This window comes from Sagittula stellata E-37 (genome assembly GCF_039724765.1).
In the GTDB taxonomy this organism is placed as follows: domain Bacteria; phylum Pseudomonadota; class Alphaproteobacteria; order Rhodobacterales; family Rhodobacteraceae; genus Sagittula; species Sagittula stellata.
The window spans coordinates 111,924-168,398 of record NZ_CP155731.1 but is presented as its reverse complement, the minus strand read 5'-3'; the positions used below and the strand labels follow the sequence as shown (position 1 = coordinate 168,398).

Annotated in this window: 49 protein-coding genes (2 of these 49 running past the window's edge); 18 read left to right on the top strand and 31 right to left on the bottom strand. The window is 66.4% G+C overall.

All coding sequences use genetic code 11. The features are described 5' to 3' along the window. Window positions 1-957, bottom strand: partial view of a carbohydrate ABC transporter permease gene (locus ABFK29_RS24215; RefSeq protein ID WP_005861706.1) — the 5' portion only. 24 nt of this gene lie to the left of the window's left edge; 957 of the gene's 981 nt are visible here — the first part of the coding sequence; it begins with the start codon at window positions 955-957; its stop codon lies beyond the left edge, outside the window. A 78-nt stretch (window positions 958-1,035) separates the two neighbouring features. Continuing rightward, complete coding sequence (locus tag ABFK29_RS24210) at window positions 1,036-2,409, bottom strand: ABC transporter substrate-binding protein (RefSeq protein WP_040604898.1); 1,374 nt, start codon at window positions 2,407-2,409, stop codon at window positions 1,036-1,038. 296 nt (window positions 2,410-2,705) lie between these two features. Between ABFK29_RS24210 and ABFK29_RS24205 the strand changes: the two genes are divergently transcribed. After that, the gene (locus ABFK29_RS24205) at window positions 2,706-3,731 is read left to right on the top strand and encodes a LacI family DNA-binding transcriptional regulator (RefSeq protein WP_005861702.1); all 1,026 of its coding nucleotides are present in this window, start codon (window positions 2,706-2,708) and stop codon (window positions 3,729-3,731) included. A gap of 163 nt (window positions 3,732-3,894) precedes the next feature. Here ABFK29_RS24205 and nadC read toward each other — a convergent pair whose 3' ends face one another. The 7 genes from nadC to ABFK29_RS24170 all read right to left on the bottom strand — a co-directional run bounded on the left by nadC (window position 3,895) and on the right by ABFK29_RS24170 (window position 12,926). Then, window positions 3,895-4,743, bottom strand: a complete 849-nt coding sequence (gene nadC, locus ABFK29_RS24200; protein ID WP_005861700.1) for a carboxylating nicotinate-nucleotide diphosphorylase — start codon at window positions 4,741-4,743, stop codon at window positions 3,895-3,897. Next, a complete protein-coding gene (locus tag ABFK29_RS24195) occupies window positions 4,740-6,311 on the bottom strand; it encodes an L-aspartate oxidase (RefSeq protein ID WP_005861698.1) in 1,572 nt (523 codons plus the stop codon). Before ABFK29_RS24195 ends, nadC begins: the two co-directional genes overlap by 4 nt. Window positions 6,312-6,315: 4 nt before the next feature. Beyond that, a complete protein-coding gene (nadA, locus tag ABFK29_RS24190; protein WP_005861696.1) occupies window positions 6,316-7,368 on the bottom strand; it encodes a quinolinate synthase NadA in 1,053 nt (350 codons plus the stop codon). A 176-nt stretch (window positions 7,369-7,544) separates the two neighbouring features. Next, window positions 7,545-8,432, bottom strand: a complete 888-nt coding sequence (locus ABFK29_RS24185) for a LysR substrate-binding domain-containing protein (RefSeq protein WP_005861694.1) — start codon at window positions 8,430-8,432, stop codon at window positions 7,545-7,547. A gap of 112 nt (window positions 8,433-8,544) precedes the next feature. Further along, entirely contained in the window at window positions 8,545-8,952 is a 408-nt protein-coding gene (locus ABFK29_RS24180) for a response regulator (protein ID WP_157136565.1), read from the bottom strand. Next, complete coding sequence (locus tag ABFK29_RS24175; protein ID WP_005861690.1) at window positions 8,936-12,397, bottom strand: chemotaxis protein CheB; 3,462 nt, start codon at window positions 12,395-12,397, stop codon at window positions 8,936-8,938. Before ABFK29_RS24175 ends, ABFK29_RS24180 begins: the two co-directional genes overlap by 17 nt. Continuing rightward, the gene (locus ABFK29_RS24170; RefSeq protein WP_040604897.1) at window positions 12,390-12,926 is read right to left on the bottom strand and encodes a PAS domain-containing protein; all 537 of its coding nucleotides are present in this window, start codon (window positions 12,924-12,926) and stop codon (window positions 12,390-12,392) included. Before ABFK29_RS24170 ends, ABFK29_RS24175 begins: the two co-directional genes overlap by 8 nt. 228 nt (window positions 12,927-13,154) lie before the next feature. Between ABFK29_RS24170 and ABFK29_RS24165 the strand changes: the two genes are divergently transcribed. From ABFK29_RS24165 to gfa, 9 genes are all read left to right on the top strand, one after another. Continuing rightward, window positions 13,155-15,521 (top strand): Tex family protein, encoded by a 2,367-nt coding sequence (locus ABFK29_RS24165; RefSeq protein ID WP_005861686.1) that lies wholly within the window; start codon window positions 13,155-13,157, stop codon window positions 15,519-15,521. Between the two features lie 100 nt (window positions 15,522-15,621). Continuing rightward, complete coding sequence (locus ABFK29_RS24160; protein ID WP_005861684.1) at window positions 15,622-16,578, top strand: AAA family ATPase; 957 nt, start codon at window positions 15,622-15,624, stop codon at window positions 16,576-16,578. Further along, complete coding sequence (locus ABFK29_RS24155; protein ID WP_005861682.1) at window positions 16,575-17,492, top strand: DUF58 domain-containing protein; 918 nt, start codon at window positions 16,575-16,577, stop codon at window positions 17,490-17,492. Before ABFK29_RS24160 ends, ABFK29_RS24155 begins: the two co-directional genes overlap by 4 nt. Further along, window positions 17,489-17,848 carry a hypothetical protein gene (locus ABFK29_RS24150; RefSeq protein WP_005861680.1) on the top strand — a complete coding sequence of 120 codons (360 nt, stop codon included), beginning with the start codon at window positions 17,489-17,491 and terminating at the stop codon, window positions 17,846-17,848. The genes ABFK29_RS24155 and ABFK29_RS24150 overlap by 4 nt, the downstream gene beginning before the upstream one ends. Beyond that, complete coding sequence (locus ABFK29_RS24145) at window positions 17,841-18,806, top strand: VWA domain-containing protein (RefSeq protein ID WP_005861678.1); 966 nt, start codon at window positions 17,841-17,843, stop codon at window positions 18,804-18,806. The genes ABFK29_RS24150 and ABFK29_RS24145 overlap by 8 nt, the downstream gene beginning before the upstream one ends. After that, window positions 18,803-19,699, top strand: a complete 897-nt coding sequence (locus tag ABFK29_RS24140; RefSeq protein WP_005861677.1) for a vWA domain-containing protein — start codon at window positions 18,803-18,805, stop codon at window positions 19,697-19,699. Before ABFK29_RS24145 ends, ABFK29_RS24140 begins: the two co-directional genes overlap by 4 nt. Then, window positions 19,696-20,373, top strand: a complete 678-nt coding sequence (locus tag ABFK29_RS24135) for a hypothetical protein (protein WP_005861675.1) — start codon at window positions 19,696-19,698, stop codon at window positions 20,371-20,373. Before ABFK29_RS24140 ends, ABFK29_RS24135 begins: the two co-directional genes overlap by 4 nt. Continuing rightward, window positions 20,370-21,545, top strand: coding sequence for a BatD family protein (locus ABFK29_RS24130; RefSeq protein ID WP_005861673.1), 1,176 nt, complete (start codon window positions 20,370-20,372; stop codon window positions 21,543-21,545). Before ABFK29_RS24135 ends, ABFK29_RS24130 begins: the two co-directional genes overlap by 4 nt. 107 nt (window positions 21,546-21,652) lie before the next feature. Beyond that, window positions 21,653-22,258 carry an S-(hydroxymethyl)glutathione synthase gene (gfa, locus tag ABFK29_RS24125; RefSeq protein ID WP_050772465.1) on the top strand — a complete coding sequence of 202 codons (606 nt, stop codon included), beginning with the start codon at window positions 21,653-21,655 and terminating at the stop codon, window positions 22,256-22,258. A gap of 25 nt (window positions 22,259-22,283) precedes the next feature. On the opposite strand, the gene ABFK29_RS24120 is transcribed toward gfa, so the two are convergent. After that, window positions 22,284-23,354 carry a ParB/RepB/Spo0J family partition protein gene (locus tag ABFK29_RS24120; protein ID WP_005861669.1) on the bottom strand — a complete coding sequence of 357 codons (1,071 nt, stop codon included), beginning with the start codon at window positions 23,352-23,354 and terminating at the stop codon, window positions 22,284-22,286. Further along, the gene (locus ABFK29_RS24115; protein WP_005861667.1) at window positions 23,354-24,766 is read right to left on the bottom strand and encodes an AAA family ATPase; all 1,413 of its coding nucleotides are present in this window, start codon (window positions 24,764-24,766) and stop codon (window positions 23,354-23,356) included. The genes ABFK29_RS24120 and ABFK29_RS24115 overlap by 1 nt, the downstream gene beginning before the upstream one ends. A gap of 598 nt (window positions 24,767-25,364) precedes the next feature. On the opposite strand from ABFK29_RS24115, the gene ABFK29_RS24110 reads away from it, so the two are divergent. Further along, window positions 25,365-26,582, top strand: a complete 1,218-nt coding sequence (locus ABFK29_RS24110) for a replication initiation protein (RefSeq protein WP_347100688.1) — start codon at window positions 25,365-25,367, stop codon at window positions 26,580-26,582. Window positions 26,583-26,626: 44 nt separating this feature from the next. On the opposite strand, the gene ABFK29_RS24105 is transcribed toward ABFK29_RS24110, so the two are convergent. After that, complete coding sequence (locus ABFK29_RS24105) at window positions 26,627-28,663, bottom strand: NADH:flavin oxidoreductase (protein WP_347100686.1); 2,037 nt, start codon at window positions 28,661-28,663, stop codon at window positions 26,627-26,629. A 116-nt stretch (window positions 28,664-28,779) separates the two neighbouring features. On the opposite strand from ABFK29_RS24105, the gene ABFK29_RS24100 reads away from it, so the two are divergent. Beyond that, on the top strand, window positions 28,780-29,418 hold the full coding sequence (locus tag ABFK29_RS24100) for a TetR/AcrR family transcriptional regulator (RefSeq protein ID WP_005861658.1): 639 nt from the start codon (window positions 28,780-28,782) through the stop codon (window positions 29,416-29,418). Here the strand turns inward: ABFK29_RS24100 and ABFK29_RS24095 are convergent. Genes ABFK29_RS24095 through ABFK29_RS24085 form a run of 3 tightly spaced genes read right to left on the bottom strand, consistent with a single transcriptional unit; the run spans window position 29,407 to window position 30,999 of the window. Beyond that, window positions 29,407-29,817 carry a type II toxin-antitoxin system VapC family toxin gene (locus tag ABFK29_RS24095; protein WP_005861656.1) on the bottom strand — a complete coding sequence of 137 codons (411 nt, stop codon included), beginning with the start codon at window positions 29,815-29,817 and terminating at the stop codon, window positions 29,407-29,409. The genes ABFK29_RS24100 and ABFK29_RS24095 overlap by 12 nt on opposite strands. Beyond that, window positions 29,814-30,065, bottom strand: coding sequence for a type II toxin-antitoxin system Phd/YefM family antitoxin (locus ABFK29_RS24090; RefSeq protein ID WP_005861654.1), 252 nt, complete (start codon window positions 30,063-30,065; stop codon window positions 29,814-29,816). Before ABFK29_RS24090 ends, ABFK29_RS24095 begins: the two co-directional genes overlap by 4 nt. Before the next feature lie 52 nt (window positions 30,066-30,117). Beyond that, window positions 30,118-30,999, bottom strand: a complete 882-nt coding sequence (locus ABFK29_RS24085; RefSeq protein ID WP_005861652.1) for a LysR family transcriptional regulator — start codon at window positions 30,997-30,999, stop codon at window positions 30,118-30,120. A gap of 145 nt (window positions 31,000-31,144) precedes the next feature. On the opposite strand from ABFK29_RS24085, the gene ABFK29_RS24080 reads away from it, so the two are divergent. Both ABFK29_RS24080 and ABFK29_RS24075 read left to right on the top strand, forming a co-directional pair. After that, window positions 31,145-32,380, top strand: coding sequence for an aromatic ring-hydroxylating oxygenase subunit alpha (locus ABFK29_RS24080; protein WP_005861650.1), 1,236 nt, complete (start codon window positions 31,145-31,147; stop codon window positions 32,378-32,380). 6 nt (window positions 32,381-32,386) lie between these two features. Further along, window positions 32,387-33,451, top strand: a complete 1,065-nt coding sequence (locus ABFK29_RS24075; RefSeq protein ID WP_005861648.1) for a hybrid-cluster NAD(P)-dependent oxidoreductase — start codon at window positions 32,387-32,389, stop codon at window positions 33,449-33,451. 83 nt (window positions 33,452-33,534) lie between these two features. Here ABFK29_RS24075 and ilvD read toward each other — a convergent pair whose 3' ends face one another. The 3 genes from ilvD to ABFK29_RS24060 form a co-directional block, all read right to left on the bottom strand. After that, window positions 33,535-35,367, bottom strand: a complete 1,833-nt coding sequence (gene ilvD, locus ABFK29_RS24070; RefSeq protein ID WP_005861647.1) for a dihydroxy-acid dehydratase — start codon at window positions 35,365-35,367, stop codon at window positions 33,535-33,537. 420 nt (window positions 35,368-35,787) lie between these two features. Beyond that, window positions 35,788-37,587: an NAD(P)/FAD-dependent oxidoreductase gene (locus ABFK29_RS24065; RefSeq protein WP_005861646.1), complete on the bottom strand. Its 1,800-nt coding sequence runs from the start codon at window positions 37,585-37,587 to the stop codon at window positions 35,788-35,790. Window positions 37,588-37,750: 163 nt separating this feature from the next. Then, entirely contained in the window at window positions 37,751-39,484 is a 1,734-nt protein-coding gene (locus ABFK29_RS24060; protein WP_040604896.1) for a sigma-54-dependent Fis family transcriptional regulator, read from the bottom strand. 465 nt (window positions 39,485-39,949) lie between these two features. Between ABFK29_RS24060 and purU the strand changes: the two genes are divergently transcribed. Continuing rightward, window positions 39,950-40,834 (top strand): formyltetrahydrofolate deformylase, encoded by an 885-nt coding sequence (gene purU, locus ABFK29_RS24055; protein WP_005861644.1) that lies wholly within the window; start codon window positions 39,950-39,952, stop codon window positions 40,832-40,834. A 195-nt stretch (window positions 40,835-41,029) separates the two neighbouring features. On the opposite strand, the gene ABFK29_RS24050 is transcribed toward purU, so the two are convergent. The 13 genes from ABFK29_RS24050 to ABFK29_RS23990 form a co-directional block, all read right to left on the bottom strand. Continuing rightward, complete coding sequence (locus tag ABFK29_RS24050; protein ID WP_005861642.1) at window positions 41,030-41,782, bottom strand: ABC transporter ATP-binding protein; 753 nt, start codon at window positions 41,780-41,782, stop codon at window positions 41,030-41,032. Then, on the bottom strand, window positions 41,779-42,642 hold the full coding sequence (locus tag ABFK29_RS24045; protein ID WP_005861641.1) for an ABC transporter ATP-binding protein: 864 nt from the start codon (window positions 42,640-42,642) through the stop codon (window positions 41,779-41,781). The genes ABFK29_RS24050 and ABFK29_RS24045 overlap by 4 nt, the downstream gene beginning before the upstream one ends. Beyond that, window positions 42,639-43,550 carry an ABC transporter permease gene (locus tag ABFK29_RS24040; RefSeq protein ID WP_005861639.1) on the bottom strand — a complete coding sequence of 304 codons (912 nt, stop codon included), beginning with the start codon at window positions 43,548-43,550 and terminating at the stop codon, window positions 42,639-42,641. Before ABFK29_RS24040 ends, ABFK29_RS24045 begins: the two co-directional genes overlap by 4 nt. Beyond that, entirely contained in the window at window positions 43,547-44,569 is a 1,023-nt protein-coding gene (locus tag ABFK29_RS24035) for an ABC transporter permease (RefSeq protein ID WP_050772463.1), read from the bottom strand. Before ABFK29_RS24035 ends, ABFK29_RS24040 begins: the two co-directional genes overlap by 4 nt. Before the next feature lie 32 nt (window positions 44,570-44,601). Continuing rightward, entirely contained in the window at window positions 44,602-46,197 is a 1,596-nt protein-coding gene (locus tag ABFK29_RS24030; RefSeq protein ID WP_005861635.1) for an ABC transporter substrate-binding protein, read from the bottom strand. 42 nt (window positions 46,198-46,239) lie between these two features. Continuing rightward, window positions 46,240-47,289, bottom strand: a complete 1,050-nt coding sequence (locus ABFK29_RS24025) for a dipeptidase (RefSeq protein ID WP_005861633.1) — start codon at window positions 47,287-47,289, stop codon at window positions 46,240-46,242. Further along, entirely contained in the window at window positions 47,286-47,744 is a 459-nt protein-coding gene (locus ABFK29_RS24020; RefSeq protein WP_005861631.1) for a GNAT family N-acetyltransferase, read from the bottom strand. The genes ABFK29_RS24025 and ABFK29_RS24020 overlap by 4 nt, the downstream gene beginning before the upstream one ends. Beyond that, window positions 47,741-48,733: an ABC transporter ATP-binding protein gene (locus ABFK29_RS24015; protein WP_005861629.1), complete on the bottom strand. Its 993-nt coding sequence runs from the start codon at window positions 48,731-48,733 to the stop codon at window positions 47,741-47,743. The genes ABFK29_RS24020 and ABFK29_RS24015 overlap by 4 nt, the downstream gene beginning before the upstream one ends. Beyond that, a complete protein-coding gene (locus tag ABFK29_RS24010; RefSeq protein ID WP_005861627.1) occupies window positions 48,730-49,752 on the bottom strand; it encodes a Gfo/Idh/MocA family protein in 1,023 nt (340 codons plus the stop codon). Before ABFK29_RS24010 ends, ABFK29_RS24015 begins: the two co-directional genes overlap by 4 nt. Then, the gene (locus tag ABFK29_RS24005; RefSeq protein ID WP_005861625.1) at window positions 49,749-50,585 is read right to left on the bottom strand and encodes a carbohydrate ABC transporter permease; all 837 of its coding nucleotides are present in this window, start codon (window positions 50,583-50,585) and stop codon (window positions 49,749-49,751) included. Before ABFK29_RS24005 ends, ABFK29_RS24010 begins: the two co-directional genes overlap by 4 nt. A 10-nt stretch (window positions 50,586-50,595) precedes the next feature. Further along, window positions 50,596-51,504 (bottom strand): carbohydrate ABC transporter permease, encoded by a 909-nt coding sequence (locus ABFK29_RS24000; protein WP_005861623.1) that lies wholly within the window; start codon window positions 51,502-51,504, stop codon window positions 50,596-50,598. 95 nt (window positions 51,505-51,599) lie between these two features. Continuing rightward, window positions 51,600-52,847, bottom strand: a complete 1,248-nt coding sequence (locus ABFK29_RS23995; RefSeq protein ID WP_005861621.1) for an ABC transporter substrate-binding protein — start codon at window positions 52,845-52,847, stop codon at window positions 51,600-51,602. A gap of 33 nt (window positions 52,848-52,880) precedes the next feature. Further along, window positions 52,881-53,747, bottom strand: coding sequence for an N-acetylmuramic acid 6-phosphate etherase (locus tag ABFK29_RS23990; protein WP_005861619.1), 867 nt, complete (start codon window positions 53,745-53,747; stop codon window positions 52,881-52,883). Between the two features lie 163 nt (window positions 53,748-53,910). Between ABFK29_RS23990 and ABFK29_RS23985 the strand changes: the two genes are divergently transcribed. The 3 genes in view from ABFK29_RS23985 to ABFK29_RS23975 are tightly spaced (each overlapping or abutting the next) and all read left to right on the top strand, a layout consistent with a single transcriptional unit that may run on beyond the window. Continuing rightward, a complete protein-coding gene (locus ABFK29_RS23985) occupies window positions 53,911-54,774 on the top strand; it encodes a BadF/BadG/BcrA/BcrD ATPase family protein (RefSeq protein WP_040604909.1) in 864 nt (287 codons plus the stop codon). After that, on the top strand, window positions 54,771-55,535 hold the full coding sequence (locus tag ABFK29_RS23980; protein ID WP_005861615.1) for a GntR family transcriptional regulator: 765 nt from the start codon (window positions 54,771-54,773) through the stop codon (window positions 55,533-55,535). Before ABFK29_RS23985 ends, ABFK29_RS23980 begins: the two co-directional genes overlap by 4 nt. Beyond that, a protein-coding gene (locus tag ABFK29_RS23975) for an SIS domain-containing protein (RefSeq protein ID WP_005861613.1) crosses the window boundary here: on the top strand, window positions 55,532-56,475 show its 5' portion. It continues 82 nt past the right edge of the window; 944 of the gene's 1,026 nt are visible here — the first part of the coding sequence; it begins with the start codon at window positions 55,532-55,534; the stop codon falls past the right edge of the window. Before ABFK29_RS23980 ends, ABFK29_RS23975 begins: the two co-directional genes overlap by 4 nt.

Genomic DNA, 56,475 nt, shown 5'->3' with positions numbered 1-56,475 from the left:
GCGGATGTTCGAGATCATCACCGGCAGGACGATGATCATGATGACCAGCGCCACCGAGGTCGCGCGGCCGTCGTCGCGGAACATGAAGCTCATCATGTAACTGGGCAGGATCTCGGTGCCGAAATTGCCGCCGGTCATCGCGTAGACGATGTCGAAGATTTTCAGCGACGCCACGGTGATCGTCGTCCAGACCACCACGATGGTGGAGAAGATCTGCGGCATCTTGATCCGGAAGAAGATCTGGAACGGGTTCGCCCCGTCCAGGATGGCGGCCTCGATGGTCTCCTCGGGGATGCCGCGCAGGGCCGCCGACAGGATCACCATGGCAAAGCCGGTCTGGATCCAGACCAGGATGAACATCAGGAAGAAGTTGTTCCAGAACGGGATCTGGATCACGTCGACCGGCCCCGCCCCGAACAGCCCCGCAACCATGGCGTTGATCAGGCCGATGTCACTGTCGACCGCATAGACGAACTTCCAGATCAGCGAAGCGCCGACAAAGCTGATCGCCATGGGCATGAAGATCAGCGACTTGGCGATGTTGCCCCACTTCAGCGTATCGCTGAGCTGCGCCGCGATCAGGCCGGCGGTCACCGACATTACCGGCACGAAGATCGCCCAAAGCGCGTTGTTGAGGAAGGAACGGCGGAAATCGGGCGATTCAAACAGCGCCACGTAGTTGCCAAGCGCGATGAACTCATCCCCTGAGCGGTTGAACAGCGACCGCCAGGCGGACCCCACGACCGGGTAGGCCAGGTAGACCGCCAAGACCAGAAGAGCAGGGAAGATGAAAAGCCAGGGCCGGACGGTGTTCGCCCGCCGGATGTTGGCCGCGATGTTCGGCCCCTTGGCAGGGTACAGCACCCTGTCCAGCAGCAGGTTCGACGCGTAGAAGTAGGCGACACAGCCACCCACGCCCAGAACGATTGTCGCAAGTCCCTGAATAAGGGGATTCATCGGCCCGCCCTCCCGTCGGTTCCGTGATTGGGGTGGCGCCGCGAGTGTGACGCGGCGCGCGGCTCGTGCGGGTTGCGCCTAGCGGATGGAGTCCCATCGGGACTGGATCGCGGCGGCGGCCTCTTCGGCGGACAGGCTGCCGGTGGTGTATTCCACCATGGCGTTCCAGAAGGCGTCCGTGCCGATCTCGCCCGGCATCAGGTCCGACCCGTCAAAGCGGAAGGTTGTCGCGCTCAGCAGGATCTCGGCCAGCGCCCGCCCTGTGTCTGTCGCATAGGCGTCGAGGCTGACACCCGTATGCGGCGTCAGGGTCTTGCCCTGCGCGGCGGTCAGCGCATGCGGCAGCGAGGTCTGCAGAAAAGCCATGAAGGCGTGCGCAATGGGCTTGTCCTGCATGATCGTCGCCAGCCCGCCGGACCCCAGAACCGGACGGCCCAGATCCTTGCTGTCATAAGACGGGAAATAGAAGAAATCGGCGTCCTCGCCGACGGCGACGCCATCGGGAAAGAAAGTCGGGATGAACGAGGCCTGCCGGTGCATCATGCATTTCGGCGGGAATTCGAACAGACCGTCCGGGCTATCACGGAAGTCGATGGTGGCCGCCGCGCTGGAGCCTCCGTCGACATAATCGTCGTTCCGCGCGAAATAACCGTATTCCTCGATTGCGCCCACGACGCGCGGGTCGGTGAACGGGATCTCGTTTTTCACCCACTGGTCGTAGACCTCGGGCGGCTGGGTGCGCAGCATGAAGTCCTCGACCCAGTCGGTGGCGGGCCAGCCGGTCCCGGCCCCTGCCCCCAGTCCCAGGCAGAAAGGCGTCAGCCCATCGTCCACCATGGACTCGGCGAGCGACTTGAGCTCTTCCATGCTTTGCGGGATGTCGTAGCCGTTTTCGTCGAAGGCCTCCGGGGAATACCAGACCAGCGATTTCACGTCGACGGCGTTGAAGATCCCGTAGACATGCGGCGTGCCGTCCGGACCCCTTGGGCTGGCCAGATCCGCCCAGGATTCCCCGGCTGCGAAATTGTCGATGTACCACTGCCGCGTGCCCTCGGCGAGCGGCACAAGGTGGCCCCGCTTTGCCATGTCCGCCGCGAGACCCGGTTGCGGGTACAGCGCCACGTCGGGTGGCGTTCCCGCCTGCACGGCAATCACGATGTCCTGCTCATAGCTGTCGGAGCCGGAGTATTTCACCTCGGCGCCCGTGGCCTCGGCGAAATAAGCGAAGATCTCTCGCAGAAGATCGGCGTCGCGACCGGTGCCCGCGCCGGTGATTTCCAGCGTCTGCCCCGAGAAGTCGTGGCTATCGGCAAAGGTCTGGAATTCCGCCCAGTCGAACGGCCCCTCTCCGATGGGAAAGCGCAGATCGGCGTCGGCCATGGCCGCACAGCCGAACGATGCTGCGATGATGGATGCGGAGCAAAGGACTGCGGTCCGAGATGCAGGTTTCATGGGTCCTCCCTTTCACATGTGCCGGTCGCTGGCGCTTGCCATGCCATCGGACACACCGGTCTTGCGCCCCGGAACGGCATGTCCCGAAGCAGGCTTTCAACGCTGACTTTTTACTTATCTTAACGTTAAGATTACAGATGATAGCGCTAAACACAACGAAAAATCGGGCGAGAGAGCGGAAAGGCGTTGACCTTCCCAGCCGTTGCCTTTCTTTCGGAAGACGGAAACCATGGTCGGCGGCGCTCAGCCTGAATGTGATTTCCGATCTGAAACGGGCCTTTAGGGACTGACGTTACGTGGCAACGCTCAAGGACATTGCAAAGATCACAGGGCTTTCGGCGACGACGGTCAGCCGGGCCCTGCGGGGGTTCGACGATGTCACCCCGGCGACCCGCGAACGCGTTCAGGTGGTGGCGCGCAAGCTGAACTACCGGGCGAATCACAGCGCGCGAAAGCTGGTGTCCGGGCGTTCGGGCATCGTGGGCCTTGTCCTGGACACCCCGCCCGCCAGTTTCGAATCCGCACACTTCTTCGAAATCACCTTCGCACTAACCCAGGAAATGGCCGCGCTGGGTCTCGATCTCGTTCTACACATTTCCACCGACTCAGATCCGTTGAAGACCTACGACCGGCTGATCGGACAAGGGATGATCGACGCCTTCGTGGTGCTGTTCCCTCGGACGGACGATCCGCGCATGGACTTCCTGCGCAGCAGGGGCGTTCCCTTCGTCGTCCATGGCAAACATGTCGAGACACCGGACTACCCTTACTTCGATGTCGATACCTCGGACCTTACGACGATGGCGGTGTCGCATCTTGCCAGTCACGGGCATCGGCGGATCGCACTTCTGAACGGCGATGAAAGCTGGATGGTGTCGCGGGAACGTGCGCAGGCGTTTACGGCGGCCTTGGCCAAAGCCGGCCTTGCCCCCTCCCTCGAACTGATCTGCCATGGCGATACATCGCATGCCTTCGGTCATGACGCCGCGCGGGCGTTGCTTGAATCTTCTCTCCGTCCAACGGGCTTCGTCTGCTGCAATTCCCTTGTCGCCGCGGGTGTTCTGGAGGCCGTCGCCGAAGCAGGCCTGAACGTCCCTTCCGATATCTCGGTAGTGGCGCATGACGATGAGTTGCCCGGAATGGACACAAAAGGGCTGGCCCCGCCGTTGACCGTCACTCACACGGCGCTGAGGGATGCCGCCGCCCCACTCGCCGATCTGCTGCGGCGACGGCTCAACGGCGAAGCAGAGGCCGATCTGCAAGTTTGCGACAAGGCCCGCTGGATCGAGCGCGACTCGGTCGCGCACGCGCCAACGTCATAGACACGGTCTATGGACCTCTGCCTCGCTGGGCAACGTGCGGAAAGAGAAAGAACAGCCGCCCAAGGCGCTTATGGCAAAGCTCGATCCTCGTCAGACCCGTTCAGCCATTCTCAGGACATCCCCGGTTCGGCACGCGAACCTCAAGGACTGCCCCCTTGCCTCCTCAGAAATCCAGCCCAAGGTCCAGCGTCCGCGCCGAATGGGTCAGGGCACCGGACGAGATGTAGTCCACGCCCGTACCGGCCACTTCGGCCACACGATCCAGCCGCATGTTGCCCGAGGCCTCAAGCACCAGCCGTCCTCCGGTCATCGCGACCGCTTCGCGCAGCGTCGGCGTGTCCATGTTGTCCAAAAGCACGACGTCGGCCCCCCCTTCGTCCAGCACTTCGGCCAGCTGATCCAGGCGGTCGACCTCGATCTCGCAGCGCACCATATGCGAGGCATGTGCCTTCACGGCTTGCAGGACCGGGCGAATGCCACCAGCCGCAGCGATATGGTTGTCCTTGATGAGGATCGCGTCCGACAGGGAGAACCGGTGATTGAACCCACCGCCATGCAGAACGGCCTGTTTCTCTACCAATCGCAAACCGGGCGTCGTCTTGCGTGTGCAGGTCACGCGCGCGGCGGTGCCCTTCGTCTCCGCGACGAAGGCGGCGGTCAGCGTGGCGATGCCGGAAAGGCGCCCGGCAAAGTTCAGCGCCACCCGTTCGCCGGACAGGATCGACGCGGCTTCGCCCTCGATCTCCATCAGCAGGTCGCCCGGGCGGATCGCATCCCCGTCCGCGCGGTGCGCGCATACCTTCAACGCCGGATCGACCAACCGAAAGGCCAGCGCCGCGATCTGCAGGCCCGAGACAACCCCGGCCTCACGCGCGTTCAGCCGCGCCGCATAGCGTGTGCCCGGCGGGATGACCGTTCGTGTCGTGATGTCGCCGTAGGTGCCCAGATCCTCCATCAAGGCCCCCCGGACGAGCGGTTCAAGGATCAGGTCGGGCAAGGGAGACTGGGTCATGCGGGTTCCTTTCGGGCCATGGAACGGATCTCTTTCGCCTCCGTCAGGGTCAGGACGGATCGGGTGCCGGTCACGCCCGCCGGCTCCGGATAGTCGGACCGGAACTGCGCGCCCCGGCTTTCGCGCCGCGCCAGCGCGGCAGCGGCGATCAGCGTGGCGGTGGTCGTCATGTTGAGCAGCGCGTCGCAGTCCGGTTGGGCGGCTTCGATCCTGGCGATAACGGCAAGGGTCCGTTGCAGCCCGTCGGCGTTTCGGATCACCCCCGCGCCATCCGTCATCGACTGCCGCAGACGGGCGACAAGCGCGGAAGCCGGTTCGACGGCCCCGGGACGGTCCGGCAGCACGACAGGCGCTGCGACTGTCGCCACGGACCGCAACGACTGGCTGATCGACAGGGCGCAGCGCCGACCGTAGACCAGCGCTTCCAACAAGCCGTTCGAAGCCAGCCGGTTCGCGCCGTGAAGCCCGGTGGACGCGGCCTCTCCGCAGGCCCAGAGACCGGGCAGGGAGCTTCGCCCGCAGGCGTCTGTCCTGACGCCCCCCATGTGGTAATGCGCCGCTGCGGCGACCGGGATCGTTTCCGCCACAGGGTCCAGTCCGGCCCGTTGGCAGGCGGCGGCCACGGCCGGGAAATCCGTCAACAGCCGCGCGCCGATGGCCGCCCGCGTGTCGAGCGCCGGGGCAAGCCCGGCCTGCGTCTGCGCATAGACGGCGCGGGCCACGATGTCGCGCGGTGCAAGCTCTGCGTCGGGATGGATGGCCAGCATGAACCGCTCGCCGCGATTGTTGACAAGGGTCGCCCCCTCGCCCCGGAGGGCTTCTGTCGCCAGCGGGGCGGGGTCGAGGCCGCAGGCGATGGCCGTGGGGTGGAACTGGACGAACTCCGCATCGGCGATCTCGGCGCCCGCACGTGCCGCCATGCCGATGACCTGTCCCCGGATGCGCGGCGGATTGGTGGTCAGCGCATAAAGCCCGCCGGAACCGCCTCCGGCCAGCAGGACCGCGCGGCCCCGGATGGCAACCGGCGCGGTCAGACCGTTCTCGCAACCTGCGACCTCCACACCCGTGATCGCGCCGCCGTCGGACAAAAGCCTTGTCGCCAGTACGCCTTCCAGCACCTGAACATGCGCGGCCTCGCGGACCTGAGCGGTCAGGGCACGCATGATCTCTGCCCCGGCCTGATCGCCGCGCACGCGGACAACGCGGGCAAAGCTGTGCGCCGCTTCGCGCGAAAGCACGTAGCCGCCGTTTGCGGTCCGATCGAAAGGCGCCCCCATCCGCGTCAGGTCGAGGATATGCGCCCGCGCCTCGGCCGTGACGTCTTCCGCGACGCGTGGATCGACCGTGCCCGCACCGGCCCGGACAGTGTCACGGGCGTGGGCTTCGGGACTGTCGTCCGGACCCATCGCCGCCGCCACACCGCCCTGCGCCCAGGCCGAAGACGCCCCTTCGCCAAGCGGGTCGGGCGAAATCACGAGAACCGGATGCGGGGCCAGGCTGAGCGCGGCGTATTGCGCAGCCAGTCCGGCCCCCACGACGATCACGCGGGCGGAGTCGATCGCTGTCATTCCGTTAGCTGTTCAGCCGGGCCGACAGATCGATCATGCGTTGCACCGCGACCCGCGCCCGGTCCGCGATGGCCGGGTCGACCTCGACCGCGCCCTGCATGGTGTGCAGCGACCAAAGCACCTTCTCCAGCGTGATTTTCTTCATGTAGGGACACATGTTGCAGGGCCCGACAAAATCCACGCCCGGCAGCGCGTCCGCGATATTCGACGCCATGGAGCATTCGGTCACCAGCATGGCCTTTTCCGGCTGCTCGCGGGTGACATAGTCGATGATGCCCCCGGTCGAGCCGGAGAAATCGGCCGCGTCCACCACGTCGGGCGGACATTCCGGGTGGGCGATGATGCGGGTGCCCGGGTTCCATTCGCGGAACTCGTGCAGATCGCGGGCGGTGTATTGTTCGTGCACGATGCACGACCCGTCCCACCAGACGATCCGCTTCTCGGGCACCTGCCGCGCGACGTTCTGGGCCAGGTACTTGTCCGGCGTCATGATGACCGTCTCGCTGTCCATCGCGCGCACGATCTGCGCCGCGTTCGACGAGGTGCAGCAGATGTCCGACGCGGCCTTCACCTCGGCCGTGGTGTTCACGTAGGTGACGACCGGAGCGCCGGGGTACTTCGCCCGCATCTCGGCGATGCCCTCGGCGGTGATGCTTTCGGCAAGCGAGCAACCGGCGGCCATGTCGGGGATCAGCACCGTCTTGGACGAATTCAGGATCTTCGACGTCTCGGCCATGAAATGCACGCCGCACTGAACGATCACATCGCCTTCGACCTGCGTCGCCTCGACGGCAAGCTGCAGGCTGTCGCCGACCACATCCGCAATGCCGTGGTAGATCTCGGGCGTCATGTAGTTGTGCGCGAGGATGACGGCGTTGCGCTCTTTCTTGAGCGTGTTGATGGCTGCCACATAGGGCGCATGGATCGCCCAGTCCGGCGGTGTCACGACACGGTCCATCCGCGCATATATGTCGGCGGTGGCGGCGGCGATGTCGGTCGACGGGGCAAGATCGTAATGATCGGAGAGTTCGGCGCGCAGCGCGAGTTGGTCGAGCAATTCAGGAAGGTCCTCAGGTTACTTCTGGTCGCAGCGGACATCGTCCGCAGCCCGAAGGCGTCCGGCGGGGCCGTGTTAGGCCATGCATAACGCAAGGGCAAGTTCATGTGCGGCCCGGGTCGTACAGCACGATCCCGACAGTCTTCGGCTTTGGTCAGTTTCGCGCCGAAGCGTCGTCAGCGCCCGCGCCTGAACTTCCGCGCCACGTCGAAGAACTGTGCCACCTGCGCCGACTGGTTGTCGCGCCGGGCATGGATGGTCAGGGCGGTCCCGGGGTTGTAGCCCTCGTAGCTGCGGAACAGAACGCCGGGGCGCGAGGTCCGCGACACGCTCTCCGGCACGACAGAGATCCCAACCCCCACCGACACGAGGCTGATCGCCGTCTGATAATCCTGCGCCAGCTCCAGCGCCGCCGGTTCGAACCCCTCCTTCCGGCAAAAGCTCAGCACGAAATCCGCATAGCTGGGCCGCGGTCTGCGCGGGTAGAGCACGAAGGTCTGGTTCCCCAGTTCGGAAAACACAATCTTGTCCCGCGTCGCCAGTTCGCTGCTGTCCGGGATGGCAAGGATCAGGTCTTCCTGCGCGAGGGGTTCGCGCTTCAGTTCGTCGTCCTTCAGGCTGGGCCGGGCGACGGCCACGTCGATTTCCCGCTGGACCAGGGCGGAGTGCAGCTCGGCATTGTTCATCGCCGACAGCGCAAGCTCCACCTTGGGATAGAAGGACCGATAAGACTTTATGAGATTGGGCAGCACCCCGTGCGACGCCGATCCGACGAAGGCCACGCGCAGCCGCCCGACACCGCCCTCACCGACCTGGCGGGTTTCCTTGTAGGCGGCTTCAAGCCGGTCGACCAATGCGCGGGCGTGCCTTTCCAGCACCTCGCCCGCCTGCGTCTTGCGGATCTGGCTGCGGGAGCGGTCGAAAAGCTGGGCACCGATCTCCGCCTCCAGCGCGGCGATCTGGCGGGACAATGGAGGCTGGGCGATCTCCAGCCGCGACGCGGCGCGGCCGAAGTGCAGTTCCTCGGCCACCGCCAGAAAATACCGAAGCCTGCGCAGTTCCATGACATCCCCCCTCAGACCCCAAAGGTATCGAAAAGACGCTCACGATACAACTGCGATCATGGTGAGAGGGATGTGCAGCGCGCCCGACATGCCTGTCGGGACATACAGGATGTCAGCCCGCTGCCCGTTCGCGGACACATTCGGACGCGGCGCGGGAGAGTGCCTGCATCAGTGTGCGGGCGTTGGTCGGCTTGGGGCAGTGCTGCGCGCGAGGAAAGCGCGCGACGACCTCATCCTCGATCAGGTGGCCGGAATGGAAGATCAGCGGCACACCGGCCTGGTCGAGCTGTTCGGCGACCGGAAAGATATCGCCGTCCCGCAGGCGCACGTCCAGAACGGCAGCCACCGGAACGACATCCTCAAGCGCGTCGAGGGCGACGGACACACGGGAGAACGGTCCGCAAACCTCGAAGCCGCCATCCTCGATCATCATCTGGATGTCCATTGCGACGATCGCTTCGTCCTCGCACAGCAAAACGACGCCCTGCTGCCCATCGGCCATATCATTTCTTGTTTTCATAAATCAGCCGTGTCCTGCGCATCCATTCGGTCTGTTCCACTTCGATGCGTCCGTCCAGTTGTGCGGCGGACATTTGCATCAGCGTGGAGCCGAACCCCTTCTTGTCTTGCGGAAGTTCAACCGCCGGGGCGTCATATCGTTCCGTCCATTCGAGCACGACTTCGGTATCGTGCTCCAAAGACCACGTGACGGACAGGCTGCCGTCCACGGCTCCCAGCACTCCGTACTTCGCGGTGTTCGTCGCCAGTTCGTGGAACATCAGCGACAATGTCGTCAGCGTTTCCGCCGTCAGGGGCACGACCGGCCCCTGCACCGTCAGGGACGCATGACCGGCATAGGGTTCCACCGCGCTTTCGACCGCGTCGCTCAGTTTCAGCGGCGTACCCGCCGGAGCACGGTGAGTCAGGTTGTGGGAAACCGCCAGCGCCCCGATCCGCGCCGTCACGCCCTCCACGAGGTCCGGGACGGATTGCGCCGAATGCCCGGCAATCCGCACCATGCCCGAGATGATCGAGAACAGGTTCTTCACCCGATGGTTCATCTCGTGCAGCATCACCTCGCGGACCTGCCGCGCCTCTTCCTCCTCGGTGACGTCGAAGATCACACCGAGGGTCCGGAGACCCTGGCTCCGGTTCAGACGCCGCCCGACAAGCTGCACGGATCGAGCCTGCTCATTTTCGGACCCTGGCAGGTTGAAGGTCAGCGAGAACGGCAAGCGGGTGTCGCTGTTGTCCAGCGCCTCCTCCGCGTCAGCCCAATCTTCTTCCGGAAGGTGACCGAGGAATTCACCGACCGGCATCTCCTCGTCTCCGACCCCCAATAGCTTTGCGCCAATGGTATCGAAACGGATCGTGTCCCCGGTGCTCGACAGTTCCCAGACGCCCAGACCGGCCACGTCCAGCGCCATGCGCAGGCGTTCGCCCTCTGCCTTCAGCTCGTCCTCGAGGGCAAGCGCCTCCGTCAGTTCGGAGAAGACCAGCGTCACCCCGTCGATCCGATCGTCGCGGTTGCGGTAGGGCGTGACCAGCAGCGACCATGTCCTGAGAGAGTCCGGGGCCATCACCGTCACGGCCGCGACGTCGCCCTGCTCCATCACTGTCTCGATCGCGGCCAGCACCTTTGCATCCTCGCCGATGCGGCTGGTCATTTCCGACAGCGGGCGCCCGCGGTCGCCATGGCGCAGCGGGTAGACAGACTGGATCGCGTCGGTGAAATTCCGGATGCAGCCTTCGGCATCCAGCACCACCAGCGGCAACGAGGTGGAGGCAAAGAAGTTGGACAAGTCGGCGCTGGCGACAGACAGCTCGTCGACCTTGTCTTTCAGTTCATCGTTGACGGTCGCAAGCTCCTCGTTGGTCGACTGGAGCTCTTCGTTCATCGACATCATTTCTTCGTTCGAACTCTTGAGCTCCTCGTTCGCGGTCTCCAGTTCCTCGACCGTGGTGTGCAGTCGCGCCCGGGTGGAGCGCAGCTCGTTTTCGAGGCTCTGCACATGGCTGTCGGCGGCGTCGACGTCCTGAAGCTCGTCCTCGGCCCCGGGGTCGAAGCGGTCACGCTCGCGGAAGACCAGAAGAACGGTGCCGTCGGCCAGAGGATCGCCTATCAGATCGAAGCGCTGTTTGCCGAACTCCGAATTTGCGGTCAGATCACGGCTGATCGTGCGTTTTCCCGACTGCGCGACCTGCCGCACGATGGCCGAAATCGCCTCTCGCACGCCGGGCAGAGCGAGCGACGACGCGAACTGCGTCGACGACTGGCGCATCGGCTGCATCTCAAGATATCGGCCCAGTCGTCCCGTGGACCGAAGCACCTCGCCTTCGCGCGTCACCTGCAGCGTGGCCGGGCCATAGACGTCCAGAATGCGTTCGGTCACGGTGCTGTCGGACCAGTCGACGCGCGTGGCGTTCCGGTTGGTGTCCTCGTCGGGCTGCCGCCGACGGTCACTTCGCTGAGGCTGGTGGCGCAGGTGAAGGGGGTACTCCGGACGCGCGTCGTTGCGTTCGAAGATCCGTGCCTGAGCGTCGATGGTTTGGAACAGACGATCGTGGCGACCCAGCGTCTCGGACGGGCCGAGGTACAGCGCCCCGCCGGGGCGCAGCGCATAATGGAAGATCGGCATGACAGCCGCCTGCAACTGGTCGCCGAAATAGATCAGCAAGTTGCGGCAGGACAGCAGGTCGATACTGGAGAACGGCGGATCGCGGACGACGCTGTGCACCGAAAAACGGATCATCTCGCGGATGCGCGAACTGACCTGGAACTTGCCGTCCCGCGCGATGGTGTACATCTCGCGCATTTCCTCGGGGATGTCCGCCATGGCAGCGTTGGGATACAGACCGTTGCGCGCAATCCGCAGCATCTGTTCGTCGATATCGGTCGCGAAGACCTGGATGTCGATGGTCCGCCGCTGCTCGCGCACTTCCTCGGCAAAGATCATCGCGATGGTGTAGGCCTCTTCGCCGCTGGAACAACCCGGCACCCAGACGCGGATCTCTTCCTTGCTGGAGTTGCGCACCAGCGGCTTCACCACCTTCTGCCGAAGCACCTCGAAATGCGCCGGGTCGCGGAAGAACCGGGTCACGTTGATCAGCAGTTCGCGGAAAAGGATCTCGCATTCGTCGGGCGTGGAGCGAATGTAGCGCAGGTAGGCATTGGCGTCGTTGAGGTCGAGCACCTGGATGCGCCGCTGCACCCGCCGCGACAGAGTCGATTTCTTGTAGCCGGAAAAGTCGTGTCCGGCGGTCTTCCGCACCACCGCACAGATGTCGTCCAGCGTCTCTTCGACGGTCCGCGCCAGTTCGCCTTCCGCCCCGTTCGAGACCGACTTGGCAAAGAACTGCTGGATGGTCTCGGCGATTTCCCCGGGCCGCAGGACGAAGTCCACCAGCCCCGTGGACTGGGCCGATGTCGGCATCCCGTCGTACTTGGCCGTCGCCGGATCCTGCACGACGCACAGCCCGCCGTGTTCCTTGATCGCCCTCAGCCCGGCACTGCCATCCGCGCCGGTGCCCGACAGGATCACGCAGGCGGCATCGCGGCCCATGTCCTGTGCAAGGCTTTCGAAAAAATCGTCGATTGGTCGCCTCAGACCGCGCGGCTGCGCGAAATCCGTCAGATTCAGCACACCCTTGTGAATCGACAGCCCGTGGCCCGGCGGAATGATGTGCACGCAGCCCGGGCGCACACGTTCGCCATCTTCGGTCTGGCGCACCTCCAGCGTGGTGTGGCGGCCCAGCAGCTCGGCCAGAAGGCTTTCGTGGTTGGGATCGAGGTGCTGGATCACCACGAAGGCCAGCCGGCAGTCCTGTCCGGCGGTGCTCAGCATGTCGCGCAGCGCCTCCAGCCCGCCGGCCGAGGCGCCGACGCCCACGACAAACAACGTCTCTCCTTCGATGGGGCCCTGCTGCTGCTCTACGTCCTGATCCACGGCCCTGCCCTCATTCATCGAGATACAGCTTTGCAATAAGGGCGATGGAATCCGCGATAGACTGGGCCGATCCCTGCATCGCGAGTCCGAATTCCTGCCCCATGACCTCGATATCGCTGAGGTTGCGCCTCAGGCGGGCATCGTGCTCCACCAGTTCCTGACGCTGCTGCGCTCTGGTCATGTCGAATTGCGACGCGAGGATGAACCGCGTTTGTCCCGCGCTGTCGCGCAGCCGTGTCATCAGGACGAAGTTTCGGAACAACGATCCGTCCTTGCGGTAGTTCGAAACGGGAAAGCGCCCGCTGTCCTGCGACAGGTCATGGACGAAATCGTGCAGCGCCTGCTTCTGCTCGGCCGAGGTTTCCTCGCCCTGCAGAAAACGGCAGTTGCGCCCGACCACCTCTTCCGGCGCGTAGCCCGTCAGCTTGGTGAATCCGTCGTTGACCAACGCAAGCGGCACGTCGCCGCCCTGCGTCGAAAGGGACAATGCGATCCCCGACTTCTCGATATACGCCTGCAACTTAGCAGGCAGAATGTCGCTACTCATTCCGTCCAGTGGGTCCCTTGCACGTGCGCTACACTGATCCACGTTATGTGTAGCATTTCGCGTGCCGAGCAAGCCCACACATCACTTTCTTTGATTGAACGTCGCCGGAACCCGGTCCGCAACTCTTTGCCCGACGGCATTTCACCTCTTGGCGCACCCCCCCGCAAGGCTCTAAACGGGGTCTCCGGGCTGCGGCCCGGCCCGAACCGGCAGGACAGGAGGCATCCGTTGGACCAGACCGCCACGCGCATCAACCGCACCATCGCAACCGAGATCGCCGCCCGAGAAGAGCAGGTCTCGGCCGCCGTCTCCCTTCTGGACGGCGGGGCCACCGTCCCCTTCGTGGCGCGCTACCGCAAGGAAGTCACCGGCGGACTCGACGACACGCAGCTCCGCACGCTGGCCGACCGCCTGTCCTACCTGCGCGAGATGGAGGCCCGCCGCGCCACCATCCTCGGGTCGATCAGGGATCAGGGCAAGCTGACCGACGACCTCGCCCGCGCCATCGCGCAGGCCGACACGAAGGCCACGCTGGAAGACATCTACCTGCCCTACAAACCCAAGCGCCGCACCAAGGCGATGATCGCCCGCGAAAACGGTCTGGAACCGCTCCTGCGCGCGATCCAGGACAACCGCACCGCCGATCCGCAGAAGCTGGCCGAAGCCTACACCGGCGAAAAGGTCGAGACGGTGAAGGCCGCGCTGGAGGGTGCCCGCGACATCCTTGCCGAAGAGCTGACGGAAAACGCGGCCCTCCTGGGCGGCCTGCGCGATTACATGATGCGCGAGGCCCGCATCTCCGCCCGCGTGCAGCCCGGCAAGGAAGAAACCGGCGCCAAGTTCTCCGACTACTTCGACCACGCCGAGAATTGGGCCACCATTCCCTCGCACCGGGCGCTCGCCATCCTGCGCGCCGCCAAGGAAGAGATCGTCACCATCGAGATCGCCCCGGACCCGGAGACCGGAATGGATCGCGCGGTGAACATGGTGGCTTCCGCCATCGGCATCCCCGGCGATGGCGCGGGCGACAAGTGGCTGCGCGATGCCGCGGGCTGGACCTGGCGGGTGAAGCTGTCGATGACGATGTACGTCGACCTCCTGTCCGAACTCCGCCGCCGCGCGCATGAAGAGGCCATCGCCGTCTTCGCCCGGAACCTCAAGGACCTGCTGCTGGCCGCGCCCGCCGGGAACAAGGCGACGCTGGGGCTGGACCCCGGCATCCGCACCGGGGTGAAGGCCGCCGTGGTGGACTCCACCGGCAAGCTGCTGGAAACCGCGACGCTCTACCCCTTCCAGCCGAAGATGGACCTGCGCGGCGCGCAGGCGAAGATCGTCGAGATGGTGAAGCGGCACGGCGTCGCCCTGATCGCCATCGGCAACGGCACCGCCAGCCGCGAAACCGAACGCATGGTCGCCGACACGCTCAAGATGATCGAGGGGCCGAAGCCCACCAAGGTCGTCGTGTCGGAGGCCGGTGCCTCCGTCTATTCCGCCTCCGAACTGGCCAGCCGCGAATTTCCCGATCTCGACGTGTCGCTGCGCGGCGCCGTGTCCATCGCCCGGCGCCTGCAGGACCCGCTGGCCGAACTGGTGAAGATCACCCCCGAAAGCATCGGCGTCGGCCAGTACCAGCACGACGTCGACCAGCGCCGCCTGAGCCAGGCGCTCGAAGCGGTGGTCGAGGACGCGGTGAACGCCGTGGGCGTCGACCTCAACATGGCCTCTGCCCCGCTGCTCAGCCACGTCGCGGGTCTTGGCCCCAGCCTTGCGCAGTCCATCGTGACCCACCGCGACACCAACGGGGCCTTCGACTCCCGCAAGGCGCTGCTGAAGGTCGCGGGCCTCGGTCCCAAGGCGTTCGAGCAATGCGCCGGCTTCCTGCGCATCCGCGAAGGGAAGGAGCCGCTCGACGCGTCCTCCGTCCACCCCGAAGCCTATGATGTCGCCCGCCGCATCGTGCAGGCCTGCGGGCGCGACATCCGGGCGATCATGGGCAGCCCGGAGGCGCTGAAGGGCGTGCGCGCGGAACAGTTCGTCGACGACCGCTTCGGCCTCCCGACCGTCCGCGACATCCTTTCGGAACTGGAAAAGCCCGGCCGCGACCCGCGACCCAGCTTCAAGACGGCGACCTTCACCGACGGGGTGGAGGACATCAAGGACCTCAAACCCGGCATGATGCTGGAAGGCACCGTCACCAACGTCGCGGCCTTTGGCGCCTTCGTCGACATCGGCGTGCATCAGGACGGTCTTGTCCACGTCAGCCAGCTGGCCGACCGTTTCGTCAAGGACCCGCACGAGGTGGTCAAGGCCGGCGACGTGGTGAAGGTCCGCGTGACGGAGGTCGACATCCCACGCAAGCGCATCGGCCTCACGATGCGCAAGGACGGCGGCGGGCGCGACGCCCAGCCCCGCCGCGACGGTGCCGCGACCCCCGGCGGACGGCCCGGCAACGGACCCAAGGGCCCAAGGGGTCCCGGCGGTCCCAAGGGCCAGCCGCCGCGCGGCAAGGGTCCGCAGGGCGGCGGCAAGCCGGCCTCGTCGGGCGGCACGGGCGCGTTGGGCGACGCGCTCATGGCGGCGATGCGGAAGAAGTGACCTTACGCTGTCCATTGCGACCTTAGACTGAATCGGCGGCGCGCCCCGGTTTCGCTAGACTCCTTCCAAAAACCGCCGAAACGCGGGTCAGGGAGGATACATGGACGCGAAAACCGCAGGCCCGACCGGGGCCATGCGAAGCCTCCGGGACCATCTGGGCCAGGGGCTGGTGGGGCAGGAGGCGTTGGTGGAACGGCTGCTCGTGGCGCTGCTCAGCGGTGGCCACGTGCTGGTCGAAGGTCCGCCCGGCCTCGCCAAGACCCGCGCGGTCAAATGGCTCGCTCAGGCGACGGAAGGTAGCTTTGCCCGCATCCAGTGCACACCGGACCTGATGCCCTCGGACCTCACCGGCACCCCGGTGTTCCGCCCGCAAACCGGCAGTTTCGAGTTCGTCAAAGGCCCGGTGTTCCACAACCTCGTGCTGGTGGACGAGATCAACCGCGCCCCGCCCAAGGTGCAGTCCGCGCTGCTGGAGGCGATGGCCGAACGGCAGGTCACAGCGGGGTCCGACACCTGGCCCCTGCCCTCCCCCTTTCTCGTGGTCGCCACCCAGAACCCGATCGAGCACGACGGGACCTTCCCCCTGCCCGAGGCTCAGCTCGACCGGTTCCTGCTGCACATCGTCCTGTCGCTGCCCGACGCGGAAACCGAACGGCAGATCCTGGACCTGGTCGAAGCCGAACAGCACGAGCCCGCAAAGACCGTTAACGCCGTGCCGCTGGCCGATCTGCAGGACGCGCAGAAGACCGCCATGGCCGTGCACCTCTCGCCCGAACTGCGCGACTACATCGTCCGGCTCGTCGTGGCGACGCGCGAAGGCCCGCAAGCGGCGGACGTGGAACATGCCGTCTCGCCGCGCGGCTCGCTCGCGCTGGCCTCCGCCGCCAAGGCGCGCGCCTACCTGCGGGGCCGCGACTACGCCCTGCCCGAGGACGTGGAGGCGCTGGCCCCCGACGCGCTGGCGCACCGCATGGTGCTGACGTGGCGCGCGGTGGCCGAGGGCCGCAAACCAAGGGACGTGGTCGCCGCCATCCTCGCAGAGGTCGAAGCGTTGTGAGCGCCGCCGCCACAAGCCCCCTGCCCGACACGCCCGGGGTCACGCTTTCCCCGGACGGGCTGATCGCGCTTCGGCAGGTGACGCTCAAGGCAAGGGGAGAGCCCGCGCTCGCCAACCTGCCGGGCGGGTTCGCCACCCGCCGCAAGGGCCACGGGCAGGAGGTCGCCGACGTGCGGCAGTACGTGGCGGGCGACGACATCCGCCACCTCGACCGGGGCACCACCGCCCGCACCGGCGAGCTGCACGTCCGCCAGTTCCAGGAGGAACGCGACCGCATCACGATCCTCGTGGCCGATTTCCGGCCCTCGATGCTCTGGGGGATCACCCGCGCCTTCCGTTCCGTCGCCGCCGCCGAGGCGCTGGCCCTGATCGGCTGGCAGGCGGTGGAGGACGGCGGGCGCACCGGGCTGCTGGCGATCACCTCCGGCCCGCCGGTCATCGTGCCGCCAAGGGGCCGGGCGCGTGGGATGCTGGACGTGATCGGCGGCATGGTCCGCGCCCACCGCAACGCTTTGCAGGCTGCGATGGCGGGCGAGACGACCGATCCGCCGCTGGCCGGTCCGCTTTCTCGCGCGGACCGGATCGCCCCGCGCGGCGCCGAACTGGTCATCGCCTCTGGGTTCGACACGCCTGGCGACGGCTTTGGCGACGTGCTGTCCCGGCTCGACCGCGACCGCGTGCCCCGGCTCATGGCGATCACCGACGCCGACGGCACCCGCCTGCCACGCGGCGACTACCCCGTGCGTCTCTCCGATGGCCGACACCTGCGCATTGCGCTGGACGGCACCGGGACCGAGGCGCCCGACCTGATCGACGTCGAAGGCTTCCGCGCGCTCAGGGTCGATGCCGGGCAAAGCGTCGAGGACATGGCCCGACGCCTCGCCGCCGCTTTCCCGCCGGACCGCGCCCCATGACCGGCGAGGCGATCACCGAAGAAACGCTGCAAGCCAGCCTCCACGACATCCGCCTGCCGTCGGAGGCACCGGGCGGTTTCGCCGCCGAACTGGCCGCGACGCTGGCGCTGGCCTGTCTGGGCGCACTGGTGCTGGGCGCGGGGATGCGGTTGGCCACCGTGCGCGCACGGCCACCTGATCCGCAATCCGACCTCACCCGCATCGCCGCGCTGCCCGAAGACGCCCGTCGCGTGGCGCTCCTGACCCTGTTGAAGACCCACGCCCCCGACCGGTTCGAGGCGCTGAAACAGTCTCTGTACCGCCCCGAACCGCTCGACCTGGCAGAGCTTCAGGCCGAGGTGGCGCGCCATGTTTGAACTGGCCAGCCCCCTTGCGCTGCTGCTCCTGCCACTGCCATGGCTGGCCGCCCGTCTCCTGCCCCCGGCGCAGACACGCGGCGCCGCACTGGCCGTGCCCGACCGCATCGGCACCGCGCTTTTGACGGCGGGCGGGCGCGGCGGGTCCGCCGTTCTGGAACGCGCGCGCAGACTTCTGCCATGGGCGACTTGGGCGCTGTTCGTCCTGGCGCTCAGCGGGCCGAGCACGCTGGAACCCGTTCCGGCGCTGCGGGTCTCGGGCCGCGATCTGGCCATCGCGCTCGACCTCTCCGGCTCCATGGTGCGCGACGACTTCTACCTCGACGGCCAGCCCATCACCCGGTTGGAGGCTGTCACCACCGTCGGCGCCGAATTCGCCCGCCGCCGCGCAGGCGACCGCGTCGCGCTGATCGTCTTCGGCTCCGAGGCCTATTACGCCGCCCCCTTCACCTTCGACACGGAGGCCATCGCCCGCCGGATCGAAGAGGCGACCATCGGCATCTCGGGCCGCGCCACCAACATCTCCGACGCGCTCGGCCTGGCCCTGAAACGCATGGCCGGGTCCGACGCCGACACCCGCGTGGTGATCCTGCTGTCGGACGGCGCGAACAACGCGGGCGCCACCAACCCACGCGGCGTGGCGCAGCTTGCGGCGCAGATGGGGGTCCGGGTCCACACCATCGCCATGGGGCCGAAATCCGTCGACGAGGCGGAGGAAGGCGAACGCGGCGTGGTCGATGCCGAAACGCTTGACGCGATATCCAAGGTCTCGGGCGGCGAAACCTTCCGCGTCCGCACCACCGAGGACCTGATCGCCGTGACCGAAGCGCTCGACCGGCTGGAGGCGACGGACAGCGACGGTCTCGCCGCCGAGGTCTTCCGCGAACACTGGATCTGGCCCGCGTCGCTGGCGGTGATCCTCTGCCTCTGGATGGGTTGGCGTGAGGCGCGCGGATGACACCCTATGTGACCCTGTTACGCCCCGAATGGCTGCTGCTGCTGCCGCTTCTGGCGGGCCTCGGCTGGTGGCTCCACCGCCAGCGCGGGCAGCTCGGCGGCTGGGAACGCGCCGCCAATCCGGCACTCCTTCAAGCGCTGGCAGCCCTTGGGCGTGTCAGCCACAGCCGGGGCGGCACCGGGCTGTTCGCCGCGCTCGGCGCCGCCGCCATCGGCATCCTGGCCCTCTCCGGCCCCGCTCAGGAGCGCCGCGACGCGGTGTCTTTCCGCAACCTCGACGGCGCCGTCTTTGTCATCGACGCCTCGCCCAGCGTCACCGGGTCAGACCGCTGGTCACAACTCCAGACCATGGGCCGATTCGGCGTCTCGGCGCTTGGCACCCGTCCCGGCGGTCTGGTCGTCTATGCCGGGGACGCCTATGTCGCCAGCGATCTCACCCGAGACTTGCGCCAGCTGGGCCAGACCGTGTCCGTCATCGACGCAGAGACGGTCCCCGACAAGGGCTCCCGCCCGGGCCGTGGCCTCGCGCTTGCCACGCAGATGCTGGAAGACGGACAGGTGCTGGCGGGCGACGTGGTTCTGTTCACCGACGGCGCCGGCCTCGGGCCCGACACGCTGGCCGAGGCGCAGGCCATCGCCGCCCGGGGCGCGCGCCTGTCGGTCGTGACCCTGAACGCCCCTTCGGCGGAAACAGAGACGCTTTCGCGGGTCGGAAACGGCCGCACCTTCACCCTCGACCAGACCGACGCCTTCGCCCGGTTCCTGTCGGAAGACGCCCGCACGCGGCTGGAGGCACAGGATTTCCCCCTGCTCTTCCAGCGCGATTTCGGGCGTTACCTGCTGGCGCTCGCGCTCCTCCCCCTCCTCCTCCTGTTCCGGAGGCGCGCGACATGAAGCTGCTGGCCACGCTCACCGTCCTCATGACCGTGATCGCCCTCGCGCTGGGGCACGGCAGTGCCGCCTTCGGCCGCGTCTTCATGGCCGCCGGTCTGCCCGGCCTTGCCGCGCTCACCTTCGACAGGCCCGACTGGCAGGGCGCCGCGCTGTACCGCGCCGGGCGGATGGAGGACGCGGCCCGGGCCTTCGCCAAGGCGGGCGCGACCTACAACCTCGGGACCGCGCAGGCGCGGCTTGGCCGGTACTCCGAGGCGCTCGAAACCTACGACTTGGTGATTCACGGCGGCGACGCCGACGCCCGCGCCAACTTCGACCTGATCGCCGCCTATTACGCCGGCCTGGGCATCGACCCCGAGGCGCTGGCCCTCTTCGGCAAGCGCCGCGACGGCGCCACCACCGAGTCCTTCGTCGCCCGGGGCAACGCCCGCGCCGCCGGCACCGGGGACGAGGTGAACAACACCAGCACCATGCTGGGCACCGTGCAACTCCAGTCCACCGGACAGGAAAAGGTCCGCAGGATCTTCGACGACCGCTTCATGCTGGCCGACGAACGCTGGCTGTCGCAACTGACCGACGTGCCGGGCGACTACCTGAAGGCGCGCATCGCCCACGAACGCAAGCGACGCGAGAAACTGGGCCTCGCCCCGCCGGACCCGGAGGACCCGCAATGAGACCCTTGCTGGCGCTCCTGCTCCTCTGGCCGCTGACGCTGCACGCCCAGACCCGCGCGGTCGACCCGGACGACCTGCAACTCACCGTCACCGTGCTTGAACAGGCCGACATCCCCTACGCGCGCGAGATGGTGATGATCGTCATCCGTGGCGTCTACAAGCGCCACATCACGCTGGAGAAGCTGGAACAACCCGATCTGCCCGGCTTCAACTGGACCCAGCTCGGCCCCGACACATGGCGCGAGGAACGCATTCGCGGCCAGAAGGTGAAGGTGCTGGAACGGCGCATGGCGCTGTATCCCGAACGCGCGGGCACGCTGACCATCGGCGCCTTCACCCATCACCTGACCCTGACGGACGAAGGCGACGACTGGTTCGAACACGACATCACCTCCGCCCCCGTGACCATCGAGGTCGCCCCCGCCCCTGCCCTGCCCGATGGCGGCTGGTGGTTCCCGGCGCGGCGGGTCCAGGTCGCCGACAACTGGTCGAACGCCCCCGACCAGTTGACGGCGGGCGAAGGCGTATTGCGCATTGTCAGGGTCGAAGCGGTGGGCGTGACACCGGAAATGGTGCCGCCCATGCCGGAACTCACCTCGCCCTCGGCGATGATCTTTCCGCACCCCGAAAAGCGGCTGATCCAGCTCTCGCCCGAGGGGCCGGTGACCTATGTCTTCTGGCGCTGGACGATCCGGCCCACCAACGACCGTTCCACCATCGTGGAGCCGATCGGTTTCAGCTACTTCGACACCGTTTCGCGCGAGATGCGCGAGGTGGTGATCTCGGCGCAGCGGGTCGCCTACGACGAGGCCGCGCTGCCGCCCCCTCCCCCGCCCGAGGACCCCGCCCGCCTGCCCGGCTGGCCCATGGTGCTGGCCGCACTGGCCGCGTTTGGCGCGGGGCTGGCGTGGATGCTGAAGGGCCAGCGCGCCGACCAGAGCGCGCTGCTGCGGCGCCTGCCGCTGCTCGACCCGCAGGTGCGCGCGCTGCGCCGGGCGGCACGCGCCGGTGACGCCGCCGCCACGCGCCGGGCCGCTCGGGCAATCCTTCGGCGGGACGGAGTCGCCACATCGCATCTGCTCGACGGGTTCGACCGGGCGCGTTTCGGGCGCCAGACGCGCGCAGTCGACCTCAGGGCCTTTGCCACGGCCGTTCTGCGCGCCCGCACTTAAGACGAAGTGCTGCATTGTCCGAATCCCGCGCCAGGCGCAGCCTTGACGCAAGCGCACACCGAAAAGTGCGCTGCAACAGGGAGGAATTGGATTTGGGAATTCTCGATATCTTTTTCAAAAGCGGCGACAGCGCATCGAGCTCTGCGCCGAAGTACACCCATGTAAAGATTCATCCACAGGTTGATAACGGCATACCGCGCGAAACCGCAGGTTTCTCCGGCGGCACGCTGAAGTGCAAGTGCAGCTCGAAACCGGTGGTGGTGCAGATCTCGGACCAGACGGCACACAACCACGTTTGCGGTTGCACGAAGTGCTGGAAGCCGTCCGGCGCCATCTTCAGCCAGATCGCCGTCGTCGGACGCGACAAGGTGAAAGTGACCGAGAACGAGGACAAGCTGGAGGTCGTCGACCGGTCCGCCGCGATCCAGCGCCACGCCTGCACCGGGTGCGGCACGCACATGTACGGACGGATCGAGAACGACGGACATCCGTTCTTTGGCCTCGACTTCGTGCATACCGAGCTGTCGCCCCAGACCGGCTGGGCGGCGCCGACCTTTGCCGCCTTCGTGTCGTCGATCATCGAATCCGGTGTCGATCCGGCGCGCATGGACGAGATCCGTGGCCGCCTGCGCGAGATCGGCCTGCCCCCTTACGACTGTCTCTCCCCGCCGCTGATGGACGCCATCGCGACCCACGTCGCAAAGCACAGCTGACGTCGGCGGCGATCACGGTCCCGGCTTACCGGCCGGGACCGTCCAGCAAACGCTCCAGCTCCGCCATGGCGACCTCCACAAGTTCGCGGTCCACGTGCCGCCCCTTGATACGGATGTACCATCCGTCGTCGTCGTTGCCCGCCTGAAGGCGCACACCGGAGGACAGGTTTCGCGGCGAAGCCACCTTCTTCGGACGCCCGCCGCGCTTCGGATCGGCCTTGGTCTCGACCTGCTTCAGCGCCTCTTCCAGCACCCGCGCCTCTTCGTCGGCGCTGGTCGTGCGGCTTTCGCTCAGGGCCTGCCGCAGGATGCTCTCTCCGCCTTCCCGCAGCGCCGCCGCCATCCGCAGCCCGTCCTTTTCCTTGATCAGGTCGGGGAACTCCAGCATGTCGCCCAGTTCCTCGAAGATCAGCGCAAAGGACCGGATCTTCGACCGCTTCGCTTTCGACGCCTGCGGGAACAGCGCGTTGACCGCGTCTTCGGTGTTCACGAAAGCGCCCTGCTGCGCCGCGATCACCGCGATGCGCCCCCGTTCGAAATGGCTGAGCGAGGCGCGGATCTCGTTCTCCTCGATCATCGCCGCAAAGGTGCCGCCCATCGTCTCCGGGTCGCGCACCACCGCCTTGATCGAGGCGTATTTCTCGTGTTCGAGGTAGCTGTAAAGCTCCTCCATCGCCATCATGCGCCGGTAGCCGGACAAAAGGCCGTAAGGCTTCTCGCCGCCCTCCATCCGGAACACCTCGATCGGCAGACGCAGCCCGCTGCGCAGGATCGAATGTTTCAGCTCGTCCAGCGACTCCCGGTCGATCACCACCCGGTCGCGCACCAGCGCGCTGCGGTCGATCTGGTCCAGCGGGATCTCCTGCATGACCCGGCCCGAGGCCTCCGCCTCCCGCAGCCGTTCCGCGTCGGACCGGTCCTTCGCCGCCGCCTGCCGTTCGGCCGGCGTGCGGGTGTCGTGCATACCCGCCGCCTCTGCCGCGACCTGCGCGATGGGGGCGGACATCGGCCCGCGCGCCACGTCCCGGCTGACCTCCTCCTCCAGCGCCTGCAGGGCCTCTGCCGTGGGCGCTTCCAGCTTTCTCCGCTTCGCCATTACTCAGCGACCTCCTGCTCCGTACCGCTCTCTGCCTGCGCCATCTGCAGGTCCCGCCACCAGGTGCCCAGGATGACCTCCTTCACCTCCGCCCAGGTCCGGTCGAAGGTCTCCCGCCCGCGCACGTAGGTGTCGCGGTTGAAGTCGCGGTAATCGGTCTCGTAGATGCCCGACACCATCTCTCCGGCCTGCCCCACCATGGCCGTCACCTCCTGCCGGTAGGTCGTCATGAAGTCGCCGAAATAGGCCTGGATCACGTTCGCCAGATCCGTCTGCTGGCCCGCGTCGAAGCGCGTCACCAGCGCCCGCACAGCATCCCATTCGAACCGCATCTCCGGCAGGCCCCCCGACCGCCGCGCCCGGTTCTCCCCCTCCTCGATCGACGCGAAGGTCGAATAGATCATGTCGAAGAAGCGGCCCGTGGAATCGAACTCCAGAAACGACGCCCCCAAGGGGACCAGCAGAATGTCCGCCGCCGACAGCGCGTTGATCGTCAGATACCCCAGCGCCGGCGGCGTATCGAGCAGCACGATGTCGTAGTCGTCCAGCATCCCGCCTTCCTCCAGCGCATTCATCAGCGCGTCCCACAGCGCCCACTGGCGCATCTGCATCCGCCACACCGGCACCTGGAACTCCGCCCAGTAGAGGTTCAGTTGCGCGCCGATCAGGTCGATGTTGGGCCAGTGGGTTTTCTGCACGAGGTTTCGCGGCGAAACCTCTAACGCGGCGGTCAGTGTCTCATCCAATTGGTAAGGAGTTTGCCCCGCCGCCTCGCGAATGCGATTCTCCTCCACCAGCTTCAGCGCATAATCCCGTGCCAGCATGGGAAAGACGGTCTGCCATTCGTCTTCCACCTTGCCGCCCATGATGGAGGTCATCGACCCTTGGGAATCCAGGTCGATGACCAGCACCTTGTAGCCGTCCAGCGCCGCCGACATGGCGAGGTGCGCACAGGTCGAGGTCTTGCCGACCCCGCCCTTGAAGTTCGCCACCGCCACGACCTTGGCGGGCAACCCCTCGGGCCGCCACGCGCGGTACTCCTTGTCCTTGGCGCCTTCCTCGGCGAAGTGGTCGCGCAGCGTCAGGATCTCTTCCAGCGTGAACCACTTCGAGCCGCCCTCCCCTTCGCCCTGCGGCAGGTCCGGGTTCTGGCGCAGCACGCGGCGCAGGTGAGCGGGGTTGACCGGGATCAGGTACTTGCACACCTCCCAGGTCGAAAACTTCCTCAGCCGTTTCGCCCCGTCCGGCGCATAACCCCGCTTGGCCAGATCGTCGCGCCCCCGCATGGCAAAAGCGGCCGCCTTGGCGAAACGCGCGGTGTCGATGGGCTTCGACAGCTTGCTTGCGGCCTGCTCCGGGTCGATGTTGAAATAGGGGGGCAGGTCCGGTTTCGTCGTCGGTTTCTGTGCCATGTCGCCTCGTCATGTTCGCTGTTTGCCGCGATATCATGGAAACTATGGCACATGTTTGGCCCCGAGTGAATCATCTTCGCGGCGAAACCGTCTCTATCAAACCTGAAATTCAAAAATGACACGAACGTTGTTTGAGAGTCTTTTTGGATTTTTAGAATCTTTACCCCCGGAATTTCCCTTTCACATCAGCCGCATACTTAATAAAAGGTGCCCGCATTCGGGTTCAGGGGCATCCGTTTGCGGTGTCTTAGGTGCCTGTTTCCGGGATCAAGGGCTCCGATTCGCGGTACGTCTGTGGATAATTGGACGGTTTCGCCGGTTTTCCGCTGTATCAGAGCCTGTACGCCCACAGATGATTCGTAAAGCGGCGTGTGGCCGGACCTTGTTCTCCCGTAGACGGATACCTTTCTCTGGCGCCTGTCGGCAACGGCACCCGTTTACGGGATGGCTTCATAGGTGCCAACGCGCCACTTGTCAGCGGATACCTTTTGCCGGACAATACCCGGCAACCGGGGCCGACTCGCGGTTCGCCGCGAAACCGTCGCGATCCCGGACAAGGCAAGGGCAGCACGCCGGGTCCCGGCGGTCAGAGGACAGTATGGACGAGATTCCCCGCGACCAATTGAACGGCCCGCTGCGGCGCGGCTCGGTGAAAAAGCACGTCGCGGCGATCCACATCTCGGGCAAACTGACCCTGTTGCAGCGCAAATTGTCCAACGTGCTGCTGCTGAACGCCTACGACACGCTGACCTCGCAGAACCGCCACCAGATCGACGCCCGCACCCTTTGCCTGATGATCGGATACAATTCGAACGACATGGAGACGCTGAAGGCCTCGCTCCGGGGGCTGGCGGAAACCGTGGCCGAATGGGACATGCTGGACGAAAAGGGCCAGCAGGAATGGGGGGTTTCGGCGCTGCTCAGCTACGCCAAGCTGTCGGGCGGGGTGTGCGAATATGCCTACTCCCCTGCCCTCGCCGAAAAGCTGCACGACCCGAAGGTATTTGCCCTCATCAACCTCAACATCCAGCGGCGCTTCACCTCTGGCCACGCGCTCGCGCTTTATGAAAACTGCTATCGTTTCGTGCGGACCGGTTCGACCGGCTGGTGGTCTCTGGACCTGTTTCGCCGCCTGATGGGCGTGGCCGACAGCCCCTATTACGACGTCTACAAGCACCTCAACGCCAAGATCATCAAGCCGGCGGTCGCCGAGGTGAACAAGACGTCGAACATTGTCGTGACGCCGGAAGTGAAGAAGATGGGGCGGCAGGTGACCGGCATCCGCTTCCGTATCGCCGAGAACCCGCAGCTTTCGATCCTCGATCTGGACGACGGCGAAGGCCTGCGGAAGTCGGAGGTCTATCCCCGCCTGCGCGCGCTTGGCGTCTCCGACCGGCTGGCGCGGCAGTGGATGGCCGAACATGGTGAAGATGCGGTTAAGGCAAAGCTCGATTACGTGGCCGGGCAGGGCGGCGTGAAAAACCCCGTGGGCTACCTGACCGCCGCCCTGAAGAACGACTACGAAACGGGGGGAGGTTTCGCCGCGAAACCCCAAGGTTCGGGTGGAGGAGGTTTCGCCGCGAAACCTGCCACCTCGCGCGGCCGCCGCCTTGCCCGCATCCAGGAGCTTGCCGCCGCCCGCAAACCCACCCAGAGGGACGCCGACCGGCGGCTGTTCACCGCCCGTCTGGACGGCGCGCTGCGGGACGATTTCGAGAGGCACGGCTGGATGTCGGCGCTGAACGCCGAAGCGATCCTGGCCTTCTGGGAGGAACTCTCGCCGGGCGCCTTCGACGATCTCGACGACGCGGGTTGACCGCTGAAAGGGGAGGTTTCGCCGCGAAACCTCCCCCGTTTTTCTCAGACGACCTTCACCAGCCGCAGCGCGTCATAAATCGCCGCGTGGGTGTTCCGCGACGCCACCGCATCCCCGATCCGGAACAGCTGGTAGGCACCTTCGGGGTTGCGGACCACGGTCTGCGGGGTGCCCGCGACAAGCGCCTCGTAGTCGACCTCGCCCAAGTTCGCGGACCCGTCCCGCAGTTCGAAATACAGATCGTCCAGCGGGCGGGTGCCGTGGTTGACCACGATCTGATCCACCTCCCGCTCGCGCATGACGCCGCCGTAATCGCTGCCGATCTGCGCGATCAGCCGGTTGCCGTCCCGCCGCACCGCGTCCAGCTTCCAGGTCACGGTGAAGGTCACGTCGCGCTTCTGAAGTTCGCGCATGGACGGGGTCAGGGACATGGCCATGACCTCCGGAGAGATGTTGCGGTCGCGGGTCATGATCTCGACCCGGGCGCCGGTGGCGGCGATCTTCTCGGCGGCCTGAAGGGCGGCATAGTCCCCGGCGTCGTCGTAGATCAGGACGTTCTCGCCGGAGGCGGCATCGCCCGACAGGATGTCCCAGGCCGAAACCACAAGCGCGTTGCCCTCCGCCAGGACCTCCGTGTGGGGCAGGCCGCCGGTGGCGACGATCACCACATCGGGGCTGTCCGCCTGCACCGTTTCCGCGTCGGCGAAGCTGTTGAAGTGGAAGGTCACGCCCATGCGCTCGCATTCGGAAAAGCGCCACTGGATGAGCTGGATCATCTCGGCCCGGCGCGGGGTCTGGGCTGTCAGGCGGACCTGCCCGCCCGGATCGTTGGCGGCCTCGTGCACGATGACCTCATGCCCCCGGGCGGCGGCGACGCGGGCGGCCTCCAATCCGGCCGGACCGGCGCCGATCACCACCACGCGGCGGCGGGTGTCGGCAGGGGTGACCTCCTGCGGCTGCTCCAGCTCGCGGCCCGTCGCGGGGTTGTGCAGGCACAGGGCCATGCCGCCCTGATAGATCCGGTCGAGACAGTAGTTGGCGCCGACGCAGGGGCGGATGCGGTCCTCTTCGCCGCGCTGGATCTTGGCCACGATATGCGGGTCGGCCATGTGGGCGCGAGTCATGCCGACCAGATCCAGCTTGCCGCTGGCGATGGCGTGGCGGGCGGTGGCGACGTCCTGGATCTTGGCGGCGTGGAACACCGGCATGCCGGTTTCGCGGCGAACCTCTCCGGCGAAATCGAGGTGCGGGGCGCTGCGCATGCCCTGCACCGGGATCACGTCCGTCAGCGCGGCATCGGTCTCGATATGGCCCTTGATCACGTTCAGGAAGTCGACCATGCCGCTGTCCTTCAGGCGCCGCGAGATCTCGATCCCGTCCTCCTTGGTCAGGCCGCCGGGCATGTCCTCATCCGCGGTGTATCGCAGGCCGACGATGAAATCGGAGCCGCAACGTTTGCGGATTTCAGACAGGATATCGAAGGTGAAGCGCAGCCGGTTGTCGAGGCTGCCGCCATAGGGGCCATCCAGATCGTTGGTCAGCGGCGACCAGAACTGGTCCATGAGGTGCCCGTATGCCTGCAGCTCGATCCCGTCGAGGCCCGCCGCCTGCATCCGTTCGGCGGCATCGGTGTAGTCCTTGATGATGCGGGCGATGTCCCAGTCCTCGGTCTTCTTGGGGAAGGCCTTGTGAGAGGGTTCACGTTCATGCCCCGGGGAGACGACCGGCAGCCAGTCGGCCTTGTCCCAGCGGGTGCGGCGGCCAAGGTGGGTGAGCTGGATCATGACGGCACAGCCGTGGTCGTGGCATTCGTCGGTCAACGTCTTCATCCAGCCGACGACCTCGTCCTTCCAGGCCAGGATATTGTTGAACACCGGCGGGCTGTCGCGGGCCACCGAGGCGGACCCGGCGGTCATGGTCAGGGCGACACCGGCCCGCGCGCGTTCAACGTGATAGGCCCGGTAGCGATCCTTGGGCATGCCGTCCTCGGGGTAGGCCGGTTCATGGCTGGTGATCATCAGGCGGTTTTTCAGGGTCAGGTGCTTGAGCTGGTAGGGCTGGAAAAGCGGATCGTTGGACATCGACGGACTCCCTTTCTTACGCAGCGATTCCACGGAATGTGCACTTGTGTCAAGTTTATCGTCGCCGGTGTCCGTTTCCGGTTGCAGCAGGTGGGGCAGGGGACTAATTTCGCGCCATGGACGACGGAGCGGATCAGAAGGGATGGCGCGGATCGCGCGAGGTCTGGCTGGAGGCGGCCAAGGCCGCGTTCCTCGACGGTGGCGTCGACGCGGTGAAGGTGCAGCCCCTGGGCGCTGCTCTGGGACTGTCGCGGACCAGCTTCTACTGGTTCTTCAAGGACCGTGCCGCGCTGCTTGAAGCGCTGCTGGCGCTTTGGGAAGAAACCAACACACATGCTTTGACCGGGGCCAGTTCAGCCTATGCAGAGACGATTTCGGAAGCGGTGCTGAATCTGCTGAGCGTGTTTCTTGACGAAACCCGGTTCCAGCCGCGGTTCGACATGGCGGTCCGGGGCTGGGCGCATCAGTCCGATCCGGTGAAGGCCCGGGTGGCCGAGGCCGACGCGACACGTCTTGAGGCGATCCGCGCCATGTTCCTGCGCTTCGGTTTCGACGCGGCGGAGGCCGACGTGAGGGCGCGGACCGTCTACCTCGTGCAGATCGGCTATATCTCGATGCAGGTGCGCGAGACGCTGGAAGAGCGGCTGACCCGCGTCCCGGCCTACGTGAAGACCTACTGCGGGCAGGCGCCGTCGGACCGGGAAATGGCGCGGTTTCGGGCGGGTTTGGGTCTGGATCCGGGGCTAGACGTCTAGCGGGTCCAGAAGCCGCGCGCCGGTCGGGGCGAAGTCGGACGTGTTGCGGGTCACGACGGTGGCGTCGCGGTTCAGTGCCTGAGCGGCAATCATCAGGTCCGCGCCGGGATGGCCAAGCTGCGCCGACAGCCGGCCCCAGCGCCGGGCGTCCTCGGCGGTGAAGTCGATAAGCCGGTCGGAGAACAGCCGCAGGATGCCGTCCATCCAGTGCCGCAGGTCGCGGGCGAAGGGCGGGTTCTTCGGTTCCTGAAGGGCGATGCCGCGCTCGATCTCGCCTATGGTGACGACGCTGAGGAAAAGCGTGGCCTCGTCCTGTGCGGTCAGCCAGCGCGAGAGGTCCGGCGCGCGGTCGGCGCGGCGGGCGGCGGAAATGATGTTTGTGTCGAGGATGTGGATCACAGCTCGACGTCGCGCGGTGCGGCGTTTGCGCGGGGCAGGGGGGTGTCGCCGGGGTCGGGCATGGCCATCAGGTGATCGGCAAAGCGGCCACGGCTGGCCTGGGCCGCGTGCACCAGCCGTGCGTATTCCTCGGCGGAGACGACGACCACGGCGGGTTTGCCCCGGCGCGACACGGCCTGCGGATGACCGGCAAGCGCGGCCTCCACCACCGCGCTGAAGCGGTTCTTGGCGTCCTGAAGCGAAAGCATGGCGGGTCTCCTGTCCAGCTAACTGGACAGATAGGCGGTTTCGGTGGCCAAATCAAGGCGCGCGCTGCGCCGCGACCAGCCAGTCGCGGAAGATCCGGGCCTGCGCCGAGGCGCGCGGATGGGTGCGCAGGTGGAAGACGTGGGGAGAGGGCATGCGTTCGGACACGAGCAGCGTCAGGTCCCAACTGTCGAGCAGCGGGCCGATGAGGCCGGTCCAGCCCAGCACCGCGCCCGCGCCGTCGCGTGCCATCTGGAGCGCGATCATGTGGTTGTTGACCGCGATGCGGCGACCCGTGGGCGCGCCATGGCCGAAGTGGGCGAACCATTCGGCCCAGGTGGTCCAGTCGTTCTCCTCGCTCACGACGTGGATCAGCGGCACACCGCGCAGCGCGTCCACCGTGGCGGCGCCGTGGGTCGCGGCGAAACGGGGGGAACCGACCGCCACGATGTCGTCGTGAAACAGGATCTCGCCCGAGCCGTCGTCAGGCAGGGCGGCGTAGTGGATCGAGAGGTCGGTCCGCGCGGCGGAGGCGCCGTCGCTGACGATCTGGCTGACCACGATGTCGGGCTCGTCCTGCCAGAAGGCGGTGATCTGCGGGGTCAACCAGAAGGCGCTGACGGCGGTGGTCGCCTGGATGGTCACATCCTCGGTGGATTCGGCGGGGCGGACGGCGGCGATGGCGTCGGAGATCCCCTCGAACCCGCGCTGGAGCGCGACGAACAGGTAGGCGCCGCTTTCAGTCAGGTCGACGCCCCTGTGCTGTCGGCGGAAGAGCGCTGTGCCAAGCTCGGATTCCAGCGCCTTGATCTGGTGCGAGACGGCGGCGGGGGTGACGTTTAGCTCGGCCGCGGTTTTCTTGAAGCTGAGATTCCGGGCGGCTGCCTCGAAACAGACCAGCGAGGTGAGCGAGGGAAGGTCGTAGTGACGCGTCATCGGTCGCTTTCGGGGGCGTGGATGTCGGAAAGGGGACAGGTGAATTCAGATAACCTTAGTTGAGAATTATTGTTATTGAAAGGCAGGTAATTGCAGAGCACAGGCTCAAAGGAACTAACCCATCCCGCGCCTTCGGAGGCTGCACATGACCGATTCCCTCACCGACCTGCTGGCAAGCCGCGTTTCCGGCCAATCGCTGGAACGGCCCTTCTATACCGATCCGGAGATCTTCCAGCGCGACCTGGAAACGATCTGGTATCGCGAATGGCTGTTCGCATTGCCCGCAAGCCAGCTGACCAAGACCGGCGCCTATGCCCGGTTGCAGATCGGCGCCTACAACGTCGTGCTGGTGCGTGGCGCCGACAGCGTGATCCGGGCCTTCCACAATTCCTGCCGTCACCGTGGTTCGGTGATCTGCCAGAAGGCCGAGGGCACGGTGGCCAAGCTGACATGCCCCTACCACCAGTGGACCTACGACCTGGACGGCCGCCTGATCTGGGCGCGCGACATGGGGCCGGACTTCGATCCGTCGAAATACAACCTGAAGCCTGTGCACCTGCGCGAGCTGGCCGGGTTGATCTACATCTGCCTCGCCGACGAGGCGCCCGACTTCGACGCCTTCGCCAACCTGGCGCGGCCCTATCTCGAAGTGCACGATCTGCACCGTTCGAAGGTGGCGCACCAGTCGTCGATCATCGAGAAGGGCAACTGGAAGCTGGTCTGGGAAAACAACCGCGAATGCTATCACTGCGCGGGCACCCACCCGGCCCTGTCGCGGTCCTTCCCGCTGGACCCGGCGGTCGCGGGGGTTTCTGCGGACGGCAGCACGCCGCCGCGCCTGCAGGCCCATTTCGACAAATGTGAAGCCGCCGGCGCGCCGTCGAAGTTCGCCATGTCGGGCTATGCCGGCCAGTATCGGCTGGCGCGGATGCCGCTTGAGGAAAAGGCGCTGTCCTACACCATGGACCTGAAACCCGCCTGCAGCCGCCCGCTGGGCCGCGTCACGGTGCGGGATGCCGGTACGCTGCTGAAATTCCACTATCCGTCGACCTGGAACCACTTCCTGCCCGACATCTCGCTGACCTTCCGCGTGCTGCCCATCGGTCCGCAGGAGACCCAGGTCACGACATGGTGGCTGGTCGACAAGGACGCGGTCGAGGGCGTGGACTACGACATGAAGCGCCTGACCGAGGTCTGGACCGCGACCAACGACGAAGACCGCCGCATCGTCGAGGACAACCAGTTGGGCATCAACTCGCCCGCCTACGTGCCCGGCCCCTATTCGCCGATCATGGAGGACGGCGTGGAGCAGTTCGTCGACTGGTACGTGAAGACCATGCTGCGCAACATGGCGGGCCCCCGGGCCGTCGCGGCGGAGTAAGGCGCAATGACTGCGATGACCCCGACCCTGGCCTTCTGGACGGACGACGAGCCGCTGGAGTGCGTGTCCTTCCTGCCCGAGGCGCCCAACACGGTCACCTTCACCTTTCAGGCGCCGTCGGGTGCCCTGTTCCGCTACAAGCCGGGCCAGTTCGTCACGCTGGAGCTGCCGGTGCCGGGCGGACCGCTGCACCGGACCTACACGATTTCGTCGTCGCCTTCGCGCCCGACCTCTCTGACGATCACCGTCAAGGCGCAGGACGGGTCGCTGGGCACGCGCTGGATGCTGGATCACCTGCGTCCCGGCGTGCGTCTGAAGGCCATCGGGCCGGGCGGTCAGTTCTCGTTCATGAACCACCCGGCAGAGAAGTACCTGTTCATCTCGGCGGGTTCCGGCATCACGCCGATGATCTCGATGACGACCTACATGTACGATGCCGGCCGCGAACCGGATATCGTCTTCATCAACTGCGCGCGCCTGCCGTCCGAGATCATCTTCCGCCAGCGGATGGAAATGATGGCCTCGCGCCTGCCGGGGATCGAACTGGCCTGGGTGGTGGACCGCGCAGACCCGTACCGGCCCTGGACCGGTTTCCGCGGGCCGTTCAACCAGCTTCTGCTGGGCCTTGCCGCGCCGGATTACCTTGACCGCGAAGTGTTCTGCTGCGGGCCGGAGCCGTTCATGACGGCGGTGCGCGAGGCGCTGCAGGGTCTCGGCTTCGACATGGACCGTTACCATCAGGAAAGCTTTTCCGCCCCCGTGGGCGAGACCGGCGAGTACGACGAAGGCGTCACGCTGGACGACGAGGCCAAGGCGGAGATCGAGTTCCTGCTGTCCGGCAGGACCGTCGAATGCGCCGAGACGGAGACTCTTCTGGGCGCGGCGCGCGGTGCCGGGCTGTCGATCCCGTCGGGCTGCACCTTTGGGGTCTGCGGAACCTGCAAGGTCAAGAAGACCCAAGGCCAGGTGCACATGGTCCACAACGGCGGCATCACCGATGAAGAGATCGAAGAGGGCTATGTCCTCGCCTGTTGCTCGAACCCCATCGGCAAGGTCTCCATCGAAGCATAGGGTCCGGGGGGGCGATCACGGAAAAGCAAAACGCCCGGGCTGGTCTGGCCCGGGCGTTTTCCGTTCTGATCGGGAAGGCGGCGTTACGGAATGATCCGCACCGCGCCCTTCGCAGCCGAGGAGGCGAGCATCGCGTAGGCTTTCAGCGCCTTCGTCACCGCACGCGGGCGCGGTTCCGCCGGACCCCAGGGCAGGGGGCCCTTGGCGGTGCGGCGCGCCTCCAGCGTGGCGTCGTCCACGGCCAGGTTGATCGTGCGGTTGGGGATGTCGATCTCGATCAGATCGCCGGTCTCCACCAGCCCGATGGTGCCGCCTTCTTCCGCCTCGGGGCTGACGTGGCCGATGGAAAGGCCGGAGGTCCCGCCCGAGAAGCGCCCGTCGGTCAGCAGCGCGCACTTGGCGCCAAGGCCCTTCGATTTGAGATAGGAGGTCGGGTAGAGCATTTCCTGCATGCCCGGCCCGCCGCGCGGTCCTTCGTAGCGGATCACGACGACCTCGCCCTCGGTCACCTTGCCGGTGAGGATGCCCTTCACCGCGTCGTCCTGGCTTTCGAAGACCTTGGCCGGGCCGGAGAACTTCAGGATCGAGTCGTCGACGCCCGCCGTCTTCACGATGCAGCCGTCGAGGGCGATGTTGCCGAACAGAACCGCCAGCCCGCCGTCCTTCGAAAAGGCGTTTTCCATGTTGCGGATCACGCCGTTTGTGCGGTCGCGGTCCAGTTCCTTGTAGCGGTTATCGGTCGAGAAGGCCTGCGTGGTGCGGACGCCGCCGGGGGCCGCGCGGAAGAACTTGTCCACGTCGGCGTCGTTGGCCGTCATAATGTCCCACTTGGCGATGGCCTCGGCCATGGTGCCGGAGTGCACGGTCGTCACGTCGCCGTGGATCAGGCCGCCGCGGTTCAGTTCGCCCAGGATGGCCATGATGCCGCCCGCGCGGTGCACGTCCTCCATGTGGACGTCGCCCTTGGCCGGGGCCACCTTCGACAGGCAGGGCACCTTGCGGCTGAGGCGGTCCATGTCGGACATGGTGAAGTCAACCTCGCCCTCGTGCGCGATGGCCAGCAGGTGCAGCACGGTGTTGGTCGATCCGCCCATGGCGATGTCGAGCGACATGGCGTTCTCGAAGGCCTCGAAAGTCGCGATCTCACGCGGGAGGAGGCCCTTCTCCTCGCCTTCGTAGTGGCGCTTGGTGATGTCGACGATCTTGCGCCCGGCTTCGAGGAACAGCGCCTTGCGGTCGGCGTGGGTGGCCAGCATCGACCCGTTGCCCGGCAGCGCGAGGCCAAGCGCCTCGGCGAGGCAGTTCATCGAGTTCGCCGTGAACATGCCGGAGCAGGACCCGCAGGTCGGGCAGGCGTTCTGTTCGAAGGCGTCGACCTCGGCGTCGGAATACTGGTCGTCGGCGCCGGCGACCATGGCATCCACGAGGTCCACGGCCTTTTCGAGGTCGTTGATCGTGACCTTGCCGGCCTCCATCGGGCCGCCGGAGACGAAGATCACGGGGATGTTGAGGCGCATCGCGGCCATCAGCATCCCGGGGGTGATCTTGTCGCAGTTCGAGATGCAGACCATGGCGTCGGCGCAGTGGGCGTTGACCATGTATTCCACCGAGTCGGCGATGATTTCGCGCGAGGGCAGGGAATAGAGCATCCCGTCGTGGCCCATGGCGATGCCGTCGTCCACGGCGATGGTGTTGAATTCCTTGGCGACGCCGCCGGCGGATTCGATCTCGCGCGCGACCATCTGGCCGAGGTCCTTCAGGTGCACGTGGCCGGGCACGAACTGGGTGAAGGAGTTGACGACGGCGATGATCGGCTTGCCGAAGTCGCTGTCTTTCATGCCGGTCGCGCGCCAGAGACCGCGGGCGCCGGCCATGTTGCGGCCGTGGGTGGTGCGGCGGGATCTGTAATAGGGCATGTGGCTTGGTCCTTGCGATTGCGCGATGCGGTTATAAGCCCGTGAGCGCGCCGCTCAACCCCCATCGGACCGGAGGCGGCGATTTCCGCAGGTCTGTCATGCCGTTGCAGGGCAGGGGGCGTCCGGAGGACGTCCCGGCGCAAGATGCGCGCAGGCCAACGGCGTTTCCGTGGCGGTCCGGGGCAGGGGGCCGGAGGCTGGGGCGGAATTTCCGGTCACGCGTGGGGCGCGCGTCCTTCGTTGGCGGGCAAGGGCCGGGGAAGGCACCGCCGGACAGGGGGCAGGCGGCGCTCCGGGGTGTCGGAGGCCGCCGTGCCGGTTCTCATGTGACGGGGTGCCGGGGGCTTGCCCCCGGCGGGTCGCTGCCGCAGGCAGCGAAACCCCGTCGGCACAGGCGTCAGCGCCCGCGCGGTACGGGCATCAGGACAGGTGATGCACCTCCTGCTTGCCGTAGACCGGAGTGGGCAAACCCTCCATCCGCGCTTTCAGTTGCAGCGCGAGGTACTGCGAATAGTGCCGCGACTGGTGCAGGTTGCCGCCATGCATCCACAGGTTTTCGACCTGCGTCGGTTTCCACATGTTGCGCTGCTCGCCCTCCCACGGGCCGGGGTCCTTGGTGGTGTCGGAGCCGAGGCCCCAGCACTTGCCCAGCTTGTCGGCGGTCTCCTGTCCCATCAGGTCGGCCACCCAGCCGTTCATCGAGTTGTAGCCGGTGGCATAGACGATCAGGTCGGCATCGAGGTGCGTGCCGTCGTCGAGGTTCACGCCGGTTTCGTCCACGCTGACCACCTGCCCGCGCTTCAGCTTGACCTCGCCGTCGATGATGAGCTGGCTGGCGCCCACGTCGATGTAATAGCCGGAGCCGCGCCGCAGGTACTTCATGAACAGGCCGGAGCCGTCATCGCCCCAGTCGAGCCAGAAGCCCGCCTTTTCCAGCCCCTCGTAGAAGTCCTTGTCGCGTTCCTTCATCTGCTCGTAGGCGGGGATCTGGAACTCGTGCAGGATGCGGTAGGGCAGGGAGGCGAAGATCAGGTCGGCCTTCTCGGTGGTGACGCCGTTGGCGACCGCTTGCTCCGAATAAAGCGCGCCCATGCCAATATCCATCAGCGTGTCGGAGCGCACGATATGGGTGGAGGACCGCTGCACCATGGTCACGTCCGCATCGTGTTCCCAGAGGGCGGCGCAGATGTCGTGCGCCGAGTTGTTCGAGCCCACGACCACCACCTTCTTGCCGGTCCACTGGTCGGGCCCCGCGTGTTCGGACGAATGCTGCTGCACGCCCTTGAAGCTGTCCATGCCGGAGAAGTCGGGCATCCGCTTCTTGCCGGACATGCCGGTGGCCATGACAAGCTGCTTGGGCCGCAGAACGACCTCTTCGCCGTCGCGGTCGACGACCACGGTCCATTCGCCCTTTGCCTCGTCGAATGTGGCGGATTTGGCGGTGGTCCTGGTCCAGTAGTTCAGCTCCATGACCTTGGTGTACATCTCCAGCCAGTCGCCGATCTTGTCCTTCGGCGCGAAGACGGGCCAGTTCTCGGGGAACTTGATGTAGGGCAGGTGGTCGTACCAGACCGGGTCGTGCAGGCAGAGCGACTTGTACCGCTTGCGCCATGAATCGCCGGGGCGGTCGTTGCGTTCGACGATGATGGTGGGCACGCCGAGTTGCCGCAGCCGTGCGCCAAGCGCGATGCCGCCCTGTCCGCCGCCGATGATCAGGCAGTAGGGCTGTTCGGTGTAGCCGAGCGTCTTTGCCTCGTGCTCCCGCTCTTCCTTCCAGGTCGGGCGGTTCTTGGCTGCGCCGTGCTTGGCGCCAAGCGGACGGGCGAAGCCCTTGGCTTCCTCGTATCCTTTCAGCTCGACCATGGTGGTGAGCAGGGTCCAGATCTTGCCCTCCTTCAGGCGGACCATGCCGTAGCCGCGCGCCAGATCGGTTTCAAAGCTGATCCACGCGGTGACGACGCCGTCCTCTTCGGTGGGGATCTCGCCGTCGGCCAGTTTCCAGCCGCGCGGCTTCGTGGTGTCAAGTTGGTGTTTCAGCATGTCGGCCACCTGGTCCTTGCCCTCGACCGTCTTCAGGTTCCAGGTGAAGGTGACGAGGTCGCGCCAGTAGCAGTCGTCCAGGAACATCCCCGTGGCGCGGTCGATGTCCCCCTGTGCCAGCGCATCGCCGAAGTCGTCCAGAAAGGCCTGGGTTTCATTGGCCAATGTCGAATCGAGCATGTGGTCCTCCTCCTTGGTCTTGGTTGTTATGTGGGCGAGCGTGGCAAAGCCCGGGGCGGGCTGGCTACGCCGAAGGACGGATGCTGCGGGGCGGCACGGAATTTGGCAAGTTGCGCGTTGCGCGCGCAACGGCGTGCAACGTCCCGGCGTCAGGCTGGCGGGGTCAGCCGGGCGGGGCGAGGCCGGCCTTGCGCACGCGCCGCAGGATGGTGGATCGGTTGACGCCAAGCCGCCGGGCCGCGCGCGCCATGTTCCAGTGACACGCGTCCAGCAGCGATTGCAGATCCTCGTCCGAGGTGTCCTCGGTCGTGGCGGGGGCAGGTTGCGGCAGGTCGGGCAGGTCGATCACCTGTCCTTCCGTCACGGCGGCGGCAATGGCCAGCGTGTGCTGCAACTCGCGGATGTTGCCGGGCCAGTCGCGGGCCAGCAGTTCGGCGCGGGCCTGCGGCGACAGGCGCATCCCGTCGGCGGCGAAGGGGCGCATCAGCCGGTCGATCAGCCAGTCGGTGTCATGGCGCAGCCGCAGCGGCGGCAGGTCGAGACGGGCGCCCGACAGGCGGTAATACAGGTCGTCGCGAAAGCTGCCCTCGGCCAGGCGGGTGGCCAGCGGCATGCGGGCAGAGGCGATCACCCGCAGATCCTCGCGCCGTTCGATCAGCGTCAGAAGCGCGGCCTGCGCCTTCGAGTCGAGGTCGTCGATGCCGCGCAGGAACAGCGTGCCGGGCGCCGCGTCCTCCAGCGTGTCGAAGGCGGCGCCGGCGCAGCGGACGGCGTGAAAGGCGCGGGCGGGGCCGCTCATGTGGATGGCCCGTGCGAGCCGCTCCTTCCCGGTCCCCGATTCGCCGGTCAGCAGCAGCGGCACGCGGGTCGGCGCCAGCCGCGCGGCGGTCCTGAGCAGAGGGTCCAGCACCGGGTCCGGCCCGGCGAACCCCGCCAGTGGGGCGGGCAGGGCGGTGTCGCGGTGGCGCAGGGGCACGCGCGCGGCCTGCGGGGCGATGGCGTGACCATACAGCCCGCGCCCGTCCCGCAACCGCAAAACCCGGTCCTCGGACGGGCGGCCGCGCATCAGGTCGGGCAGGTCGTCCACCGACAGGTCGATCAGCGCGTCGATCCGCTGCCCGATCAGCGCCCCGCCGCCGGGGGCGAGGATGTCGCGCGCGCCATGCGTCATGCCGATGATGCGCCCCGACCCGTCGAGCGCGACCGCCGCCTCCGGATCGACCTCGAGGAACTCGGGCGAGGCCGAGACCCTGAGCACCCAGTCGCGCCGCGTCATCGCCATGAGGTTGGCCATCTCCACCCGCCGCACCGACGCCCGGACAAGGTTCATCGCGAGGTTCTGGGAGGATTTCGGCGAGGGCGACCGCAAGAGCGAGATGTCCAGCACCGCCGTCAGCTTGCCGCAGGTGTCGTAGATCGGCGCGGAGGTGCAGGACAGCGGCGTATGCGCCAGCCCGAAATGGTCGCCCTGATGGATCGTCACAGCTTCGCCGGTCACGATGCAGGAGCCGACACCGCAGGTCCCGGCGAGATCCTCGGTCCAGTTGGAGCCAAGGTAGAGCCCGGCCTGCCGCAGATCGTCCTCGAACCGGGGATCGCCGAAGAAGTCGACGCAGACGCCCTTCGCATCCGCCAGCAACAGCACGTAGTTCTGCCCCGCGACCTGCCGGAACAGCGCCTGAAGGCCGGAGCGCGCGGTGGCAATCAGCCGTTCCGACTGTTCCCGATGGGCGCGCAGTTCGGCGTCGGTGACGATATGGGCGGCCTCTGCGCGGGTCGGGTCCATGCCGTAACTTTCCACGCAGCGCCGCCAGCTGTCGGCGACAAGGCTGTCGCGCCCGGTGTCCTGCCCGCGCAGAACCCGGTCGATCTCGGCCACATGATCCAGATCGCGCATGCCGTCCTCCCCAGCGATGCGCCGCAAGCGTACCATCCCGCGCGCCGTCATGCACCAGCACCATGGTATCGGGCCGGGATAGGGGGGGCGGGCGCGGACCGGACAGGGGGCCAAAGCCCGCCGTCGGGCCGCACCGGCGCATCCCGTCCCCCTGCAGGGCAGGCGTTTCGGATCGGCGGCACGCGGGGGAATCGGGGAAACCCTTTTCCTTCGGGAAAACCGGGTGCACGCGCCCGGAAGGGGTGCGGCCGCCAAGCCGCCGGGCGGGGGAGACGGCCCGGAAGGCCTGTTGCCACGTGGGTTTTCGGGTCCCGAAATGCGCCTCTGTCGCATCCGTGAAGGCGGTGGTCGCAGGTGCGCATCCCGGTCTTGATGCCGCGATGCAGAACATGCAGAGCAATGGCCAGTTCACGCCTTCCTCCCCAGCCCGCCGCACGCCGCGGCCCTTCCAGACCGGAGCCTTCAATGACCAAGTTCTGCCTGACCGTGTCCTGCGCGTCGAAGCGCGGCATCGTCGCCGGCATCGCCACCTTCCTCGCGGACCACGGCTGCAACATCACCGACAGCTCGCAGTTCGACGACGTGGAGACGGGCAGGTTCTTCATGCGCACCAGCTTCACCTCCGAAACCGGCGCCGACCTGGCCACCCTCGAACAGGCCTTCGTGAGCGTGGCAGAGGGCATGGACCTGGACTTCACCTTCCACGACGAGGCGGCGAAGATGAAGGTCGTTGTCATGGTCAGCCGCTTCGGCCACTGCCTGAACGACCTGCTCTACCGCTGCCGCATCGGCGCGCTGCCCATCGAGATCGTGGCCGTGATCTCCAACCACATGGACTACCAGAAGACCGTGGTGAACCAGGACATCCCGTTCCACTGCATCCGGGTCACCAAGGAGAACAAGCCGCAGGCGGAGGCCGCCATCATGCAGGTGGTGGAGGACGCGGGCGCTGACCTGATCGTTCTGGCCCGCTACATGCAGATCCTCAGCGACGAGATGTGCCGGAAGATGTCGGGCCGGATCATCAACATCCACCACTCCTTCCTGCCGTCGTTCAAGGGCGCCAACCCCTACAAGCAGGCCTTCGCCCGGGGCGTGAAGCTGATCGGCGCAACCTCGCACTACGTGACCGCCGACCTCGACGAAGGCCCGATCATCGAACAGGACACCATCCGTGTGACCCACGCGCAGTCGCCCGACGACTACGTCTCCCTCGGCCGGGATGTGGAGGCCCAGGTGCTCGCCCGCGCAATTCACGCCCATGCCCACCACCGGGTTTTCCTGAACGGGAACAAGACCGTTGTCTTCCCCTCCTCGCCCGGCAGCCACTCCTCGGAACGCATGGGCTGATCGCAGAGGTGGTAAAGCGTCGATCCTCCACCAGGGATGTCACCGCCGCGCCGGTTGACCTGGTCCAGGATAGGTATTTATGACCAAGATGAAGGGGCAGGGCGCCGCCTTATCCTTCATCTTGGTCCAAATACCTCCGGGGGTCCGGGGGCGGAGCCCCCGACGGATCGCCTTGCGTCAGCAAGGCGACATACCTCAACGCACGGAGTGTACCGAGCTTTCGAGAAGATGGCGGGTATAGGGGTCCTGCGCCTCAAGCAGCCGCATTTCGTCGACGCCCAGCACTTCGACGAAACGGCCTTCCTTCATGACGGCGATGCGTTCGCAGAGGTGGCCCACCACGCCGAGATCGTGCGAGACCATCACGTATGTCAGATCGTGGTCACGGCGCAGGTCGGCCAGGAGGTTGAGGATCTCGGCCTGCACGGAAACGTCGAGCGCGGAGGTCGGTTCGTCCAGAAGCAGGATCTGTGGGTCGCAGGCGAGCGCGCGGGCGATCGCCACGCGTTGGCGCTGGCCACCCGACAGCTGGTGCGGGAAGCGGAAGCGGAAGCCGGCGCCGAGGCCCACGTCGTCGAGCAGCCGCCCGATGCGGGTGTCGATGTCTGGCACGCCGTGCAGGGTCATGGCTTCGGACAGCACCCGGTCGACGGTGTGGCGCGGGTGCAGCGAGGCGTAGGGGTCCTGGAAGACCATCTGCACCTTGCGGTAGAAGTCCTTGCTGCGGCTCGGGCCGAGCGTCTCGCCGGCCACGGCCATTTCGCCCGACCATGTGGGCGCAAGGCCCGCGATGGCGCGCAGGATCGTCGATTTGCCCGAGCCGGATTCGCCCACCAGGCCGAAGCTTTCGCCGTCGGCGACCTGGAAGCTGACGTCCTTCACCGCGTCGGCGCGTTGTGCGCCGGTGCCGAACCAGACGTCGAGGTGGCGGATGTCGATGGCGCTCATGTCCGGGCACTCACGGAAGCGGCCTCGCGCCAGGCGGGATCGCGTTTCAGCACCTCCAGCCTGTCGCGGGGGTGTTCGAGGTCGGGCACTGAGTTCAGCAGGCCCAGCGTGTAGGGGTGTTGCGCGTTGCGCAGCTCGGACGCCTTGCAGGTTTCGACGATCCGTCCGGCGTACATCACCGCGATGCGGTCGCAGAACTTGGCCACCAGGTTCAGGTCGTGGCTGATGAACATCAGGCCCATGCCGCGGTCCTTCACCAGCTTGTCCATGATATCGAGCACCTGAAGCTGCACCGAGACGTCGAGCGCGGAGGTCGGCTCGTCCGCGATCAGGATTTCGGGGTTGGGCAGCAGCATCATGGCGATCATGATCCGCTGGCCCATGCCGCCTGAGACCTCGTGCGGGTAGAGGTCCATGACCCGGGCGGGGTCGCGGATGGCGACTTCGTCCAGCATGTCGAGCGCGCGTTTGCGGGCCTCGGCCTTCGACACTTTCTCGTGGGCGCGGAGCGCCTCGATCAGTTGCTGGCCGACGGGCATCACAGGGTTCAGCGAGAACTTGGGGTCCTGCATGACCATCGACACGCGCCCGCCGCGCAGCTGGCGCATGCGCGCGTCCGGCATGGTCATGACGTCCTCGCCGTGCACCTGCAGCTTGTCGGCGGTCACCTGGCCCGGCGGGTGGATCAGACGCAGGACGGCGCGGCCGGTCATCGACTTGCCCGAGCCGCTTTCGCCGACGATGCCCAGCCGTTCGCGGCCGAGCGTGAAGGAGATGCCGCGCACGGCATCGACGATGCCTGTGCGGGTGTGGAACTTCACCCAGAGGTTTTCGACGTCGAGCAGGGGCGCTTCGGTCATGTGTTGCCCTCCTTCGGGTCGAGCACGTCGCGCAGGCCGTCGCCCAGCAGGTTGAAGGCGAGCGAGATGGCGAAGATCGCGATGCCGGGGATCGTGGCGACCCACCAGTAATCGAGGATGTACTTGCGCCCTTCGGAGATCATCGCCCCCCATTCCGGCGAGGGCGGCTGCGCGCCGAGCCCGAGGAAGCCCAGACCTGCGGCGGTCAGGATGATGCCCGCCATGTCGAGCGTCACCCGGATCACCAGCGACGAGATGCAGAGCGGCCAGATGTGTTTGGTGACGATGCGGAACGGTCCCGCGCCCTGCAGGCGGACGGCGTGGATGTAGTCGGAGTTGCGGATGGTCAGCGTTTCGGCCCGGGCAATGCGGGCGTAGGGCGGCCAGGCGGTGAGCGAGATCGCCAGCACCGCGTTCTCGATCCCTGCGCCGAGGGCGGCGACGAAAGCCAGCGCGAGGATCAGCCGCGGGAAGGCGAGGAAGATGTCGGTGATCCGCATCAGGATCACGTCCACCCAGCCGCCCGCATAGCCCGAAACGGTGCCCATGATCAGCCCGACGAGCGGCGCCACCATGGCGACGAGCAGCACGATGTAGAGCGAGATCCGCGCGCCGTAGAGCAGGCGGGAATAGATGTCGCGGCCCAGGCTGTCGGTGCCGAAGATGTGGCCCTGCTCTCCGGGTGCAAGCAGGCGCGCGCCGAGGTCCTGGGCAAAGGGATCGTCCGTCGCCAGCAGCGGTGCGAAGATCGCGGCGAGGATCAGCACCACCAGCACGATCAGGCCCAGCATCGCCAGCGGGTTCGACCGGAAGGTCAGCCAGCCCTTGTACCACGACGAGAAGCGGGCCTGCCGGCGGGAGGTCGGCTCGTCGCTCAGGAGCCATGCGCGGAGGGTCGTGTCGGTCATTTGGCCCTCGGATCGAAGAAGCGGTAGAGCAGGTCGGAGAAGATGTTGATGCCCACGAAGATGGTGCCGATCACGATGGTGCCGCCGAGCACGGAGTTCATGTCGTTGGCGAGCAGCGAGGTGGTGATGTACTGGCCGATGCCGGGCCAGGCGAAGATGATTTCCGTCAGCACGGAGCCTTCGAGCAGATTGGCGTAGGCCAGAGCGATCACCGTCACCAGCTGGATGCGGATGTTGCGGAAGGCATGGCCCCAGATCACCTTGCGTTCGGACAGGCCCTTCACGCGGGCGGTGGTCACGTATTCGGAGTTCAGTTGCTCCAGCATGAAGGATCGGGTCATGCGGCTGATGTAGGCCATGGAGTAGTAGCCCAGCAGCGAGGCGGGCAGGATGATGTGCGAAAAGGCGTCCTTGAACACGGTCCATTCGCCGCGTAGCGCCGAGTCGATCAGCAGCATGCCGGTGATCGGTTCGACGATGCCCTGGTAGAAGATGCCGAGCCGTCCGGGGCCCGCGACCCAGCCCAGGATGCCGTAGAACACCAGAAGGCCGACGAGGCCCAGCCAGAAGATCGGCATGGAATACCCGATGAGGCCGACGAACCGGGCGAGCTGGTCGATCCAGCTTCCGCGCTTGACGGCGGCGATGACCCCCAGCGGCACGCCGAGCACGACGCCGAGCAGCGTGCCGAGTGTGGCCAGTTCCAGTGTCGCGGGAAAGACGCGGGCGATGTCGGTGGTGACTTCCTGCCCGGTGCGGATCGACCGTCCGAGGTCGCCGTGCAGCACGTCGTTCACGTAGATGCCGAACTGCACCAGCAGCGGCTTGTCGAGTCCGAGTTCGAGATAGGTGGCGTTGTATTGCGCCTGTGTCGCCCGTTCGCCGATGACGGCCAGAACGGGGTCGATCGGCATCACCCGGCCGATCATGAAGGTCACGAAGAGCAGACCGAGGATGGTCGCGGCAACGGTGGCTACGGTCCCCAGGGTCTTCTTGGCCCATGGGGGGAAGGACGGCATCTGCCGTCCTTCTCCAGTGCTGGTGTCGGTCATTACTTGGTGATGACCCAGTAAGAGACCGCGGTGGTCGCGCCGCCTGCGACGAAGTTCTCGACGCTCGCGCCCATGCCGTTCTGTTCGATCTGCTGGAACATCACGCCGAAGGGGCTGACCTTCTGGTGCTCGCGCTGAAGTTCGAGATACATCTCGCGGCGTTTGTCGGTGTCGTTCTCGACGACGGCGGCCAGAGTCTCGTCATTCATCGCGCCCGGATCCCAGGCGTTCCGCCATGCGAGGTAGCCGGTGTTGCCGGCCTCGTCGGCGTTGTCGGGGTTCAGGGCGAAGGTGCCGGCGTTGGTGTTCGGGTCCGGATAGTCCGGGCCCCAGGCGCCGAGGTAGATGTCATGCTCGCGCGCGCGGTAGCGGTCGAGCGTCTGCGCACCGGTGCCGACGATCAGTTCCACGTCGCAGCCGAGCTGGCCCCAGGTGTTCTGCAGCGATTGCGCGATATCCAGACGTTCCTGCGCGTCGCGCACGGAGATCTTGATCGGTCCGCAGTCCGGGAAGCCGGATTCCGCCATGGCGGCCTTGGCGGCGTCCATGTCGAAGCTGTAGGGCTTGTCTTCCAGCGCGCCGAGGAAAGTCAGCGGCAGGAAGGCCTGGTGCACGGTGTACTGGCCATTCAGGAAGGAGCCGGACATGCCGTCGTAGTCGACGGCGTACTTGAGCGCGTCCAGCACTTTCGGGTCTGTCAGCATCTCGACCTTCTGGTTCGCGGACCAGTACATCAGGCGGCCACGCAGTTCGTCGACGACCTTGACGCCCTCGACATCGGCCAGGCCCGCCACGTCCTCGGGCGAGAGGTTGCGGGCAACGTCGATGTCGCCGCGTTCGAGCTGAAGCCGCTGGGTGGCGGATTCCTGGATGTGCTGGACGATCACCCGCTCCATCGCCGGCTTCTCGCCGTGATAGTTGGGGTTGAGGTCCATCAGGACGCTTTCGTTCGGCTTCCAGTCCACGACCTTGTAGGGGCCGGAACCTGAGGTGTTGGTGCGCAGCCATTCGCTGCCCATGTCACCGTCGGCCTCGTTGGCCATGGCGGTTTCCATGTCGACGATGCCACCGATGGTGGCGGTCAGGCAGTTCAGCACGAAGGACAGCGCGTAGGGCTTGTCCAGGGTCAGGACGAGCGTCTTGTCGTCGGTCGCCTTGATGGTCTCCTCGACGTTATCGGCGGTAAAGCCGAACTGCGTCAGGATGAACGAGGGCGTCTTGTCGAGCAGCACCGCGCGGCGGAGCGAGAATTCCGCGTCCTTGGCCGTCACCGGGTTGCCGGACGAGAACACGTGCCCCTCGGCCATGGTGAAGGTGATGGTCTTGCCGTCTTCGGAGATCTCCCAGCTTTCGGCAAGCTGCGGCATGTAGCCGGCGTCGAGGTCGAGCGGATCGAAGTTCACCAGCTTTTCGTAGACGTTGCGCGACACGTCGGCGCCCGCGAACTCGAAGCTTTCCGCCGGATCGAAGGTTTTGATGTCGTCGATGCGGTTCGCGATCACCAGCATGTTCGGCGGGGTTTCCGCCATGACCGGGGCGGCTGTGCCCAAGGCCACGATCGCGGCCACCACGGCCGCCGTGAAGTTGGTTTTCATTTTAGTTTACTCCCTGTTGTTGTCTTTGTTCTTGGTTACCGGTCAGTTGCTCCATGTCTTGCGCAGGACTCGCAACCAGTTCCGGTGCGTCACCCTGGCCATGAGATCGTCGTCGACGCCGTGGTCCTTCAGCGCTGCCAGAAGATTGGGCAGCCCTGCGATGTCGCGGATCGGGTCGGGCACAAGCGCGCCGTCGAAGTCCGATCCCAGGCCGACGCGATCCTCGCCCAGGGTTTCGACCAAATGGTCAAAATGTCGGAGCATTATGTCAAGCCCGAAGTCCGACTCCATGCGGCCGTCGGGCCTGAGAAATGCGCTGGCGAAGTTGATGCCCACCATTCCGTCACTTTCACGGATCATGTGAAGCTGCCGGTCGGTGAGGTTGCGGGCATGCGGCGAGATGGCGTGGGCGTTGGAATGCGTCGCGACCAGCGGCGCGTCGCTGATCGCGGCCACGTCGTCCATGCCCTTCTCGTTCAGGTGCGACAGGTCGATCATGATCTTCAACGCGTTGCACTCGCGCACCAGCGCTTTGCCGGCGCCGGTCAGGCCGGGGCCCGTGTCGGGCGACGAGGGGAAGCGGAAGGGGACGCCGTCGCCCCAGACGGTGGGCCTGCTCCAGACCGGCCCGAGGGAGCGCAGGCCCCGCGCGTGCCATTCGTGCAGGCGGGCAAAGTCGCGGTCGACGGCCTCCGCGCCTTCGATGTGGGCGACGGCGGCCATTTCGGGCTTAGGCAGGGCGGCCGCGATGTCGTCGGCGGTCCGGCAAAGCGTCACGGCGCCTGCCGCGGCGAGGTCGTCGAGCGCATCGAAGCCGCGAGTCGTCCAGTCGAGCGCCTCGTTCTCCGGCACCGGGTCGGGCAGGGGAATGTCGTATTCCGGCTTCACCATCTCTTCGTAGCGCACGGCCTTGTTGCCGGGGGAGGGGACGAAGATCGCGAAGAAGCCGCCGCCGAAGCCGCCCTTGACCGCGCGGGGCTTGTCGATGTGGCCGCTGTCGAGGCCCTCGGCCACCCCTTGCGCCGTGACGTCGCCGCGCAACAGGCGCAGCACCAGATCGTTGTGGCCGTCGAAGACCGGGAAGTTGGTCATTCTGTCTCCAGTGTCATTTTGAAACCGAGGTGCGAGGGCGTGAAGCCCGCACGCTCGTAGAAGCGATGAGCGTCGTCCCTTTGACGGTCGGACGTCAACTGCAAGAGACGACAATTCCGGCGTTTCGCTTCTGCAACCGCCCATTCGAGCATCTTGCGGCCAAGGCCCTCACCGCGCCGGGCGGAGGAGACGCGCATCGCCTCGATCTGGGCGCGCCATGCGCCGTGCCGCGACAGGCCGGGGAGGAAGGACAGGAGGAGGGTGGCCACGATTTCCTGCCCCTCTTCGCCCACGGCAAGCACGTGGTTGGGGTCCTTGTCGATTGCTTCGAAGGCCTGAAGGTAGGCGTCGTCCACCGCGCCCCCGTCGCGGTTCTTGCCCAGTCCGTCGTCGGCATAGAGCGCGATGAGCGTTGGAAGATCGGCGCGGGTGGCGGGGCGGATCGTCAGGGTCACAGGCGGCGGCCCTCCGCGTCGAAACGGAAGGTGCGGGCGTCGTCGTAGCCGAAGGCTACGTCCTCGCCCACTTCCGTCATGTCCTGTCCGAACAGGCGCACGGTGAAGGTCTGGCCGTCGGGCGCGCGCACCAGCAGGTTGGTGTCGCCGCCCAGCCGTTCGACATGGGTGACGGTGCCTTTCAGCCGTCCGTTCGGATCGGGGCGCAGGTATTCGGGGCGCACGCCCAGCACCTCGCCCGCGTTCAGGCCCGGCGCGTTCTCGACGAAGTTCATCGACGGCGCGCCGAGGAATCCCGCGACAAAGCGGTTGGCGGGGTTGTTGTAGAGCTCCATGGGCGAGCCGACCTGCTCGATCCGGCCATCGCGCAGCACGACGATTCGGTCGGCGAGGGTCATCGCCTCGATCTGGTCGTGGGTGACGTAGATCATCGACGCGGCGAGGGAGCGGTGCAGGGCGGCGATCTCGACCCGCGTGTTCATCCTGAGCGCCGCGTCGAGGTTCGAGAGCGGTTCGTCGAACAGGAACAGCCGCGGATCGCGCACGATGGCACGACCGATGGCGACGCGCTGGCGCTGGCCGCCCGACAGCTCGGCGGGGCGGCGCGAGAGATAGGGTTCGAGGTCCAGCATGTGCGCCGCCTTGGCGACCTGCTGCGCCACCTGGTCCTTCGGCGCGCCGTCCTGTTTCAGCCCCAACCCCATGTTGTCCTTGACGGTCAGGTGCGGGTAGAGCGCGTAGCTCTGGAAGACCATGGCGATGCCGCGCTTGGCGGGGGGCGTGCCGTTCACCTGTTCTCCGCCGATGGAAACGGTGCCAGAGGTGGCCTCCTCCAGCCCGGCGATGACGCGGAGCAGGGTGGACTTGCCGCAACCGGACGGACCGACGAAGACGACGAATTCGCCATCCTCCACGGTCAGGTTGATGTCCTTCAGCACGTGGGTCTTGCCGAAGGACTTGTTGACGTTTTCGAGGATCAGGGCGGTCATGTCACGTCTCCCGGTCTGACGGGTTGGCCGGTGCGGATGGAGAGGTCGGCGGCAAGGCATATCGCAAGGCTGTCCACCGCCTCCTGCATGTGGCGGGTGAGATCGGTGTCGTTCCGGATGGCCTCGATCAGGAAGGCCTGTTCGGCATCGCAAAGCTGCTGGTGGCCGGGTTCGTCGGGCAGGTCGATCAGCCTGTCGTCGCCGGGCCGGTGCACCAGAAGCGCGCCGACGCGGGTGTGTCCGTCGACGGAATCGCTGTCGCCCTTGTCGGCGTCCTTGATCGACACGGCGCCGTTGGGGCTGACCACGTCCTTCACGAAGAAGGCGGTTTCGGACATCATCGGGCCCCAGCCGGCTTCATACCAGCCGACGGAGCCATCCTCGAACCGGACCTGAAGCTGGCCGTAGTTGTACATGTCCTCGGGGATTTCGTCCGAGAGGCGCAGGCCGATGCCGGTGACCTGCACGGGCCGCGATCCGCAGATCTGACACATCACGTCGACGTAGTGCACGCCGCAGTCCACGATGGGGGAGGTCGTCTGCATCAGCGCCTTGTGGGTGTCCCACGTCGCGCCCTCTGACTGCTGGTTGAGGTTCAGTCGGAAGACGTAAGGGCCGCCAAGCGCCTTCGCCTCGTCGATCAGCCGCACCCATGACGGGTGGTGGCGCAGGATGTAGCCCACGACCAGCTTGCGGTTCAGGCGGGTCGCCGTTTCGGTCACGCGGCGGGCGTCGGTGACGGTCAGGGCCAGCGGTTTCTCGACGAAGACATGGGCGCCCGCCTCCATCGCGGCGATGGCGTATTCGGCGTGCGTGTCGGTGTAGGTGGCGACGACCACGAGATCCGGCTGCGTGTCCGCGAGGGCGGCGTGGAAGTCGGTGAACACCGGGTAGGGCAGGCGGGGATCGGCGTCGGGCGAGCGTTTGACGATGCCGACGATCTCGCTGTCCGGGTGTGCGTGATGGGCCATGGTATGGGAGAAACCCATGTTGCCGAGGCCCGCGATGAGTACCTTCATTTGACGGCCCCTGAGGTGATGCCGCGGATCAGTTGCCGCGAGAAGATGACGTAAAGGACCATGACCGGCAGGATCGCCATCGAAAGCGCGGAGAGCACCGCGTTCCAGTCGGTCACGAACTGCCCGATGAAGACCTGGCTGCCGAGCGTGAGGGTCTTCACCTCCTCCGCCGGGGCGAGGATGAGCGGGAACCAGAGGTCGTTCCAGATCGGGATCATGTTGAACACCGCCACGGTGGCGAGCGCCGGACGGACCAGCGGCAGCACGAGGCGGAAGAAGATCGCGTATTCGCTGAGCCCGTCGATCCGGCCCGCGTTCTTGAGGTCGTCGGAAACGCCCTTCATGAACTCCGACAGGATGAAGACGGCGAGCGGCAGCCCCTGCGCGGTATAGACGAGGATCAGCGCCCAAAGCGTGTTCACCAGCCCGGTGGAGACCATCATTTCCAGGATGGCGACGGTGCCGATGCGGATCGGGATCATGATCCCCAGCGCGAGGTAAAGCGCCATGACCGTGCTGCCCTTGAAGCGGTACTCGGCCAGCGCGAAGGCGGCCATGGCCCCGAAAAGCAGGATGAAGAACAGCGACGCCACTGTGACGACAAAGGAGTTCTGGAAGTAGAGGAAGAAGTCGCCCTGCTTGAGCACCGTCTCGTAACCCACCAGCGAGAAGCTGTCGCCGTTGGGCAGCGCCAGCGGTTCGCGGAAAATGGCGCGGCGGCTCTTGAAGCTGTTGACGACGATCACGAAGACCGGAAACAGCGCGATCAGAACGTAGAGGATCAGCGCGCCGTGCATGGCGAACAGGTTCGGGGTGATGCGGCGTGTGGACATGACCTTCCCCTCAGAACTGGTAGTGGCGCAGGCGCCGCTGGATGCCGAACAGGTAGATGCAGACCCCGATCAGGATGATCCCGAACATCGCGGAGGCGATGGCGGACCCCATGTAGGGATCGCCAAGCTGCAACTGGAATCCGAAGAAGGTGCGGTACATGAAGGTGCCAAGGATGTCGGTGGAGAAGTCCGGCCCGGCAAGTGCGCCCTGTGCGGCATAGATCAGGTCGAAGGCGTTGAAGTTGCCGACGAATGTCAGGATCGAGATGATCCCGATCGAGGGCAGGATCAGCGGCAGCTTGATCTTCCAGAAGGCCGAGAGGCCGGTGATGCCGTCGACCTCGCCCGCCTCCAGGATCTCTTCGGGGATCGACAGGAGGGCGGCGTAGATCAGCATCATCGGGATGCCGACGAACTGCCAGACGGAGATCAGCGCCAGCGTGGTCAGGGCGTATTCCTCCTTGCCCAGCCACGGTGCGAACAGCGACTTCAGCCCGACGGCGTCCAGCATCGACGGAGCGATGCCCCAGATCGGCGAGAGGATCAGCTTCCACGCGAAGCCGACGATGACGAAGCTGAGGATGGTGGGGACGAAGATCGCGGTGCGATAAAGCGCGGCGAACCGCAGTTTCGGCGAGGACAGCAGGGCCGCCAGCGCAATGCCGATGGGGTTCTGCACCAGCATGTGGATCAGGAAGAACCAGAAGTTGTTCGCCAGCGCGTTCCAGAACTGTTCGGACCAGATCGGGTCAAGGAACAGGCGCTTGAAATTGGCGAGCCCGACGAAGATGCGCGCCTTGTCCTCGGCGTTGAACAGCGCCAGGCGCAGGGTGTCGAACAGCGGGAAGATCATCACGGCCGTGTAGACCAGCACCGCTGGGGCGAGGAACACGACGACATGCCATCGGATGCGGCCCATGGGCTTTCACCTCGTCTGTCGGGGGAAAGGATCGGGCGTCAGGCGCCCGGCGGGTCGGAGGTGGCCGGGCGGTGTCGCGCCCGGCCGGGGCCAGCTTACTGCTGGTTCTCGTACCAGGAGGCCAGGCCTTCCTGGAGACGGTTGGCCGCCTCTTCCGGCGTCTCCGTACCCTTGATCACGGCGGCGGAGGCGTTCCACAGCTCGTTTTCGAGGTTCGGCGTGCCGCGCGACAGGATCTGGTAGGAGGACCGGATCGTGCTTTCGCACTGGTCGCGCCAGCTTGCGAACTCTGCCGCCAGCGGGTCGGTGATCTCTACCGGTTCGGAGGCCAGCGGGTAGAAGCCCGGCAGCGCGTTGGCGAAGATCTTGGAGAATTCCGGCGACGCCACCCAGTTCAGGAAGGTCTTGGCCTCTTCCGGGTGTTCGGTCGCGGCGTTCATGCCGATGCCGATGTCGGTGTGGTCGGAGATGTAGCAGGTGTCGCCTTCGGCTGCGACCGGCGGCGGGAAGGCCCCCATCTCGAAGTCGGCGAGGTTGTTGAAGCCCGACACTTCCCACGAACCCGCCGGATAGATCGCGGCGCGGCCAAGGGTAAAGACGTTCTGGCTGTCGGGGTAGGTCTGCGCCTCGAAACCGTCGCCGAGGTAGTCGCCCCACTTCGCCAGTTCGGTGAAGACCTCGGTGAACTGCGGGTCGTTCAGCTTTGCGTCGCCCGAGATCAGCGCAGTGCGGCCTTCCTCACCCTTCCAGTAGGTCGGGCCGATGTTCTGGTAGCCCATGGTCGCGGCTTCCCACTGGTCGTTGGTGCCCATCGCCATCGGGGTGTAGGTGCCGTCTTCCTTGATCTTGTCCAGGACGTCGTAGAATTCCGCCACGGTGGTCGGCTCTTCCAGACCCAGCTCCTCGAAGATCTCCTTGTTGTAGATGAAGCCGTGGATCACGGCGCCCATCGGCACGCAGAAGGGATGTTCGCCGTCGTCGGTGACCCACGCGGATTTGGCCACGTCGGAGAAGTTCGACATGCCTTCGAGGTCCGACAGGTCGGCCAGCTTGCCGCCTTCGTACAGCGCAAGCGACGCGTCGAAGGGGCGGCAGGTGATGATGTCGCCGGCCGATCCCGCATCCAGCTTGGAGTTCAGGATGGCGTTATATTCCGCCGGGGCGGAGGGGGTGAAGTTCAGCTTGATGCCGGGATGCTCGGCCTCGAAGGCCGGGATGATTTCGTCCTGCCAGATCTTCAGGTCGTCGTTGCGCCAGCTCTCGATGGTCAGCGTGACGTCCTGCGCCCATGCGCCGGTGCCGAGCACGCTGAGCAGGAGGGCGCCTTTGAGTGTCTTCGTCATTGTCTTTCTCTCCTTGTTGGAAAAGGCCTTGTGTCAGGCTCTTCTGGTTTTGGGTGTTTCGGCCTGCAGCGCCTGCCGCAGGTTTTGCCCGTGGGCATCCAGGATGCGGCGGGCGTCTTCGGGATCGTGCCCCAGCGCCACGAGGACGGCCGGTTTCACGTCGTATGCGGTGGCCTCCAGCGCAGTGCGGGCGGCGTCGGGCTGCACCCCTGCGATGCGGGCGACGATGGTCTCGGCCCGGGCGCGCAGCTTGATGTTGTCGGGCCGCAGGTTGACCATCATGCCGTCGTGGACATGACCCAGCAGGACCCCTGCGAGGGTGGAGACCATGTTGAGCGCGATCTTCTGCGCGGTGCCGGCGCCAAGCCGGGTGGAGCCCTCGACCACCTCGGGCGGTGTGGGCAGCGCGATGGCGGTGTCGGCAACGGCCAGGAGCGCGCTTCCGGGCGTGTTGGCGACGCCGACCGTGGCGATGCCCTTCGCCTGAGCGGCCCGCGTCAGCGCCAGAGCCTGCGGCGTGGTGCCGGAGGCGGAGATGGCGATCAGCAGGTCGCCGGGTGTCATGCTGGCGGCCACGGCCTCCGCTTCGGCGGTGTCGTCTTCGGTATGGCCGGGCATCCGCGCGTCGGTGGGAATGCCGCCCGCCATGGCAATGCGCACGCGGGCCGGGTCGATTCCAAAGGTGCCGGGCAGTTCGCAGGCGTCCGCCAGCGCCATCAGGCCAGAGCTTCCGGCGGCGGCATAGACCACGGTGCCGCCGTTGCGCAGGGTTTCCGCCATACGGTGCGCGGCCTCTTCGATCCCGGGCAGGGCGCTCCCGACGGCGCGCGCGGCCTCGGTCTGCGCATCCAGCATGGTGCGCAAGGCCGCATCAGGGCGCAGGGCGTCGATGGAGGTCATGGCGGCAGCCTTCGGTGAGTCGGTTGGCAGTTTCCCAAGACCATACCTAAACAATACCTTTAAGCAAGAGCTCTTTTCTATTGGTGTCATCGGGTACAAAAATGCGGGTATTGGTATTGTTTTGGTGTTTGCATGTGTGCGGCCTCATGGTATGCCTTTCGCCATGACGGAGGCACCCACACCCTTTGCGATCGGACTGGACGGCGGCGGAAGCGGCTGTCGGGTCGCGATCTGCGATGCCTCCGGCGTCATTCTTGGCAGGGGCGAGGGCGGACCCGCCAATGCCACCACCGATTTCGACGGCACGATTCGCCACCTGTGCGCGGCGCTCGACATCGCCTGCGCGGGTGCGGGCGTAGCGGTTGCCGATCTGGCCGGGATGCCCGCGCACGCGGGGCTGGCCGGGGTGATCTCGGCCGAGGTGGGCGACCGTGTGGCCAGGGCTCTGCCGCTGCGCCGGGTCACCGTGACGGAGGACAGCGACACCATGCTGGCCGGGGCGCTGGGGCCGCAGGACGGGTCGCTGGCCGCCATCGGCACCGGCAGTTTCTTTGCCCGTCAGGCCGGGGATGCATCGCGCAGCGTCGGCGGCTGGGGGTTCCAGTTGTCGGATCAGGCGTCGGGCGCATGGCTGGGACACGAGCTTATGAAGCTGGCCCTGCACGTCAGCGACGGGCTGGTGGCGGAGTCGCCGCTGATGCGCGCCGTGCTGGAAGAGCTGGGCGGGCCGCCGGGTCTTGTCGCGTTTGGCCGCCGCGCGCTTGCGCATGATTATGCAGCCTACGCCCCGCGCATCGTGGAGGCCGCGAAGGCCGGGGACAGCGCGGGTCTGTCGCTGATGTGGCAGGGCGCGACGTTCCTGCGGTTTGCGCTCGACGGGTTGGGGCACCGCGCGGACGAACCGTTGTGCCTGACCGGCGGGGTGGGGGTGCATTACGCGCGCTACCTCGACGACATGGTGCTGATCCCGCCCAAGGGCAGTGCGCTGGACGGGGCGCTGGCGCTGGCCCGGAGGGTCCCGGCATGAGCGTGGTCGACTTCCTGAAGCCGCACGACTGGTACAGGCCCGAGGCCGGCCCGCGCTATCTGCAACTGCGCAACCGCCTGTCCGAAGGTGTGGACGGCGGGCTTCTGGCCCCGGGCAGCCCGCTGCCGCCCGAGCGCGAGATCGCCACGATCACGGAGTTCAGCCGCGTCACCGTGCGCAAGGCGATCCAGTCGCTGGTGGACGAGGGCCGGATCGTGCAGCGGCAGGGGTCCGGCTCTTTCGTGGCCTCGACACCGGCGAAGGTGAACCAGACCCTGTCGCGCCTCACCTCGTTTACCGAGGACATGGCCCGCCGCGGCATGAGCGTCACCGTACAATGGCTGGAGCGCGGGTTCTTCATGCCGACCCCGGAAGAGGTGGACGCGCTTTCGCTGAAGGACGGCGATTCCGTCGCCCGCATCGCGCGGCTTCGGCTGGCCGACGGGGCGCCCATGGCGATCGAGCGCGCCTCGCTTCCGACCGACATCCTGCCGAACCCGCTGGAGGTCACCCAGTCGCTTTACGCCGTGCTCGACGCCCATGGCACGCGCCCGGTGGTGGCGTTGCAGAAGATCACCGCCGTCATCGTCGACGGGCCGGACGCCGCGCTTCTGGACCTGGCGCCCGGAAGCGCCGGGCTGCGGATCGAACGGACCTCCAGCCTTGCCTCCGGGCGGGTCTGCGAATTCACCCAATCCCTCTATCGCGGCGATGCCTATACCTTCGTCGCCCAACTGCGCCTTCAGAAGGAAGACCGATGACCGAAACCCACATGCGGCGCGAAGTGCTGGAAATCCCCGACGCGGTGGAGCGGCTGCTGACCCATGGTGGCGACGCGATCCGGGGCGCGGCCGAGGCGCTGCGCGCGCGCGATCCGGCGTTCTTCGTCACCGTGGCGCGGGGGTCGTCGGACCATGCCGCGACCTACTTCAAATACGTGGCGGAGATCTTGGCCGGTTTGCCCGTTGCCTCTGTCGGGCCGTCTGTCGCGTCGATCTACGGCGCGCGGCTGAAGGTGAAGGGCGCCGCCTGCCTTGCCGTCTCGCAATCGGGGATGAGCCCGGACATCGTCGCCATGGTGCGGATGATGCAGGAGGAGGGCGCGCTGACGGTCGGGCTGACGAACCACCTCGACTCGCGGCTGGCAGAGGTTTCGGACCACGCGCTTGCGCTGCACGCCGGGCCCGAGCTGTCGGTCGCGGCCACGAAGACTTTCGTGAACTCGGCGATCGCGGGCGTCTGGCTGCTGGCGGAACTGGTGCAGGACGACCTGCTGAGGGCCGCCATCCATGGCTTGCCGCAGGCCCTGGCCGATGCCGTTGCCGCCGACTGGTCGCCGCTTGCCGCAGAGTTGCAGACGACAGACTCGCTCTATTGCCTCGGGCGCGGGCCGGTCTTTGCCTTCTCGAACGAGGCGGCGCTGAAGTTCAAGGAGACGTGCCAGCTTCATGCCGAAAGCTATTCCTCGGCGGAGGTGCTGCACGGTCCGGTCAGCATCGTCGAGCGGGGTTTCCCGGTGATCGCGCTGGCTGTGCAGGACGCGGCCCAGAGCGCGCTGATCGACGTGGCGGAGCAGGTGGCCGCCAAGGGCGCCAAGGTGTTCACCACCTCGCGCAAGGCCACTACCGCAACGGCGCTGCCTGCGGTGCGCACGGGACATCCGCTGACCGACCCGATCTCGCTGATCGCGTCGTTCTATGC

What these genes read in the sequence shown, in the direction of transcription:
- ABFK29_RS24210 (WP_040604898.1), bottom strand. Translation starts at nt 2,409, where the DNA reads ATGAAACCTGCATCTCGGACCGCAGTCCTTTGCTCCGCATCCATCATC.
- nadC (WP_005861700.1), bottom strand. Translation starts at nt 4,743, where the DNA reads ATGACCCAGTCTCCCTTGCCCGACCTGATCCTTGAACCGCTCGTCCGG.
- ABFK29_RS24195 (WP_005861698.1), bottom strand. Translation starts at nt 6,311, where the DNA reads ATGACAGCGATCGACTCCGCCCGCGTGATCGTCGTGGGGGCCGGACTG.
- ABFK29_RS24185 (WP_005861694.1), bottom strand. Translation starts at nt 8,432, where the DNA reads ATGGAACTGCGCAGGCTTCGGTATTTTCTGGCGGTGGCCGAGGAACTG.
- ABFK29_RS24180 (WP_157136565.1), bottom strand. Translation starts at nt 8,952, where the DNA reads ATGAAAACAAGAAATGATATGGCCGATGGGCAGCAGGGCGTCGTTTTG.
- ABFK29_RS24175 (WP_005861690.1), bottom strand. Translation starts at nt 12,397, where the DNA reads ATGAATGAGGGCAGGGCCGTGGATCAGGACGTAGAGCAGCAGCAGGGC.
- ABFK29_RS24170 (WP_040604897.1), bottom strand. Translation starts at nt 12,926, where the DNA reads ATGAGTAGCGACATTCTGCCTGCTAAGTTGCAGGCGTATATCGAGAAG.
- ABFK29_RS24160 (WP_005861684.1), top strand. Translation starts at nt 15,622, where the DNA reads ATGGACGCGAAAACCGCAGGCCCGACCGGGGCCATGCGAAGCCTCCGG.
- ABFK29_RS24150 (WP_005861680.1), top strand. Translation starts at nt 17,489, where the DNA reads ATGACCGGCGAGGCGATCACCGAAGAAACGCTGCAAGCCAGCCTCCAC.
- ABFK29_RS24145 (WP_005861678.1), top strand. Translation starts at nt 17,841, where the DNA reads ATGTTTGAACTGGCCAGCCCCCTTGCGCTGCTGCTCCTGCCACTGCCA.
- ABFK29_RS24140 (WP_005861677.1), top strand. Translation starts at nt 18,803, where the DNA reads ATGACACCCTATGTGACCCTGTTACGCCCCGAATGGCTGCTGCTGCTG.
- ABFK29_RS24135 (WP_005861675.1), top strand. Translation starts at nt 19,696, where the DNA reads ATGAAGCTGCTGGCCACGCTCACCGTCCTCATGACCGTGATCGCCCTC.
- ABFK29_RS24130 (WP_005861673.1), top strand. Translation starts at nt 20,370, where the DNA reads ATGAGACCCTTGCTGGCGCTCCTGCTCCTCTGGCCGCTGACGCTGCAC.
- ABFK29_RS24120 (WP_005861669.1), bottom strand. Translation starts at nt 23,354, where the DNA reads ATGGCGAAGCGGAGAAAGCTGGAAGCGCCCACGGCAGAGGCCCTGCAG.
- ABFK29_RS24115 (WP_005861667.1), bottom strand. Translation starts at nt 24,766, where the DNA reads ATGGCACAGAAACCGACGACGAAACCGGACCTGCCCCCCTATTTCAAC.
- ABFK29_RS24110 (WP_347100688.1), top strand. Translation starts at nt 25,365, where the DNA reads ATGGACGAGATTCCCCGCGACCAATTGAACGGCCCGCTGCGGCGCGGC.
- ABFK29_RS24105 (WP_347100686.1), bottom strand. Translation starts at nt 28,663, where the DNA reads ATGTCCAACGATCCGCTTTTCCAGCCCTACCAGCTCAAGCACCTGACC.
- ABFK29_RS24100 (WP_005861658.1), top strand. Translation starts at nt 28,780, where the DNA reads ATGGACGACGGAGCGGATCAGAAGGGATGGCGCGGATCGCGCGAGGTC.
- ABFK29_RS24090 (WP_005861654.1), bottom strand. Translation starts at nt 30,065, where the DNA reads ATGCTTTCGCTTCAGGACGCCAAGAACCGCTTCAGCGCGGTGGTGGAG.
- ABFK29_RS24085 (WP_005861652.1), bottom strand. Translation starts at nt 30,999, where the DNA reads ATGACGCGTCACTACGACCTTCCCTCGCTCACCTCGCTGGTCTGTTTC.
- ABFK29_RS24080 (WP_005861650.1), top strand. Translation starts at nt 31,145, where the DNA reads ATGACCGATTCCCTCACCGACCTGCTGGCAAGCCGCGTTTCCGGCCAA.
- ABFK29_RS24075 (WP_005861648.1), top strand. Translation starts at nt 32,387, where the DNA reads ATGACTGCGATGACCCCGACCCTGGCCTTCTGGACGGACGACGAGCCG.
- ilvD (WP_005861647.1), bottom strand. Translation starts at nt 35,367, where the DNA reads ATGCCCTATTACAGATCCCGCCGCACCACCCACGGCCGCAACATGGCC.
- ABFK29_RS24065 (WP_005861646.1), bottom strand. Translation starts at nt 37,587, where the DNA reads ATGCTCGATTCGACATTGGCCAATGAAACCCAGGCCTTTCTGGACGAC.
- ABFK29_RS24060 (WP_040604896.1), bottom strand. Translation starts at nt 39,484, where the DNA reads ATGCGCGATCTGGATCATGTGGCCGAGATCGACCGGGTTCTGCGCGGG.
- purU (WP_005861644.1), top strand. Translation starts at nt 39,950, where the DNA reads ATGACCAAGTTCTGCCTGACCGTGTCCTGCGCGTCGAAGCGCGGCATC.
- ABFK29_RS24050 (WP_005861642.1), bottom strand. Translation starts at nt 41,782, where the DNA reads ATGAGCGCCATCGACATCCGCCACCTCGACGTCTGGTTCGGCACCGGC.
- ABFK29_RS24045 (WP_005861641.1), bottom strand. Translation starts at nt 42,642, where the DNA reads ATGACCGAAGCGCCCCTGCTCGACGTCGAAAACCTCTGGGTGAAGTTC.
- ABFK29_RS24040 (WP_005861639.1), bottom strand. Translation starts at nt 43,550, where the DNA reads ATGACCGACACGACCCTCCGCGCATGGCTCCTGAGCGACGAGCCGACC.
- ABFK29_RS24035 (WP_050772463.1), bottom strand. Translation starts at nt 44,569, where the DNA reads ATGCCGTCCTTCCCCCCATGGGCCAAGAAGACCCTGGGGACCGTAGCC.
- ABFK29_RS24030 (WP_005861635.1), bottom strand. Translation starts at nt 46,197, where the DNA reads ATGAAAACCAACTTCACGGCGGCCGTGGTGGCCGCGATCGTGGCCTTG.
- ABFK29_RS24025 (WP_005861633.1), bottom strand. Translation starts at nt 47,289, where the DNA reads ATGACCAACTTCCCGGTCTTCGACGGCCACAACGATCTGGTGCTGCGC.
- ABFK29_RS24015 (WP_005861629.1), bottom strand. Translation starts at nt 48,733, where the DNA reads ATGACCGCCCTGATCCTCGAAAACGTCAACAAGTCCTTCGGCAAGACC.
- ABFK29_RS24010 (WP_005861627.1), bottom strand. Translation starts at nt 49,752, where the DNA reads ATGAAGGTACTCATCGCGGGCCTCGGCAACATGGGTTTCTCCCATACC.
- ABFK29_RS24005 (WP_005861625.1), bottom strand. Translation starts at nt 50,585, where the DNA reads ATGTCCACACGCCGCATCACCCCGAACCTGTTCGCCATGCACGGCGCG.
- ABFK29_RS24000 (WP_005861623.1), bottom strand. Translation starts at nt 51,504, where the DNA reads ATGGGCCGCATCCGATGGCATGTCGTCGTGTTCCTCGCCCCAGCGGTG.
- ABFK29_RS23995 (WP_005861621.1), bottom strand. Translation starts at nt 52,847, where the DNA reads ATGACGAAGACACTCAAAGGCGCCCTCCTGCTCAGCGTGCTCGGCACC.
- ABFK29_RS23990 (WP_005861619.1), bottom strand. Translation starts at nt 53,747, where the DNA reads ATGACCTCCATCGACGCCCTGCGCCCTGATGCGGCCTTGCGCACCATG.
- ABFK29_RS23985 (WP_040604909.1), top strand. Translation starts at nt 53,911, where the DNA reads ATGACGGAGGCACCCACACCCTTTGCGATCGGACTGGACGGCGGCGGA.
- ABFK29_RS23980 (WP_005861615.1), top strand. Translation starts at nt 54,771, where the DNA reads ATGAGCGTGGTCGACTTCCTGAAGCCGCACGACTGGTACAGGCCCGAG.